This is a genomic window from Rhodococcus sp. SJ-3, assembly GCF_051918125.1.
GTDB lineage: Bacteria > Actinomycetota > Actinomycetes > Mycobacteriales > Mycobacteriaceae > Rhodococcus.
This window is the reverse complement of the sequence record NZ_CM123306.1, coordinates 2,804,510-2,862,180: the sequence shown is the minus strand read 5'-3', so window position 1 is coordinate 2,862,180 and position 57,671 is coordinate 2,804,510. Positions and strand designations below refer to the sequence as shown.

Here is a 57,671-nt window from a genome sequence, read left to right as displayed (position 1 = left end):
TCGGTGCTGCTTCACCGACCGGGTCGCCCCCTACCCCACGACGGTGACCGGGTGTTCCCGATCGCCGAGCGGTCTGCCGCGTACGTCGCCGAGATGTACGACGACTTGATGGAGACGTACGCCGAGCGCCGCGAGTTGGCGATGATCTCTGATCCGACGTACGCCGAGACGGTGGTGTGGCCGCCGAAGTGGTGGCACTCCCTCGTCGGCAAACACTAGAAGTCGCAGGACGAAGGCCCACTTCCCCGCTGGGGTGGCGGGCCTTTCGCATATGCAGGGGTGTAGCTCAGAGGCAGAGCGCCGGTCCCATACGCCGGTCGCCACAGGTTCCAGTCCTGCCATACCCACTGTCACCGCCGGTCCCTGGCCGGTAGGTGATTCACCCGTACCTGGCGTACGGGCTCCTTTCCGCCCGCACCTGCAGCCCGGCGCTGTCTGGTGTCTACCTCACAACCCACATGGCCGCCTGGCGCGGCAGAACGGAATTGCCATGTCCCACAGCAAAGGCCAGAACCTCCCTTCGCTCCACCTCTCGCCGCATCCCCGTGGTGAGGCCACGCAACGGAGGCTCCATTGACCGACTCATACTCCGCTGGAAGCGCTCGGCTCGCGATTACCCCATCCTGGGGAACGTTCTTTCAGCAGGTCGAGACGCGCCTCGACGCGTTCAACAAGCCGCTGAGAGTGCCGATCGAGCCGGAGAACCTGCATCAGTTCCGGTCGCGACTGGAAACGCAGCTGCGCACGATGGGCAAGCTGCCCCCGATCAAGATCGAGGCGAAGCTCGACGAGGATCTGCTGCGCTCGCAGCTGACCACCCAACTCGCCAACCTCGATCGCACCATCAACCTCACCACCCGCCTGGACACCACCGCCGCGGTCAGCGAGCTCGGGGCGTTGCGGCAGTTCGCCGCACAACCGATCCGCCTGGACGTCGATCTCGACACCGGCGGCGCCGCTGGCGAGCTGGCAGCACTGACCGCGCTGCTCAACTCGTCCGACAAGTCGATCACTGCCCGCGTGGACCTCGACACCACCGCCGCCACCGCGGAGCTCGACGCGTTCACCCGCGACCGCACCATCGACCTGGACGTGCGGGCGGACACCACCGACGCAGTCATGCAGCTCGGGGCCCTGCGGCAGTTCGCCGACCGCACCATCGACATACGGGTCAATGTCGACATTGGCAATGCGGCCGGTGACCTGACCTCCCTCAATGGGCTGCTCAGCGCCGCCGACCGCACCATCGATGTCAAGCTCAAGCTCGATACCACCGCCGCGATGGCCGAGCTGCAGATGTTCCGTATGTGGGCCGAGCATCCGATCCGGGTGAGATTCGACCTCGACACCGGCAACGCGATGGCTTCGCTGCTGGCGATGCAGGCGATGCTCGCGATGCTCGCCGCGCAGATGCGCGCGATGCCCAACTTCCCGAACATGAACCCGCTCTCGCTGATGATCGGAATGTTCGGGCAGCTCGGGTCGGTGATCGGACTCGCGAAGACCGCTCTGGTGGCCTTGGCTGCGGTGTCGCTGGTGCCCCTGATCGGGCAGCTGGTGCAGGCAACCGGGGTGATTTCCTTGCTGCCCGCGATGGGTGCCGCTGCCGCAGCCACCTTCGCCACGATCAAAATCGGCATGGGCGGCGTCACCGACGCCGTCACTGCCGGATCTGAGGCGTTCAAGAACTCTGCGGAGGAGCAGGAGGCGACCGCCGAGGCCGTCGAGCGGGCACAGCAGTCCGTGGCCGACGCCTACGAGAACGCGGCGATCACGGCCGAGAACGGTGCGGAGTCCATCGAACGCGCCGAGGAGGGCGTGCAGCGCGCCCAGGAGAACTCGGTGCGCGCCCAGAAGGACCTCAACCGGGCCCGTGAGGACGCGGTCGAGCGGATCGAGGATCTGAACCTCGCGCTCAAGGGCTCAGCGATCGATGAGAGATCGGCGATGCTCGCACTCGACCGCGCCCGCCGGCGCCTACAGCGCAACGATTTCACGGGTCCCGACGCTGATCTGGAGCGGCGCGGGGCGCAGATCGACTACGACCAGGCCGTGCAGCGGCTCGCCGAGATCCGTGAACGCAACGGTGACCTGCGCAAGGAAACCGAGGAAGCGAACCGGCTCGGAGTCGAGGGGTCCGAGCAGGTCGTCGCGGCGAAGGAACGGGTCGTCGAGGCCGATCAGGCAGCGATCGACGCCGCGAAGAACCTCGAGCGCACCCACCGTGATGCGAATCGGGCCAACGAGCAGGCGGCACGGCAGGTCACCGAGGCCTACAAGGCGCTCGACGAGGCGCAGAACGACACTGCGGCCTCGCTCAAGGCGTATGAGAAGGCGCTCGATGAGCTCTCTCCGAACGCTCGCGACTTCGTCGAGACGATGGTCGACCTCAACGACGAGTGGAAGACGCTGCGCTGGGCGGTGCAGGACTCGCTGTTCGAGAACATGGGTCCGCAGCTCCAAGCGCTGTCCCAGACCTACCTGCCGCAGCTGACGACGAGTTTCACCGGCCTGGCCGACGTGCTCAACACCAAGTTGCAGTCGGCGATGGAATGGCTGATGGAGCCCGGTCAGCAGGCCGGTATCGCCTCGATCCTCGACAACACGACCGCGGCGCTCGGTCCGCTCCTGAGCGGGCTCGGCAACCTCGGTCAGGTCTTGTTCGATCTCGCGGTGGTCGGCTCGGATTTCCTGCCGGGTATCACGGAGACCTTCGACGGCACCACCGGCAGCTGGGCCGACACGATCCGCGAAATGTCGCAGGTCGGCGAGGACGGCACGTCCCAGCTGCACGATTTCATGCAGAACGCCCTCGACGTGCTCGATCAGTTCTGGGAAATCATCAAGAACGTCGGCAGCATGATGGGCAGCATCTTCGCTGGCTCCGACGAGACCGGGGACTCCTGGCTCGAATCGATCAGAGTCACCACCGAAGAGTGGGCGGCGTTCCTGGAAACCCCCGAAGGTCAGGACGAGATCAAGTCGTTCTTCCGGGACGTCAAAGCGATCGTCGACGGCATCGTTGACGCCATCGAAATCGGCGCAGCACTGGTCGGGACGCTCAAACCGGCCGGCGGGTCGGAGCGCGGCAAGATCGACACCGACGGCGACGGTGTGCTCGACACCCAAGGTCCGCTGGTTCCCCAGCAGCTCAACCCCGGCGAGGCTCGGGAGGCTGGGCAGCTTCGTCAGATTTGGGATGTCGCAGATAACTCCGACAGCTGGCTTGGGAAGACCGCACGCGGATTCAACTCGTTGCTCGGCTACAACAACGAGACCGACTCGTACGACGGCGGCATGTGGAACCCGAACAACGAGGGCACCGTCGCCCACTGGTTCGGGAACATCGGCAATCGCACCGGAAACTGGTTCAACAACCAGACCGCCGAGATCGGCGACATGTTCAGCGGTCCGATGACCATCGGCGGTAAGCCGGTCTCGGAAATCTGGTCGTCGGCACAGGAAGGCTGGGAGTCGTTCTCGGCGTCGGTCGGCGACAAGGCGTCCGGGGTCGTGACCTGGTTCGGGGACATCGGATCGCGGATCGGCGAGATCGGCTCGGGCGCGCTGTCCTCACTCGGTGAGACCGCGTCCAACGCGTGGAACGGGCTGGTCGACGACGTCCGGGGCGGCTGGAACGACCACATCATGCCCGCCTGGGATGCGCTCAAGACCGACGGGCTCGGCGGGCTGGCCGATCACTTCCTCGACAAGATCACCAACGGCGCCGTCACCTCCTGGGGTGATCTGCCCACGGCGATCAAGGACGGCGTCGGCGAGATCATCGACGAGCACTTCCCCGGCCTGTCCGAGGGCATCGGCAAGGTGAAGGACTTCTTCACCGACCTGCGTACCACCGTGTCGGACACCTGGAACGGGCTACTGCAGGACCTCGCGTCCGGCGTAAACCACATGATCGACCTGATCAACTGGGGTGTCGGCGGACTGTGGTCGAAGGTCGACGGATTCCTCGGCGGCAAGCTCCCCGACTGGACCGACGTCCCGCACGTCTCGTGGGGCAGCGGGGGCGGCGCCTCCGGCGGCTCGATCCCCGGCATGGAAACCGGCGGCTTCGTACCGCTCGAACCCGGCACGACCTGGGGTAAGGACGGCGTACTGCGTGTCCTCGCCCCCGGCGAGTTCGTGCTGTCCGAACCGGCAACCCGCGCCGCCGGTGTCGACAACCTGACCTCCTTCAACAACTCCGCTCGCGGTGGTCGACCGACCTCCGCCGAGGGCCTGTTCGCGATGGAGTCCGGCGGGCGGGTCACCCGTGACGACCCGGCGTGGGACGCACTCAAGCGCGGTCACGACTTCGCGCAGTCCCAGCACGGCAAGCCGTACCAGTGGGCCGGTCCGACCGGCGTCGACAGTTCGTTCGACTGCACCGGGCTCATGGCGTCGATCGCTGCGGCGATCCTCGGCCAGAACCCGTGGCAGCGGTACTTCTACACAGGCAGTTTCCGTGGAGGGCAGCCCGGTCCGATGGGCTTCCAGCCCGGACTCGGCGCGGGCTTCTCGATCGGCGTGTTCGACAATCCGGGCGGAGCTGGTGGCGGTCACGCCGCCGGTAGCCTCACCGGCGTCGAGGGCCTGCCCGACATCAACGTCGAGTCGTCCGGCGGTGTCGGCGTGCGTTACGGCGCCGGTGCCCGAGGCGCCTCGAACTCGATGTTCCCGTGGCAGTTCCACCTGCCGATCGTCGACGGCGCGTTCGTCGACCCGGGGCCCGGCGACGGATCCAGCAGCGGACCGACCCCGGCCGAGCAGGGTTCGGTCGTCGGGCGGTTCATCGACAAGCTGATCAGCCCGCTGCGGGACAAAATCGTCGACGGGGTGGGTGAACCCCCGCCCGAGTGGCGAAACGTCCCACCGGCAGCGTTCGACGCGATGATCGAGCCGGTCAAGGCCTTCGCCATCGAGAAGGCCTCGGTCATCGATGTCATCGCCGACGGCGTGCGCGACCTCAAGGACGCCATCGCCGAACCGGTCTCGAACGCCTGGGACTTCGTGTTCAACCGTGACACCGGCGGCAACCTGCCTCCGGGGCTGAACCTGGTGCTCAACAAGACCGGCGAAGACGAGTACGTCCTCGAGCCGTTCGGGTTCCACGTCATCCAGGACCTGATCGGCACGCTGACCGGGCAGAACCCGTTGGGGTTGTCCGGTCCGGTCGGCACGTTCGACGGGTCTGTCCGCGTCGGTGACGAGGGCACTCGCCAGTTCCAGCATCAGTCGGACGGGTCGACGTCCGAGGCCGACACGCTCTTCAACATGGCTCCCGAAGCTCGGGAGACATTCGAGCAGAACGGCCAGGGCGCGCCCGGTGGGGACGGCTTCAACCTCGAGAACGCACTGCTCGAGGCCACCGGCATCTCGCTGGACAAGCGGCCCCAGGAAGAACGCATGGCCGAGTGGTCAGAGACCTACTCGGGCAAGTGGGCGCATTACGGCCGCGAGGTAGCGGCCGCGGTCATCGACGACATGGCATCCCAGGTCGGGCTGCAGGGCATCTCCATCGGAACGATGGTCACCCAGGACGTTCCCGAGGCAATGACCCGCATGGCGCGGCTGGCCGATCTGGCTGCACGCGGCTACTCGCGAACGAACGGGAGGTGACACCAACCATCCCTTGAAAGTGCCCCGCCCTCACCCGGGCGGGGCGCTTTCGTCGTCTTGTCACACGCTCAGCCGACGATTTCGATCATGTTGACGATCACGCCGGGCACCGTCGTACGCCCACCGATCTGGGTGTCGTAAGAGACGCTGCCCCCGACCTCGACGTACATCTTCACGACGTCGTCCTCCACCACATCGGCGACAAGCGCCGCATCCCGAGCCTCGACCGCCGTGTTCTGGTTGTAGACATAAGCACTTTCGAGCTGGATCGGTCCGGTATCGACCCGGAACTGTCGCGTGCCGGTCGCAGCGTCGAACTGCGTAACGACCCCATACAGCACGATCTTTCGGCCCTCCGCCGAATCCGGGTCCTTCACCAGCAGAGCGAAGTCCCGTTCCGACAGAGACTCATACGCTGCTGGGTTCTCTCGATCCGGATCCGGAGCCTCGGTGGTCGTCCGAGTGGACGACGAGCTGCTGTCGCCGGTGCTACTGCAGGAACCTACGACGATGAAGAACACAACGACACCAGCGAGGAACCACGGCCATTTCCGTCGCTTCTTGGTTGGCTGAGTCGCTACGTCAGAGGGCGGGGGTGCCATGAAGGCTGCGGGGTTGTGCTGGCGTGGGCGCGAATGCTCGGTCCATTGCTGACCATCCCAGTAGCGTTCCGTGTTCGGGTCTGCGGGATCAGGATGCCAGCCGGCTGGAGGGTTCAACTCGGTGTCCGTTCTGCGAAGGTTGCTCACCGAGCTGTCGTCCGGTCCGGACGTACCGTTACAGCGTTACCGCTGGTTACGGGAATGCTTCTGTCGTTGCATCACGCAACGGATCCGATCCAGGCAACGTCATTCCGCACGACGCGCATGTCACGACCGAGATGGCCGCCACATTCTACGAATGTCGACTGCGAGACCGTGCTGACGGTTGTGAAGCGCAACCGGGACGAACTGGATGACGACGGATACCGCGTCGTCAACCGGAGCGTTCGAGGAGCCTCAAGAACCGGCGGGATAGCACTCAACCACGCTCGGGCTGGTGCGAAATCTGTCTGCAAGACAGACTCATTCCGATCCTGAAGACCGACGTGACCACCCCTGCTCAGACCTACCCTTGGAAGGTCGCACTGTCCCGTGGTCCACCATCAGCGATGATGCTCCGCACGAGCCGGGGGTCAGGCTGGAGTTTGACTTTGGGAACGTCTGGCTTCGAGGACCCCGACATTGACTCCTTGTTGGCCTTAGACTGCGCGGAACGCTCAGGCTTCGTTGACATCAGTTGCGACCTCACTGCGCGCATTCTGGAGCTTGCGGATGGCGTTCCGGAGACGACGGGTGGAACGTGCCGAGCCTTCGTAATTGCCCACGATCTTGGGGTCAGAGTGAAGCACGACTCGCCGGGGTGGCTTACTCTTGGTCGCCGACCTGACCTGCTTGTTCGACATCCCGCACCTCCTCTACGCCGAGATCTACCGGCACTGCCGAGGGCTGCTCAGCAGGTTCGATGTTCACGATAGCGCCTATTACCAGTATCGCGCCTGCGACCGGCAGCATAAGGGTAGCGATCCTAAGACGTTGAGCCTTCCGGTTGATCCTCGCCTCCTCCACATCGAAGATGTCGGCCAGGGTCGAGAGCACACGGAACCTGGCTGTTCTTACGGGCGCTGCCGCGTATTCCTCCAGCATGGTCCTCGGATTTAGTCCCCCGGCCGTGTTCGGGAGGATCACCGTAGCCGACAGGAGTGCAGCGACTGTTGCTAGTCCTCCGCCCCACATTCCCCATCCTCCTAAGCTTGGAAGGTCACGAAGCACCAGGCCGACGAGAATGCCTGCAAAACCCAGCAGAACCCCGCCCCGCTGGTCGAAACTTTTGCTTCGTTCAAGTTGGTTGTTAGCCGCCGCCTTGACAAAGTCCTGTAGGAGTTCGAGCGCTGGCATATCCGGTTCGTCCCCAGCCGACGGATCGACCGCTTCACTCTCTGTATCGCCAGAGCCCGGCGCGCTCTGGCCAGCGGGCTCCAGTGGAAGGACACGGCATATCCACTTCGCTAGCACCGCAGCCATCGCCAAGTAGGCGAGAATCAGAATTGCCCACCGACCGCCGGACCCTGGCGTCCCCCCATTCGCCTCAAACTCACTCACAGTTCCTACTCGCTTCCGTGACCGAGCGCGTTACACGGGTCAGCGATAAAAGTTCGCCTCCTAGCGAAGCTCAATACCAAGTATCCGTCGCACAAACGATCGTCTTGCGAGACAGTGCCGCCTTCGACGAATCCCGGAGACGGTTCTCGAGCAACACGCGGCCGAGGTGTCGCACAAACTCGTCTCACAACCCGTACCGTCTCGCGGCAAGGACACGCGGGATTGCGAGACAGGGGCACCAAACATGGCGATCATCGGATATGCGCGGGTGAGCACCGCAGAGCAGGACCCTCAGCTCCAACACGACGCGCTCGAAGCAGCGGGCTCGATCCGCGTCTTCACCGACCACGGAGCCAGCGGCTCCAACACCGAGCGGCCACAGCTGGCGGCCTGCCTCGACCATCTCCGCCCGGGCGACGTCCTCGCGGTCTGGAAACTCGACCGGCTCGGCCGAAACACCCAGCACGTGCTGACCATCGTCGACGACCTCCACGAACGCGACATCGCCTTCCGGTCGCTCACCGAGGGCCTCTCGACTGAGGGCGCCATGGGTCGGGCCATGCTCACGATCATGGCCGCGTTCGCCCAGCTTGAGCGCGACGTCATCCGCGAACGCACGATGGCTGGACTTGCCGCGGCAGCAGCGAACGGCCGACTCGGTGGCCGCCGACCGAAGTTCGACACCACCCACGCCGCCAAAGCACGGGAGTACCGCGACAAGGGCATGAGCGCCCCGGAAATCGCGAAACTACTCGACATGTCCCGCGCCACCGTCTACCGGTTGCTCTCCGAGAGCGCAGCAACGAGCCGGTGAGACGACCCGCCGCGGCACGGCGTGACCGAACAGGTGCGGGCGGGCATGATCACGCTCGTGAAAGCACCACATGAGGACAAGACCGAATCCGATCCGAAGCAGGACACCTTCTCGGCAGCTGCCGCGGCCCGTCTCGCTGGAGTAGGCCGGGCATCAATCCAACGCGCCCTCAACGCGAACAGATTTCCCCAAGCCGTCAAGGGCCAAGAAGGCTGGCAGATCACCCTCCAAGACCTCATCGCTGCGGGATTTCCACCGCGGCCGGATCAGGCGGTAGAAGCCCAGCCGGGACACCTGCCGAACGACGTGAAGACCCTCCAGACCCAGCTACTCGCCGCATGGGACAAGCTTGAGGCCGAGTCAGCGGCGCGCCAAAACGCCGAACAGCTGGCCAAGGAGCGTGCCCAGCACGTCGCAGACCTACGAGGCGTTCTCGACGTCCTACGCTCCCAGATCGCGGGGACAGGGGCCGAACCGATGAGGAATCGGCCATGACCATGTCCAAGAAGCTCAAGGTGTGCGTGGAACTGTCCGAAGAAGACGTCGACCGCATCACTGCCATCGCGTGTCGCAACGGCACCCACCGCACCGCCGCGCTGATCCGAGCGATCCGCATCGCGGACTACATCGACGACGCCGTGCACGAGGGCAACACCATCACGCTCGTCGACCCCGACAGCAACCAGATCGAGATCACGTTTTCCTAGCCTGAACTCCCGTTTTAGGTTGTAGGCGCGCATTTTGGCGCAGCCTCCCGCAACGCCAGCTCAGCCACTTCACAGGTGTCTAGTCACTACCGCGACACCCAATCAGCTTCCCAAGCTGACTACAGCCGCAGCCACCCCGTCGGACTCCATGCCGGACACGGCCGGCACCCAGAAGCGCCCATCTGCCACCTGCTCTACTTCGCCTCGGTAACGTCACCCGGCAAGCAGTAACGACCCGCCGAGCACGGTCACACCGCCCGGCACCGACAGAGAGCAGTGCAGTGTCGACTTCCGTCCACGACGTCTTCGAGGCATTCCGCCAGGCCCCGAGCAACTACGAGCGGGGCGCGAAGTTCGAGAAGCTGATGGCCCAGTACCTGCCCCTCGATCCCGTCTACGGGCGATTGTTCGACCAGGTCTGGATGTGGAAGGACTGGCCCGGACGCGACGGCAAGGTCGACACCGGCATCGACCTGGTCGCCCAGGAAGCCGACACCGGCGACCTCTGGGCCATTCAATGCAAGTTCTACGAGCCCGAACACACCCTCGCCCGAGGTGACATCGACTCTTTCCTGGCGCGTTCCGGCCAGAAGCCGTTCCGGCATCGACTGATCGTGTCCACCACCGACCGGTGGGGCAAGCACGCCGAGGCAGCCTGCGAAAACCAGCAGATCCCGGTCCAACGCATCGGCCTCGCGGACATCGCCGAGTCCCCGATCGACTGGGCTTTCGTCGGACCCGACATCACCCTCGACGTCGACCTCAAGCCCGCTCCCAAGCATGAGCCCCGCCCGCACCAGCAGGAAGCTATCGACAAGGTCTTCGCCGGTTTCGCCGAGCATGACCGCGGCAAGCTGATCATGGCCTGCGGCACCGGCAAGACGTTCACCGCGCTCAAGGCCGCCGAACGCACCGCAGCGGAGAACGGTGGGGCTGCGAAGGTGCTGTTCCTCGTGCCGTCGATCTCGCTGCTCTCCCAGACCTTGCGGGAGTGGACCGCGCAGTGCCAGCTCGACTTGCGATCGTTCGCCGTCTGCTCGGACACCAAGGTCTCCCGGGCCGTTGAGGACATCAACCCGCACGACGTGCCGTTACCGGCCACCACAGATCCTGCGACGCTCATCGAGCAGACGCAGCACCGCAAACGTGCCAAGGGCCTGACCGTGGTGTTCTCCACCTACCAGTCCATCGGCGTGATCGCCGAGGCGCAGGACCAGGGACTCGACGAGTTCGACCTGATCATCTGCGACGAGGCTCACCGCACCACCGGCGTCACCCTCGCCGACGCCGACGAGTCGAACTTCGTCAAGGTCCACGCCCAGGACTACATCCGCGGCTACAAGCGGCTGTACATGACCGCCACACCGCGCCTGTTCGCCGAAGAAACGAAGACGAAGGCCACTGAAAAGGCTGCGGTCCTCGCGTCGATGGACGACGAGGATCTCTACGGACCCGAGTTCCACCGCCTCGGTTTCGGTGACGCCGTCGAACGCGGCCTGCTCACCGACTACAAGGTCCTGGTCCTGACCGTCGACGAGAAGTACATCGCCGGGCCCCTACAGCGGCAGCTTGCCGACGACAACCAGGAGCTGAATCTCGACGACGCCACCAAGATCGTCGGCTGCTGGAACGGGCTCGCCAAACGCACCGGCGAAGCTGCCGACGGAGCCAGCTTCGGTACCAGCGCTCGGCCGATGCAGCGTGCGGTGGCGTTCCTGCGGGACATAAAATCGTCGAAGAAGCTCGCCGACAAGTTCGACACCGTCATCGGCGCCTACGACGAGGCAGACGACGACATCCTGCGCTGCGAGGTCGAGCACGTCGACGGCACGTACAACGCTCTCGAACGCAACCACCGGCTGCAGTGGCTCAAAGCCCCGCTCGCGGAGAACCAGTGCCGCATCCTGTCGAACGCCCGATGCCTGTCGGAGGGTGTGGATGTGCCGGGCCTGGACGCGGTGCTGTTCCTCAACCCCCGCAACTCCGTCGTCGACGTCGTGCAATCCGTCGGCCGAGTCATGCGCAAAGCCGAGGGCAAGGAGTACGGCTACATCATCCTCCCTGTCGGAGTGCCGGCCGGAATGGCACCCAGCGAGGCGCTGGCCGACAACAAGCGGTTCAAGGTCGTGTGGCAGGTCCTGCAGGCACTGCGAGCCCACGATGACCGGTTCAACGCCACCGTCAACAAGCTCGAGCTCAACAAGAAAAAGGCCGCCGAGTCGATCCTGGTCGGGCACGTCAGCGGACCAGCTGACGAGGCCTGGGCCGACACCGCAGCAGGCCTAGGCAGCGAGACAGGTGCAGAAGGTGGCACAGCCGGTGCCAGCGGGCCCGACGCTGTCTCAGCGGTAGCCGAACAGCTCGGCCTGTTCGAGATCGACGAATGGCGCGATGCGATCTACGCGAAAATCGTGGACAAGGTCGGCACCCGCACCTACTGGGAGGACTGGGCCAAAGACGTCGCCGACATCGCCCGCGCCCAGGAAACCCGCATCCGGGCCCTACTTCAAGGCGCCAACGCTGACGTCACCGCGGCGTTCGAGCGGTTCGTGGACGCGCTCAAAGCCAACCTCAACGACTCGATCCACCGCGATCAGGCCATCGAGATGCTCTGCCAGCATCTGATCACCAAGCCAGTGTTCGACGCGCTCTTCGAGGACTATGACTTCGCCAGCCACAACCCGGTTTCGAAGGTCATGCAAGCCATGGTCGACACCCTGCACGACGCCTCTCTTGAAGCCGAAACCGAGAAGCTGGAAGGCTTCTACGCCTCAGTCCGCATGCGCGCCGACGGCATCGACAACGCCGAGGGCAAACAGCGCATCATCGTCGAGCTCTACGAGAAGTTCTTCCGCCTCGGCTTCAAGAAGGCCGCCGACGCAATGGGCATCGTCTACACCCCAATTCCGATCGTGGATTTCATCATCCGCGCCGCAGACGACGCACTGAAGGCGGAGTTCGGTAAGTCTCTGACAGACGAGGGCGTGCACATCCTCGACCCATTCACCGGCACCGGCACGTTCATCACCCGGCTCCTGCAGTCCGGCATCATCCGGCCGGAGGACATGCTCCGCAAGTACACTTCGGAACTGCACGCCAACGAGATCCTGCTGCTCGCCTACTACATCGCCGCGATCAACATCGAAGCCACCTTCCATGGGTTGCACGGTGGCAGCTACCAGCCCTTCGAGGGCATCGTCCTAACCGACACGTTCCAAATCGCCGAGGACGGCGACACCATGGACGCCGATATGTTTCCGCAGAACAACGCCCGCATCCTCCGCCAACAGGCCTCCCCGATCCGGGTCATCATCGGCAACCCGCCCTACTCGGTTGGTCAGGACTCGGCGAACGACGACAACGCGAATGTCAAGTACCCAACCCTCGACAGCGCGATCGAAAGGACGTACGCCGCTCGGTCGACCGCGATCAGCCAGCGGACCCTCTATGACTCCTACGTTAGGGCCATCCGCTGGGCCACTGATCGCGTCGGCGACTCCGGGATCGTCGCGTACGTTTCGAATGGCGGCTGGATCGAAGGCAACACAGCCGACGGAATTCGACTCGCGCTCGCCGACGAGTTCTCCACCCTGTACGTTTACAACCTGCGAGGCAACCAACGCACCGCCGGCGAGCAATCGCGCAAGGAAGGTGGCAAGGTCTTCGGCTCCGGTAGCCGTAACACCGTCGCTATCCTTATCGCCATTAAAAACCCCGCCCACACCGGCACCTGTCGCATCCGTTACCGGGACATCGGCGACTACCTCACCCGTGACGAGAAGCTTGACCTCGTCGGGGTGGGCGGCATCGCCAACATCGACTGGCTGCAGATCACCCCGAACGCTGAGGGCGACTGGATAAACCAGCGCAGCGCCGCCTTCATAACCCATGTTGCGATCGGGGAGAAGGTCCCGAAGGGCGCGCAGAAGCCCATCACGGTTTTTTCAACGTATTCCTTGGGTCTCGCGACAGGTAGGGACGCCTGGGCGTACAACTACTCACGGAATCGCCTCGACGCCAACGTAAGGCGCATGATCGACGCATACAACGCCGAGGTCGACCGCTACCAATCTTCCACCTCATCTGGTTTGAACCCAGAGGTTGAGAAGTTCATCAATGCCGATCCAACCAAGATCAGCTGGAACCGGAATGCGAAGGCGGATCTGGTTCGAGGTAATCGCTATGTCCACAATCAGGGTGCCGCTCGCGTGGGCATGTACCGGCCCTTCTGCAAGCAGTCGGTTTACTTTGACGGACAGATGAACGCCATGCGCTACCAGATCCCGCGGATCTTCCCCACCCCTGAGCAGCGAAACTCTGGCTTCTACGTCACAGGTGCGGGGTCGGATAAGCCGTTTTCAGCCCTCATGACGGACTTGATCCCCGACCTGTCATTTTGGGGGTCCAGCAGCGGACAGTACTTCCCCCGCTGGACCTACGAAGGGGTCGCTGTTGAGGACGGCCAAATCGACTTCGGAGAAAGTGTGGGCGACGGTTCTGGTTACCGAAAGATCGACAACATCACCGACTTGATCCTCGCTGCCTATCGGAAGGCATTCGGCGACGACGTCACAAAGGATGACATCTTCCACTATGTCTACGGTGTCCTCCAATCGCCTCAGTATCGGTCGGAGTTCGCTGCTGACCTCAAGAAGATGCTGCCCCGTATCCCTAAGGTGGCCACGTCGAAGGGCTTCCAGGCGTTCGCACAGGCAGGTCGTGATCTCGCAGTCCTTCACGTCGGCTACGAGTCGGTCGAGCCGTACCCCTTAGCGGAGACCGTCAAGAGCACCGTCGGTGCCGACGATCGCGAGCTGTACCGCGTCGGCAAGATGAAGTTCAAGTCGAAGACCGACAAGAGCACACTGGTCTACAACGCCCACATCACACTTTCGGGCATCCCTGACGAGGCCCACCGCTACATGCTCGGCTCAAGATCAGCGATCGAGTGGCTGATCGACCGCTACCAGGTCAAGACCGACCCTAAGTCGGGCATCGTGAACGACCCGAACGACTGGTGCGACGAGCACGACGACCCGCGGTACATCGTGGACCTGGTCAAGCGAATCGTCACGGTCAGCGTTGAGACGATGAAGATCGTCGACAACTTGCCGACGCTCGACCTGAGCTGAGCGTCGGGACTTCCAAGTGTCCGCCGAGGATCGATCGCTGCCTGTCAGGTTTGCGGCATGATCAGGGCATGAGTATCTCGCTTGTCGACCGCGAGGTTGGCGCTCGCAGACGAAGCTACGTCCGCGCAGCACCCGGTTTCGACCTCGTTGTCGGGCTTTCCGTCATGACCATCGTCGTGGGCGTGGCGTACGTCCTCGTGCCGATCTGGGCAGCCCCGGACGTTTGGGAACGGGCCAGCGGACCGTTCCAGACGGTGTTCACGGCGATGCTTGCACTCACCGGACCTGCGATCGGCATGTACATGGCGAGTCTCCGAAGGTCGTCGACATAGCACCTCCAAGCAGGAATCGAGCATTGATCGATCACTACCGGGCCAAGACCGGCCCCGACATCGTGAACGATCGGGTAACGAGCACGCTGGCGATTATGGACCCCCCTGCTCCCGACCGCCCGGGTTCCGAACGCATCTGCGGTGTGGCACAGAGCGGTCATCGAGCCGTATAACCTCCGAGGAAAGTATATTTCGGACAGGGGTAGCGATGGAGCCGTGGCTGAACACTGCGCTGACGTGGATAGGAGCGGTCGGAGGCTTCCTGGGGGGTGCAGCCGGTCTTGCCGGTGCATGGGTCGCAGTCACTAGCGCCCGCGAAGCGAAGCTGGAAGCCCGGGCGTCGAGAGAGCAAGCCGAGCAGAGCACGGCGCTCATGGCAGAAGCGGTCGAGACCGCTGATTCGACGAAGCTGATCGCCGGTGACGCCCGGGATCTGGCTATCCAGTCGAACGATCTCGCCGACAAGTCAAACGTCATTGCGACGGAGGCGAAGAGCATTGCGGAAGAGGCCACCGAAATAGCCCGTCGCAGGGAGCAACGCGCGACGGAGGTGCACGACGTTGACTGGGTGTATGAGATGACCGACCCTGGCAAGCTTGAGTTTAGGAACGACGGTCGGCACACTGCCTTTGAGGTCCACCTAGTTGTGTACGTGAACGGCGAGAAGGCGACAGCTGACTTATCCGAGGTGTCGGGTGGCGAGGTGGTGGACCTGGATTTCCCCCAACTTGGAGACGCGATCGTGCACCTAATTCAGGACGAGGTCGCGAAGCGGGTACAGAAGCACCACCAACAGGCGCACGCGGCTGCGTACCTGCAAAGTCCGATCATCCCATACGGGATGGAAGGCATGTTCAGAGTTGACTGGCGTGTTCAATGGCTTTCCGAGCAGGGGACGCCGAGGGAGCAGTCGAATAGTGATCTCGACTACCTCGGAGACCTCGATCCATACGAGGACACGATCGAAACTTTGGTCGACCGTCAACTCGGCTGAGCCTACGTGGCTTGCGCCGAACCGTGATCCGCGGCGACCAGTGCATTCTGGCAGGCGTGTGGTCGCGATGTTGTGGCAGACCGAAGTGAACAGGATGTGACGGGGTCAGGCTGACACCCTCTGATCAGGCCGGGTATATGCCGAAGAAGCCTGCGCCGTTTCTCTCAGCGAAGTGACCATGCACCGATTCCTTCGACCACTTCCGCTTCGTGGACGCGCCGGGCTGACCGGTACCCAGAGCTGCTGGCTGTCACTCACTTCTGAGCATCAGCCCGCTGGCCCCGTGCCTCCGCGGAGGTCGTCTCCGCGCAGGCGTCGGGGAGTCTGGCATCTTGTCAGGAACCTCGGGGAACTCGCCGAGCACGTACCACTCAGAGGGCGGTCACCGAGTGGTCACAGACGACGTGTGTGACCACGTGACGAGCCATCATTTGATGGCACTCGAACCCCACCTCACCTGCATGAACCTTGCGCCGGTGTCACCCCATATCACCAGGCGGGACGGGCGGATTCTGACTAAAATCCGCAGCTCTCGGGACCATGCCCACGGTCGGGCAAAGGGTCTTGTCGGGTCCGGTCATCCAAGGGTCGGATCTCTGAAGTCGCCGTGCACGGACGTTCCAGCGGTAGCGGCTACCGGATTGCAAACATGCTCGCTACCCATCCCAACACAATGCCGAGCCCCAGGGCGACGGGCCCGATCCACGTCAAAGTCTTGCGGGGCTCCTTGCTGGCATCCAGGTAACCGACCACCTGGCCTAGCGCCTGCCAGACCAGATTCCCTCGCATGTCGACCTCGAGGACCGGCCTGATCATCGTCGCCCAGGACTCGTCCCCCCGTGCGACTTCCAAAGAGTGCGGTCCTGAGTGCGTCTCGACCTCGGAGTACACCTTCGAGATGACACCCAAGTTCTGCCTCAGCAAGCGTTCGTTGGCTCGACTGCGGAAAAGATCCCGTATGACAAGCGCCACGCCCACGAATTGGAAGACGAACGCCGCCGTGTACTGCGTGTACAGGCCAGCGTTGGATCGCAAGAAGTCCAGGATCATTCGGAGATTATGCAGGAAAGCGGCCCTGTGCCCTTGCTCCTTGTCGTCCAAGATGTCGACGTCCCAGACCTCGGATCCGTGGGGTTCTGTTGGGTTGGCCCGGCGATGCTCGGCGAGGAGCAGACTATTGAGCCGTGGTGCCTCAAACGCAATTGCGGTCAGACCGGATTACCGGCGCCGCAAGAGCGGTCGATCGACGGTTGAGACCTTCGGATGGGCAAAGGGAGGCAATCGCCGCTGATCGTCATGTGCGGCGCCCTGGAAGACCGCCTGGTCAGTACTTCGCGGGGCGGAGGGACATCTTCTTCATCTACATCGAGCCGCAATCCTCTACCAGGCTGTGCGTGCCAGACCACTGACGCCTGGATCGAAAGCACGACCGGCCGCATGCGGAGTCGCAGGGCTCGCCCCTCCGGGTCCGCAGCGGGTCCGCAGGACTACTCCGACTCGCCATTTCTTCCTCATCTCACCAACGGTCGAATGTGCTGGTCGGGCGCCTCCTACTCACGCAGCTCACATTCGCCATATCTCACTGTTTCCCGAGAAGGGGTCGTTCGGGACGAAGAGGTCGTGGGTTCGAATCCCGCCACCCCGACTCGTGAAACAGCCGATCGGGCGCATTCTCCAGCCGGAGAATGCGCCCGATCGCGTTGATCGGAGTCCCTTCACGCCCCCACGTACTCCGCCAGATGCTCACCGGTAAGCGTCGACCGCGAAGCAACGAGATCCGCCGGTGTCCCCTCGAACACGATGCTGCCGCCATCGTGGCCCGCACCGGGACCGAGATCGATGATCCAGTCGGCGTGCGCCATGACCGCCTGATGGTGCTCGATGACGATGACGGACTTACCGGAATCGACGAGACGGTCGAGCAGGCCGAGCAGATTCTCGACGTCGGCGAGGTGGAGGCCGGTGGTGGGTTCGTCGAGGATGTAGATGTCCCCCTTCTCCCCCATGTGGGTGGCCAGTTTCAGCCGCTGCCGTTCGCCACCGGAAAGCGTCGTCAGCGGCTGCCCGACCTTGATGTAACCGAGTCCGACGTCCACCAGGCGATCCAGGATCTTGTGGGCCGCCGGGATCTTCGAGTCCGCAGATCCGAAGAATTCCTCGGCTTCGGCGACAGACATCCGCAGGATCTCGCTGATGTCCTTGCCACCGAACTTGTACTCGAGCACCTCCGCCAGGAAACGCTTTCCGTCACACACCTCGCAGGGTGTCGCGACTCCGGCCATCATCGCGAGGTCGGAGTAGACGACGCCCGCGCCGTTGCAGTTGGGACACGCGCCTTCCGAGTTCGCGCTGAACAGCGCCGGCTTGACGCCGTTGGCCTTCGCGAAGGCCTTGCGGATCGAATCGAGCATGCCCGTGTACGTCGCGGGGTTGCTGCGCCTCGAGCCTTTGATCGCGCCCTGATCGATTGTGACCACGCCGTCGCGGCCGGCCACCGAGCCACCGATGAGCGAACTCTTCCCCGACCCCGCGACACCGGTCAGCACCACCAGTACTCCGAGGGGGATATCGACGTCGACGTTGCGGAGATTGTTGGTGTCGGCGCCGCGCACTTCGAGTGCGCCCACTCCCGTGCGCACCGACGACTTCAGCGAGGCACGGTCGTCGAGGTGCTTCCCGGTGAGGGTGTCGCTCTTGCGCAAACCGTCGAACGTGCCCTCGAACATCACCTCACCACCCTCGGTGCCTGCGCGCGGGCCGAGGTCCACGACATGGTCGGCGATCGCCATGACCTCGGGCTTGTGTTCGACGACGAGCACGGTGTTGCCCTTGTCGCGCAGTTGAAGCAGCAGATCGTTCATCCGTGCGATGTCGTGTGGATGGAGTCCGATCGTCGGCTCGTCGAAGACATAGGTGACATCGGTCAGGGACGACCCGAGGTGCCGGATCAGCTTGGTGCGTTGGGCCTCACCACCGGAAAGCGTGCCTGCCGGGCGTTCGAGCGACAGGTATCCCAGGCCGATGTCGACGAACGAATCGAGGTTCTGCCGCAGATTGTCGAGCAGGGGGCCCAACGATGGTTCGTCCAGATTTCGAACCCACTCGGCGAGATCGCTGATCTGCATCGAGCACACGTCTGCGATGCTCAGCCCCTTGATCTTCGACGATCGAGCGTCCTCCGTGAGCCGCGTGCCGTCGCACTCGGGGCAGACCGAGAATGTGATCGCACGATCCACGAATGCGCGGATGTGCGGCTGCATCGCCTCTCGGTCCTTGGACAGGAACGACTTCTGAATCTTCGGGATCAGCCCCTCGAAGGTCACGTTGACGCCTTCGACCTTGATCCTCGTCGGTTCCTTGTAGAGGAGATCGTTCAGCTGCTTCTTCGTGAATTTCGCGATCGGCTTGTCGGGATCGAAGAAGCCGCAACCGCGGTAGATCCGTCCGTACCAGCCTTCCATGCTGTAGCCGGGGATTGTCAGCGCACCTTCGTTGAGCGATCTGGTTTCGTCGTACAGCGCCGTCAGATCGAAGTCGGAGACCGATCCCCGACCTTCGCAACGCAGGCACATTCCGCCGGTGATGGTGAAGGAGCGACGTTCCTTCACTGTTCGGCCACCGCGTTCCATCGATACTGCACCGGCACCGCTCATCGAAGCGACATTGAACGAAAACGCCTGGGGCGAACCGATATGCGGCTTACCCGCCCTGCTGAAGAGGATGCGCAGCATTGCGTTGGCGTCGGTTGCGGTGCCGACGGTGGATCGCGGATTGGCGCCCATACGTTCCTGGTCGACGAGGATCGCCGTCGTCAACCCGTCGAGGACGTCCACATCGGGCCGGGCCATGTTCGGCATGAACCCCTGCACGAACGCACTGTAGGTCTCGTTGATCAGCCTCTGCGACTCCGCGGCGATCGTGCCGAACACCAGCGAACTCTTGCCGGATCCGGAGACACCCGTGAATACCGTCAGCCGTCTTTTCGGGATCTCGATGCTGACATCGCGGAGGTTGTTCACCCGCGCCCCGTGGACGAGGATCCGGTCGTGACTGTCAGCGGCGTTCAGTTCACGCGACTGGGTGTTCGTCCTGGCGGACGGCGTCATCGGTGTCTCCGTTTCTCTGTCCGGAACCTCGCTCCGGAGGCCGCAGTAGTGACCTGCTCGACTGTGCCACGCGGTTACTGCAGCGTCAGCCGGATCAATAGATATCGGCAGTCGGACTTGCTCTGACATATAGCGATGTGAAGTGTGAAGATATTGCAGTTCAGCTGGTTTCGTTGATCCGGATCAGATTTCCCGCGGGGTCACGGAAGGCGCAGTCGCGCACACCGTAATCCTGATCCATCGGTTCCTGGAGAACCTCGGCACCACTGCCTTCGAGTTTCGCGAAGAGTCCGTCTAGGTCGTCCGTGGCCAGGGTGAGGGCGCCGTAGTTCCCTTTCGCCATCAACTCGAGGATGGTGTTGCGTTCGTCGTCGCTGATAGTGGGGTCTGCGGCAGGCGGGTTCAGGACGATGGATGTCTCGGGCTGGTTGGGGGGCCCGATCGTGATCCACCTCATGTTCTCGTAGCCGACGTCCTTGCGGACCTCGAATCCGAGTGTGTCGCGGTAGAACGCCAGGGACGCTTCCGGATCGGTGTGCGGGAGGAATGTGTAGTGAATGGTGATGTCCATGGCGCCAACGCTAGCGACGTCCGGACACCTGCGCTTCTCGATTCCTGATCGGTCTCGTCACCTGCTTCGCGACACAGGCCGGTATCCCTTCCGTCCCGTACGCAGCCATGTCCTTGTAGACACTCGGCGGCATACCGACCAGTTCGGCGAAGCGGGTGCTGAAGGTCCCCAGCGAGGAACAACCGACTTCGAAGCACACATCGGTGACACTGAGATCACCGCGGCGCAGCAGCGTCATCGCCCGTTCGATCCGGCGGGTCATCAGGTACGAGTACGGCGATTCGCCATAGGCTTTCTTGAACTGGCGACTCAGATGCCCCGCCGACATGCCCACCCCGCGCGCGAGTGCGTCCACGTCGAGTGGCTGGGCATACTCGCGATCCATGCGGTCGCGGACACGGCGCAACAGGACGAGGTCTCGGAGTCGCTGCGCATCGCCGTTCGTCACGTGCGTGATCGTCCTCGGTCACCGTGGCGTTGTCCAGCAGTGACCGAACGAAAGGGCGGATCAGGTCGATCTCCGCGCGACAAGTTCGACCGGGAGTCTCGTGGACTCCACTGCGCGCCCTTGCACGAGTTCGAGCAGGCTGCGCACCGCGACGGCCCCGATCTCGTGGGCGGGCGAGCGGACCGTGGTCAGCGGGACGGGCAACTGCTCGGCGATGGGGATGTCGTTGTAACCGACCAGGGCGAGGTCGTCGGGGATCGTGAGGCCGAGATCGCGCGCGACCCCGAGGACACCGATCGCGATCGTGTCGCTGACCGCGAAGACCGCGCGCGGGCGATCCGGGCGATCCAGCAGCACGCGAGCGGCCTCGACTCCCCCCGTCACATCGAAACCCGACCGGACGATCCACTCGGGACGCAACGAGACCGACGCACGCTCGAGAGTGTCGACGAAACCGTCACGCCGGTCCCGAGCGGTGCTCGCGTGGTCGGGGCCTGCGATGATCGCGACATCCGAGTACGCGCGGTCGAGCAGATGTTGCGCGGCAAGGCACCCGCCCCGGTAGTCGTCGCCGACGACGAAAGGCAGTCCCGCGTCTGCATGTCTGGTGACGCACAGCAGCGGGAGGGGGCCGAGCGCGAGCGACTCGACGAACGGACCTCCGGGAATGTGCAGGCTGCTGAGCAGTAGACCGTCGACCTGCCGCCCCACGAGCAACGAGATGGAGCGGCGCTGCGCATCGAGGTCGTCGGGAGGACTCGACAACAGCACCGAGTATCCGGCGCCCTCGGCCGCTTCCTCGATGCCCTGGTACGTCGTGGCGACGACGCCGTCGGTCAGTCTGGGCATCACGACGCCGAGCGTGGTGGTCTTGCGGGTGCGCAGGCTCGCCGCCCACAGATTGGGCCGGTAACCCAGCTGCTGCGCTGCCTCGCGCACACGTTGCGCGGACTCCGACCATCCGTCGACGGGCTCGGGCTGGCGGAGCACCCGCGATGCTGTCGAGACGTGCACACCGGCGCGCTCGGCGATCTCTTTGAGAGTCGGTGCGCGGTCGGGTCGGGCCATTCGGCTCTCCTGCTCGTTCGTGTCTGCGCGGGTCCGGGTTGACGACCTGCATCATCCGCCTTAGCGTAGGTGATGCAAACGTTCTCGCAATCGTTCTTGCATACGATTGCACAAACGATGCTTCTCACCTCGAACCCGGAGAAACACATGTCGAACGCACAGTCCCTGACACAGCTCTTCGCCCTCGACTCACTTCTCGAGCCGGAGGAACTCCAGATCCGCGACACCGTCCGCACGTTCGCGAACGGGCGCATCCGCCCGCACATCGCCCAGTGGTTCGAGGACGCGAAACTCCCCGCCCGCGACCTCGCCAAGGAACTGGGCGGACTCGGTGTGCTCGGCATGCACCTCGACGGATACGGCTGCGCGGGAATGAGTGCAACCGCCTACGGGCTTGCGTGCCTCGAACTCGAGGCCGTCGACTCCGGCATCCGCAGCCTCGTCTCCGTGCAAGGCTCCCTCGCGATGTTCTCCATCCACCACTGGGGAAGCGAAGAGCAAAAGCAGGACTGGCTGCCGCGGATGGCCACAGGCGAGGCGATCGGCTGCTTCGGTCTCACCGAGCCCGACTTCGGCTCCAACCCTGCCGGTATGCGCACCAACGCCAAGCGCGACGGCGACGACTGGGTCCTCAGCGGTACCAAGATGTGGATCACCAACGGATCGATCGCCGACGTCGCCGTGGTGTGGGCCCAGACCGACCTCGACGAAGGCGCGAAAGGCATCCGGGGTTTCGTCGTGCCCACCGACAGCCCGGGATTCTCCGCTCCCGAGATCCACGCCAAGATGTCGCTGCGTGCCTCGGTTACCTCCGAACTCGTCCTCGACGGTGTGCGGCTGCCGTCCTCGGCGATGTTGCCACTCGCCAAGGGCTTGCGAGGCCCCCTGACCGCCCTCGGCGAAGCACGGTTCGGCATCGCGTTCGGTGCGCTCGGTGCTGCGCGCGACTGCCTCGAAACCGCCATCGACTACGCCCGGTCGCGGATCGTGTTCGACAAGCCACTCGCGTCGTTCCAGCTGACGCAGGCCAAGATCGCCGATATGGCGCTCGAGGTCGGTAAGGGCCATCTACTCGCCTACAACCTCGGCCGGATCAAGGACCGCGGCGAGGCCACCCCCGAACAGATCAGTACCGGCAAGCTCAACAGCGTCCGTGAGGCCATCGCTATTGCGCGTGAATGCCGCACTATCCTCGGCGCGAACGGCATCACTCTCGAATACCCGGTCATCCGGCATGCCAACAACCTCGAATCGGTGCTGACGTACGAGGGCACCTCCGAGATGCATCAGCTGTCCATCGGTAAAGCACTGACCGGAGAGGCCGCGTTCCGGTGACCGGCGGCCGGACTACGCTCCACGGCTCGAGCTGCCGCAGACCTCACAAAGCACTTTCTTCACATCCGATGGCAGAGTGGTTGGTGCACGAACACCGACACGAAGGGCCACCATGGCGTTCTGGGATCAACTCAAGGCGAAGACCACCGAGCTGAGCGCACAGCTCAAAACCAAGACGGATCAGTTCAAGAACAAAGAATTCGCGAACGCCAGCATGGCGATGTGCGCGCTGATCGCCGCTGCCGACGGCAGCATCGACCCCTCCGAACGGCAGAAGACCGCGGCGCTCATCATGAGCAACGACATCCTCGCGGTGTTTCCGAAGGACGAACTCCGCGACAAGTTCGACTGGTACTGCAGCAAGCTGGAGTCCGATTTCGATTTCGGCAAGGTCGAAGCCACCGCCACGATCGCCAAGTTGAAGTCGAAGCCGGATCAGGCCCGCGCAGTCATCCAGATCGGCATCATCATCGGTGGCGCCGACGGCCACTTCGACGACCATGAGAAGGCCGCGGTGCGCGGCGCTGCACATGCGGTCGGGATCAACCCCGCGGAATTCGATCTCTGACATCCGACGAACGAAAAGTGGAGCCGCACACACTCGGTGTGCGGCTCCACTTCTCGTCGCTCTCGCCGTCGGAGCCCGGGCTAACCGATCGGACGGATCCAGGGGCCGGTGATCGCCAGGGTCAGGCCGGGCGTCTGAATGTTGACGAACAGCGTCCGCCCGTCAGCGCTGAACGCAGGGCCGCAGAACTCGCTGTCATTCATCTCGTTACGCGCCAGCGAGAACGGTGCACCACTCGGCGTGACGCCGATCAGATGGCTGACTCCATCGCCGTCCTCGGCGAGGACGAGTCCGCCGTGCGGAGAAACGGTGATGTTGTCGGGACCGTCGTAGTTGCCGGTGTCGACAGAAGGATCCGGATTGACGCCGAAGAGAACCTTCAGCTCGGCAGTCTCGGAAGCGGGGTCGTAGAACCACACCTGCCCGTCGTGCTCGGCGATGCTGCCGTCGTCGAAACGGGCGTAACTCGCAACGAAGTACGCGCCGCCGTCGCCCCACCATGCACCTTCGAGCTTGCGGCTCCGAGTGACTTCTCCATCTCCGAACTGCTCACGGATGGGTGCGTCGTTCGCATTCCGGTCGGGGACGTCGACCCACTGCACGGCGTAACGCGTTCCCGGCTCGGTGGCCTGCGACAGATCGGTGACGAAGGCGCCGTCCTGGAAACAACTCATCGCCTGGAGCATTCCTGCCGTGTCGCCGCCGACGGACTGCGCCAGCTCGCGCAGTGCTCCGTGCCTGCCCACAAAGCCCTGCGGGGGCACCCATCGGTAGAACAGACCATTGGGCTCGTCGGCGTCTTCGGTGAGGTAGATCGCGCTTGTTCCGGGATCGACAGCGACGGCTTCGTGCTCGAATCGGCCGAGGAACGTCAGCGGCACCGGGCTGGTGCCGACGTTCGCCTCCGCGCTCGCGGGGTCGACCTCGAAGACATAGCCGTGATCTCGGGTCAGACCGTTGTCGCCGGCGCGATCGTCGGTCTCCTCACACGTCAACCACGTGCCCCACGGGGTGATACCGCCGGCGCAGTTGTCGACGGTGCCCGCGAGACTGACGTACTGACCTTCGCGCCGACCATCGGGTCCGACGAGGATCGTGGTGGTGCCGCCACGAGCACCCGGGTCATAGGTCAGACCCTCGACCACGGGGACCGCGAAGGGGTCTTCACTCGCGTCGTCGCCGATTTCGTGGTTCGACACCACCGTAGCGCCGTTGCCTCGCGCGAACACACCCAGCGCATCCGGGTTACTCGGAACCGGGTTGCCGTCGTCGAGCAGTGTTTCCCCAGACGTCGCGAGCACGGTATACGAGAAGCCGATCGGGAGCGCGAGCAGCCCATTGGGATCCGGAATGAGTGGACCGTAGCCGACAGCACCTGGCGCCGCTGCCGCGATACCCGGCCGCACAAGTGCGTCGAGACTTCCGGCGAACGCAATGCCGACACCTGCAAGCGCAGTACGGCCGAGAAAACCCCGGCGATTCAGTGCGGAGCCATGATTCAGTGCGGAACCAGTGACTACGGAGCTCATTTTCCCATACCTCCACAAGATCGAATACAGACTCACGGGACGGTAGTGATCGCGCTGTCCATGCCGATGGAGGTATTGCGTCATTCAGATGAACTACACCGGAATTCACCGTGCCGAGTACCCGACATCGGATTCCGGCACGGTGGTGCCCGCGCCGGGTGAATCCGCTTCCGCGTCAGAGCAAGGTGTCGAGGAAACCATTGCTGAAGACGCGATGTGGATCGTGCCGGTCGAATGCCGCTCTCGCCGCGTCCCAGCCCTCGTCGATTCCCAGCCCGGTGCGATACATGGCAGGAACGGTGTCGCCGAGGAACTGCTGGTTTCGATATCCGCCCTCGGCATCGAACGCCCAGCCCTTGGACCACTCCGAGCGGAACGTCGCGTAGTCACCGGAGTAGTTGGCGACCATCCACGTCTCCATCTCCTGGAAGAACTCGGGCAGACCCGCTGTGCCCGGAAGCGACACGACGTTCATCCAGATCGCAGTGTCCCAGTCGGGCCGATCAGGCCGCGGCCGAACAGGTGACAGATTCGGCGCGCCGGCAGAAGCGACGAGCACCTCGTCCTGGTTGTCGACCGTGCACATCCGCACCTCGAACGGGCCGTTGACGGGGTACAACCCCTGCGACGCGAAGTCGCTCATCCGGGCGTGCAACCACGTCGTGAACTCGTTGATGACCTGCGCGATGTTCTCGCGCTTCGTCACCACCACACCGCCGCCCGCGATGACGCGCAGTGTGGTCGCCCGCAGATAGAACAGCAGATCCTTCGACCAGCCCCAGAGGTCTTCGGTGCCGGTGGCCTTCAGACCTGCCGCGACGGCACCGAACTGCGACGCACCGAATGCCGGGGTGATGGCCTGATTGCCGCTGACCACCTGACCGAGCGGGGTGGTCACCAATTCTGGGATGCTGTCGGTGAAGAAGTAGTTGTAGGGTCCGTGCACTTCGCGTGAGGTGGGCGGCTTCTCGGGAGTGACCGACCAGACCTTGAGCCACGGGGTTTCGGTGAACGGAAACCAGATGGCCTCGACGCGTCCGGACTCCTCTGCGTACCGCTCGAACGTCCGGCCTTGCGCACCCGGCGGCGCGAAGAGTTCCTGCCACGGCACGTCGGTGAAACTCTGACAACGCAACCGATAATTGACACCTGCCATCAGCGTCACAGAGGTGACGAAGGTACGGCCGAGGTGGGTGAGCAGGGGTGTGATGTCCGGATCGGAACGGCGGAACTCTCGCAGTTCGTACTCCCCCACCGTGGCGTTCCAGACCACTGCGGTGAGCGAGACGATGAGGTTCGACAGGGAACCGAAGGATTGCCCCGGGACGGCCTGTTCCCCTGCGGCGGGGTAGGTCGCGCCGTGGGCACCGATCGACAGGGCCCCCGCGATGGTGATGTCGCCGATCGCCGGTGAATTGGCCCAGCCGAGACCTTCGGCCTGGAGTGCCGAGAGGATCGATTCGAGGCTCGCGCCGCCACCCGCAGTCACGGTGGCCGGAGAACCTCCTCCGTCGACGCTCACAGAGTTCAGATGCGTGATGGTGTCGATGAGCACGATCTTGTCGGCACTCTCACCGGGCACGAGAGTGAGCGGGCTCCAACTGTGCATCGATCCTCTGGGACGGACACAGTAGCCGTGGCCGTGAGCCCAGTTCGCAATGCGCACGACATCGCCCGGTTCGCGCGCGGCGGCTGTCCACACGGCGTCGAACCGGATGGTCTTCGCCCAGTTCTCGAAGCGCTGCTGAACGAGCGGGATATCAGCGGGAAACTCAGGAGGTGCGGGGATGGTCGCGCGCGGGTCGCCGAGCGGGATGGCTCCGGCGGGGGCCCAGCCCAACCCTGCAAGCGCCGCAGCACCCGCAGCAGCGCCGAGGAAGCCACGCCGACCGAAGACAACGCTCGAGGTTCGTTCGCTCACGTGGATGAGCTCCGTTCTGTGGAGAAATCGGGACGGAGCAAAAATAGAACAAGTTTCTTTTCGATGCCAGTGGCTTCGAAACTCAGAACGCCAGACCGGATGCCTCGAGCGCCCCGAAGACGTAGTCCGGAACACCCTCGACGGACCAGAGAGCGAACCCGGCCGCAGCGACGGTCAGCGCAGGTCCGAGGAACACCACCTCGAACGGTCCGCCGGCCCTGATGGAGATCGCACGCGGAAGTTTGAACTCCCACCACCGCTTCCCTTGCCACGGCACGAACGGAGCAAGGAACGGGATCCCCTCCTTCGTGATCGCGTCACCCAGACAGTGCGTGACGCACCCGAGAGCGACAGCAACTCCCAATCCGGTCGACCCGACATCCCCGGGGAACGCTGTCCACATCAATATCGAGAGAATCGCAGCGACAAGCGTGACGACGAACCATCCGTACTTCTTGGCCCAAGAGCCGAACAACCCGCGCAACGCGAGACCCAGGGTGATGAACAGGACGCCGATGATCGCGTTCCGTCCGAACTGAGCAACCAGTAGCGACACTCCTGTTCCGGCCAGGGCCGCGAACAACGCCGTGTGCGTCATGGTGCGGTGACCACCCGTACGCTTCCGGTCCTTACTCCCCCGCGTGACGTTGTAGTACGCCGCAGAGACCGCGCCGACGCCCCGCGCGAAGGCCTGACTCACCGGACCGAAGGATCGCGCGACGGTCGATTGAGCCGTATCGAGATCGGGCAGCAGCGCCGATCCGGCACAGACTCCCGCGAAGGCGAGAATCTCCGGCGTCGAGGTAGGGCCACCCCATTCCCGCGGCAACACGTCGGCGACCAGGAGACCGACGAGCGCTCCGGATACCGCATGGGTAGGTCCCATCACCATGTCGGACAACACCTTTCGTTCGAACTCCGCCACCCGTCCGATCGGAGGGGATCGAACACCCAACCTAGCAACCACTACCGACACACCTGTCACACGGATCACTGGCGAATCCCACCGGAACGACCGAAGGCCGCCCACCGAGACGGTGGGCGGCCTTCGAGTTCATCGTTCAGGTCAGGCGAGCTGCGCCTGCCACATCCAGTGAAGCTGCTCGAGGCGAGCAGCCTGACCGATCAGCAGATCCTGTGTGACCGGGTCTGCATCGCCGGTGACCTCGATACCTTCACGCAAGCGCGCAATGACCGCTGCGAGATTACCTACGATCGAAGCGACGACCTCGGTATCCTTGCTCCAGCCGTCGCCGAAGCCCTTGGTGCCGCTCTCACGGGCAACCGTTGCGACCCGGCCGTCCGGGCTGACACCGATGGCGGTCAGCCGCTCGGCCACCTGATCGGTGAACTCGCGAGCAGTGGCGACGAGTTCGTCGAGGTCGAGATGGATGCTGCGGAACTGGGACCCGACGACGTTCCAGTGTGCCTGCTTGCCGATCAGACTCAGATCGATCACATCTACGAGCACGTTCTGCAAGGCGTCTGCGGCAACCTTCCGGTTCTCGTCCGACAGCGTGCTGCTGATGGGGCTGTTCATCTTTCGCACTCCTCTCATTTTTCGTATATCGCTGGGTTCAACAGTTGTCATGCCCGAATGCTTCCTGACCGAATCATTCTGTGGCCGAATCCACATCCGGGCGAAGCCCGGTGTCACATGCTCATGTCGGCCGAGGCGCCGACGTGACCCCGGACCCGTCGCGAGGCATGATGGTTGTACGGTTCATCATCAACCGACCTAGGGGGTTCACACCATGGACGCACAGTCTCTGATCGTCTGGGCACTGGCCGTTGCGATCTACTTGTGGGGCCTGGCCTGACGCCTCGGGGCACAAACCCCGAGACCTCACTCGCCTCCGGCCCGCACGCCCACCTCGACCCTCTTGCCCAGATCTGGGTCGACGTTGCGCCAGTATTCGAAGATGCGCTCGTACAAGGCTTCTGAGGTGCCGGCCAGGACATGGCCGACGATGTTGCCGACCAGGAGTTCCCGCGTGGCGTCGTCCATGACCTCTCGGACCAACGTGCCTGCCTGACCGAAGTCGTCGTCCTCCGCGTGCTGCACATACGCAGCTCGCACCGCCTCCGGACCGAAGGTCCACAGCCCGTCATCACCCGCGCGCTCGGGGTCGGCATGCGGTCCGCCGAAGCTGTTCGGGGCGTAGACCGGCGTCGCCGGGTCATTGAACGAGTACGCCATGTTGCCGTCCTGCGAGTACGACTCCACCTTGTTCTTCGGAGTGTTGACCGGCAGCTGCCCGTGGTTGGCGCCGACCCGGTAGCGGTGCGCGTCCGCGTAGGAGAACACACGGCCGAGAAGCATCTTGTCGGGCGAGAAGCCGATGCCCGGAACGATATTCGAGGGTGCAAAGGTCGCCTGCTCGATCTCGGCGAAGAAGTTGCGTGGGTTGCGGTTCAGCGTCCAGGTACCGACCTTGATCAACGGGTAGTCCTTCTGCGACCAGACCTTCGTGAGATCGAACGGGTTGAAACGATAATCCTCGGCCTCCGCAACGGGCATCACCTGCACGTGAAGCGTCCAGCTGGGGAACTCACCTCGTTCGATCGCCCGGTACAAATCGGACCGGTGGTAATCGGGGTCGGTGCCTGCGAGCACATCGGCCTCCGGAGCGGTGAGTGTGTCGATTCCCTGGTCGGTCTTGAAGTGGTACTTCACCCAGAATCGCTCACCGGCGGCATTGATCCACTGGTAGGTGTGCGAGCCGAAGCCGTCCATGTGCCGCCAGGTACGCGGAATGCCGCGGTCCCCCATCAGCCAGGTCACCTGATGCGCGGTCTCGGGACGCAGCGTCCAGAAATCCCACTGCATGGTGTGGTCGCGCAGACCGGAGCCGGGTAGGCGCTTCTGCGAATGGATGAAGTCGGGGAACTTGATCGGATCCTTGATGAAGAAGACCGGTGTGTTGTTGCCGACGAGGTCGTAGTTGCCGTCCTCGGTGTAGAACCGCACCGCGAAACCACGCGGGTCGCGCCACGTGTCCGGACTTCCCTGCTCACCGGCGACCGTCGAAAAGCGCACCAGCGACTCAGTTTTCACGCCGGGCTGGAACAGCTTCGCCTTCGTGTAGGCGCTCACATCCTCGGTCACGACGAGTTCACCGAATGCGCCACCACCCTTCGCGTGGACCACTCGCTCGGGGACACGTTCACGGTTGAAGTGTGCGAGCTTCTCGATGAGGTAATGGTCGTGCAGCAGGATCGGACCTTGCGCACCCGCGGTCAGCGAGGTGTCGTCACTGGCGACAGGGTTACCGGCGTTGTTGGTGGTGAAACGGGTGTTCGTCATGTGAGACCTCCAGATGAGCGGTTCCCCGTGGGAGCGGGTACGACGCGTCGACACGGTCCGTGAGAGCGGCACCGTGCGTGAAGTGGATCAGTGAATGAGAGTTCAGCGGCAGGACCGGCACAAACCCCAGAAGGTCACCTCGGCTTCGTCGATGACGAAGCCTCCGGCATCCGACGGAGTAAGGCAGGGCGCAGCGCCGACGGCGCAGTCGACGTCGACGACAGTGCCGCAATTGCGGCAGACCAGGTGGTGGTGGTTGTCCCCGGTGCGGGTCTCGAACCGTGCCGGGGATCCGGCCGGCTCGATCCGCCGGAGGAGTCCGGCGCCCACGCAGGCTCTGAGTACGTCGTAGACGGCCTGGGTCGAGACCTTGCCGAGCTCGTCCCGCACAGCGGCGGCAACCTGATCGGCATCCGAATGTGGGTTCCGGGCAACCATATCGAGTACTGCAACTCGCGGAGCCGTCACCCGCAAACCCACGGAACGAAGCTGTTCCTTGGGGTCGAAGTGTGAGTCATCCGTTCGCTGCATGCCACCAAGTATGCCTCTTTTCTGGAATTAGTCAAGAAAAGGATCGGTGTGGCCGTGCTCACCGGCTAGGGTGGACACGGTCGACTCCGTCGAGGGAAGGAACATCCTATGCCCGACTACGGTCAGAAACTCCGGTTCGGAAGCTTTCTCACGCCCACCGCGGCCGACCCCACGATCGTCGTCGACCTCGCCGTAAGATCCGAACGTGCCGGACTGGACCTGGTCACCATCCAGGACCACCCGTACCAACCCCGCTTCCTCGACGCATGGACTCTGCTGACCTGGATTGCAGCAAGAACCGACACCGTGACGATCTCTCCGAATGTCGCGAATCTTCCGCTACGAGGACCAGCGATCCTCGCGCGCAGCGCCGCATCGCTCGACCGGCTCAGCGGCGGGCGTATCGAACTCGGAATGGGAGCCGGGAGCTTCTGGGACGCCATCGCTGCCAACGGGGGGCCACGACGCGGCGCAGGAGAATCGGTCGACGCACTCGTCGACGCCATCGCGGTGATCCGAGCCCTCTGGTCGGACGAACGCGGTGCGGCACGTGTCAGCGGCGAGCACTACAGCGTCGACGGCGCCAAGCGCGGACCGGCCCCGCTACACGACATCGGAATCTGGCTAGGCGCGTATGGGAAGCGGATGCTGGCGGTGGCGGGACGCTACGCCGACGGATGGCTACCGAGTTCCTTCAATGCCGGACCGGACGCACTCGGCGCGATGACCGAGCGAGTGGACGCGGCTGCACACGAGGCGGGTCGCGACCCTGCTGCGATCCGCCGCCTGTACAACGTCAGCGGCACCTTCGGCGACGCCGCAGATGGTTCGTTTCTCAACGGTCCGCCACGAGTGTGGGCCGAACAACTCGCCGACGTGGCGCTGCTTCACGGCACCAGCACCTTCATTCTCGGGAGCGACACCGCCGACGACCTCGAACGCTTCGCAGGCGAGGTCGCGCCACTGGTGCGCGACCTCGTCGACGCTGAACGGAAGGCGACCTGACTCGGTTTCGACGGTAGGGGCCGCCTGCGTGCGCAGACGGCCCCTATCCATACAACTGACCTAGATGGGGCGTTCTCCCTTGAGGGCAGCAATCGCCTTCGCGACGCCCTCGCCGTAGGCAGGGTCGCACTGCGTGCAGTTGTCGATGTGACGCTGCACCACGATCTCCTCGGCGCCGTCGATCGCGCGAGCAGTGTTTTCGAACAACGCCTGCTTCTGCTCGTCACTCATGTTGTTGAACAACACGCGGGGCTGCGAGAAGTAGTTGTCGTCGTCCTCGCGGAAATTCCACGCGTCGGCGACGTCGCCCACCGACTGAGGCGGATTGCGGTATTCCGCCTGCTCCTGCCACTGACCGTAACTGTTCGGCTCGTAGTGCAGCTTGCCGCCGTGATTGCCGTCGACCCGCATCGCGCCGTCGCGGTGGAAACTGTTCACCCCATTCCTCGGTGCGTTGACCGGGATCTGGAAGTGATTGACTCCCAGCCGGTATCGCTGTGCATCGCCATAGGAGAACAGACGACCCTGCAGCATCTTGTCGGGCGAGAAACTGATGCCGGGAACCACATGTGCAGGGTTGAAGGCGGCCTGCTCGACTTCCGCGAAGTAGTTGTCGGGGTTGCGGTTGAGCTCCCACTCACCGACCTCGATGAGAGGGTAGTCGCCCTTCGGCCAGACCTTCGTCAGATCGAACGGGTGGTAGGGCACCTTCGCCGCGTCTGCCTCGGGCATGATCTGCACGCACAGCTTCCACTTCGGGAAGTCACCGGCCTCGATCGCATCGAACAGATCACGCTGAGCGCTCTCGCGGTCGGTGCCGACGATGGCCGCAGCCTCCGCGTCTGTCAGATTCTTGATGCCCTGCTGGACACGGTGATGGAACTTCACCCAGAACCGCTCCCCCTGGGCATTGATGAAACTGAAGGTGTGTGAACCGAAACCGTGCATGTGCCGGTACGAAGCGGGTATGCCACGGTCACTCATGACGATGGTGACCTGGTGTAGCGACTCGGGGAGGCTGGTCCAGAAATCCCAGTTGTTGTTGGGACTACGCAGGTTGGTTCGCGGGTCGCGCTTGACGGCGTGGTTGAGGTCGGGGAACTTCAGCGGGTCGCGGAAGAAGAAGACCGGCGTGTTGTTGCCCACGAGGTCCCAGTTTCCGTCTTCGGTGTAGAACTTGACCGCAAAGCCGCGAATGTCGCGCTCGGCGTCGGCAGCGCCGCGCTCGCCTGCCACCGTGGAGAACCGGGCGAACAGTTCGGTCTTCTTGCCGACCTCGGAGAAGATCTTGGCAGTGGTGTACTGCGTGATGTCGTTGGTGACCGTGAACGTCCCGTATGCACCCGAGCCTTTCGCGTGCATACGGCGCTCGGGGATGACCTCGCGGTCGAAGTGCGCGAGTTTTTCGAGAAACCAGACGTCCTGGAGCAGTTGCGGACCACGCGGTCCGGCGGTGATGACGTTCTGATTGTCGGGAACGGGAGCACCTGCGCCGGTCGTCAGCTTGTCCTGGGTCATTGTCGTCCCTCCGTAGGCATGCGTGGATATACGCGCGTTCAGTCGAAGTTCGTATCCAGTTGTCGCGCTACCACTCCGGGCTGCGAAGCGGCGGCAGTCCCTGGCGTTTCACAACGCGAGTTCCGTTGTGTCACCAATCACACTTCACCACCTTTTCTTGAATAGGTCAAGAAAACGAGGCATAAAGTCCCGAGGCGCCGGCAGGCAGAACCGGAACATCACGATTCAACGTACCCGCCGCGGCACCGGCCGTCAGGAAATACCATCCGAATCACCGGCCTCATGCACCACAGGAGAACCATGGCTATGCGAACGCGCCCACTCTCGCTCCTCGCCACGGCCTGCGCACTCCTCGTGGCCACCTCTCCCACCGCACACGCAGGCGGGATGTCCGGTGTCGTCAGCGCCGACGAGGTCTCGGTCGGTGCAGGAAACGCGCATACCTATGTGGCGTTCGACGACGACCGCACACCGACCGCAGTCGGTGTCCGCCTCGACGCAGCCGCCCTCGACGGACTCCCGATCGGGATGCTGCCGCACACGCAGGAGTACGTCCTGCCGCTACCCGAACAAGCCACGACCACGATCTTCGACCACGTGACCCTGGACTGGAATTCGCACGGTCACAACCCCGAGCACGGCTTCGACATCCCCCACATCGACGTGCACTTCTATCTGATCGACGCGGCCGCCAGGCGTGCGATCGATCCACTGACGCCGGGCTACATCGAGGCGTCGACCCGACTCCCCGACCCTCGGTATCTGCCCGACGGATATACCGCAGGCGACGATCCACTCCTGGGCACCGTTCCCGGGATGGGGCTGCACTGGCTCGACGCCCGCGAATCCGGCCACCACTTCACCGAGACCGTGCTACATGGAACGTGGGACGGAAAGGTCGTGTTCATCGAGCCGATGATGACGCGGCAGTGGCTCACGTCGAAACCTGATCTCCACGAGGATCTGCTCCAACCCGCCGCTTACCAACAGTCCGGCGCCTACCCCACGACCTATTCCGTGGCCTGGGACGAGCCCGCACAGGAGTACGTCATCGAACTCGGAGGGCTCACGCCGCGGGAACCGTCCTAGGTCGAACCACCCCGGGACTCAGCCCTGCACGACCTGAAGGCCCTGTGCCCCCGCGTACGCGAGCGCCTGCCCGAAATCGATCTTCGCGCCCCGCAGGCTCGCGGAAACCCAGAGCATCGCGTCGACGCGCGCTCCTGTCAGGTCTGCTCCGTCGAGTCGTAACCCACCCGCACGCACGCCGCTGAGGTCAGCGCCGACGAGCAGCGCTTCCCGCAGATCCGCCTCGACCAGGTTCGCCTCCCGCAATCGGCAACCGCTCAGGTCCGCCTTCCGGAGATCGACACCGCCGAGTGAGGTCAGACTGAAGTCGACCTCGTCGAAGATCAGCGGGCGCATCCGGCAGTCGCGGAAGACCGAACCGAGAAAGGTCGAGTTCCGGAAGGTGCTGTCGCGCAACTGCGTGTACTCGAAGGTGCAATTCCGGAACGCCGCGCCGGAATGCGTCGACCCGGTGAGATCCGCACCTGTGAAGTCGCAGTCGGTGAAGGTGACCGCTTCCGTCCGGAGCCCTGTGAGGTCCGCATCGTGAAAAGTGCAGCCGGTGTACTCCTGACGACGCCACTCCTGCCGCGGCAGGCGAGCATCCGAAAAGTCCTCCCCTACGATCTCGTCGATACCGGCTTCGAAGGTGGAGTCACTCATGCCCTCCAGTGTTCACCATGGCCGGTCGTGCGGATCGAGGCCTCCGGCTATCGCTCGATACGCGCAGGCCCTGTCGCCATCGAACCCGAAGTGATGACGATTCCGTGATGGGTGCCCGGCCGGAGCCAACGACCCAGCGTCGGCCCCTCGGCATCCACCGTGACCCGCGCATACCGGAAACGACCACGCAAACGAGCAGACGCTCGACACAGTGCGCCGTCCCCGTCCGGCTGGGCGAAAGTCAGTCCCCCGACGATCGGAAGCTGAGGGCCGCGCGGTGACGCGGAAGTCCGCACTTTCCAGCTCTCCGAGACAGCGGTGAAGTCGCCGAGGACGTCCCCCGAGAATTCGGCAAGCACCTTCGGCAGCTTCCAATGCTCCCGGCCACCGTGCACCGACCGCGCCGAGTCGACAGCGATGAACGGTACCGCCATCGCGGGGATCAGACCTCGACGAAGCACTGGACTGGCCAGAATCTCCCGATAGGGACCGACCGGGGACTCCAGGTAGTCGACCATCATCGCCAGTGTCATCGGCACGATCGGCCCTCCGGGACCGTACTCACGGGCCGCGGGAGTACTGCGGTGCCACCACAGGGTGGCGCGCACGCTCGCCGGCCACGGTGGCGGTGGCGACGCCGGCCAGTCTGTCCGTCCATCGTCGCTTTCAGGAACGCTCCACAGCACCGGCCGTCTCCTCACGTCGTATCGGGAAAAGGGGTAGGCGCAGCGCGCCAGGTGCCTCTGCGGGCACAGCCGGTCGAAGCGGACGCACAGGTTTCACCGGCGCATAGGGTGCCCCGACCTCCGGCCGGGTATCGTCCTCGCCCTTGTTCGGCCACAACGCCATTGCTCGCTCCGCCTGCGCGGTGATGGTGAGCGAGGGATTGACGCCGAGGTTCGCGGTGACCACAGAGCCGTCGACCACATGAAGGCCTTCGTGGCCGTACGCGCGCAGATAGGGATCGACGACACCCGTCTCAGGCGAGTCACCGATCACGCAACCGCCGAGGAAGTGCGCGGTCATGGGGATGTTCACGAGATCGAGCAGCGATCCGCCCGGATCGCCACCGATCTCGTCGCCCACCCGCCGGACCGCCTCGTGCCCGACGGGGATCCACTCCGGTGGCGGATTCCCGGGACCCTGCTTGCTGGTGACACCGTGTCCGAGCGGGCTTCGCCTGCCGGCAAGTTCGAGGGAATTGTCGTCGGTCTGCATCACGAGCGCGATGACGGTGCGTTCGGACCATCGTCGTACCGACAGGCTGCGCAGGAAAGCTCGCGGATTGCGGGCCGCCACACCCACGAACTTCGCCAGCCGGGGTACCCGTCCACCGCCGTCGACGAGGAGCGCCTGCAGAAGTCCGATCGCGTTGCTGCCCTTTCCATATCGCACCGGCTCGATGTGGGTGTGGTCGTCCGGGTGGAACGATGAGGTGATCGCAACACCTTCGGTGTAGTCGACATCGCGATTCTGCGCCGTTGCTGCGAGTACCGCCTCGGAATTGGTCCGAACGACACGACCGAGCCTCGGCGACAACCGGGAGAGATCGCCGCTCTCACGCATCGCGAGAAGCAAACGCGCAGTGCCGTAGGTTCCTGCCGCGACCACGACCTGATCAGCGGTGAAAGCCTTGCGACGCTTACGGATACCGTCCGTGCTGCGCGTCTCGATCTCGTAGCCGCCACCCGGGCGAGGCGTGACCCGTGTTGCGGTGGTGAGGGGATGGATCCGCGCGCCCGCACGCTCTGCGAGATGGAGATAGTTCTTGACCAGGGTGTTCTTGGCACCTACGCGGCAGCCGGTCATGCAGCTGCCGCACTCGGTGCATCCTGTGCGCTCGGGGCCCGCGCCACCGAAGTACGGATCGGGGACGGTCTTGCCCGGCTCGTCGAAGAAGACACCGACCGGGGTCGGACCGAAGGTATCGCCCACGCCCATATCGTCGGCGACCTTCCGCATCACCTCGTCGGCAGGGGTGACGCTCGGGTTCTCACGCACCCCCAGCATCCGCGAGGCCTGCTCGTAGTAGGGCGAGAGTTCGGCCTCCCAATCGGTGATGTGCCCCCACTGCGGATCCTGGAAGAACCGAGACGGCGGACGGTAGAGGGTGTTCGCGTAGTTGAGCGAGCCTCCTCCGACCCCGGCCCCGGCCATGACCAGTACGTCGGGTAGGAGGTGAATGCGCTGCACGCCATAACATCCGATCGCAGGAGCCCACAGATACTTACGGAGCCGCCAGCTGGTCTTCGGAAGCTCATCGTCGGTGAAACGACGGCCTGCCTCGAGGACTCCGACCCGGTAACCTTTCTCGGTCGAACGCAGCGCGGAGACGCTGCCACCGAATCCTGATCCGATGACGAGGACGTCATAGTGGGTCATGCTCGTACTCCCGAGTTCGTGGCCCGCAGGGCATAGTTCTCTGCATCGAACTCCCTGGTCCGATTACGGTAGTGCCAGGTGAAGGTCGGCCACATCACCGAGTTCCGGCCGGTCTTGTCGAGGTACCAACTACTACAGCCGCCGGTGTTCCAGACCGTGCCTGCCAGCATCGGGTCGAGCTCTTCGGCGTAGCGGCGCTGCGCGTCGGCCCTGACCTCCACCGCATCGAGACTGCGGGTGCGCATGACGCGCAGCGCATCGGCGATGTACGCGGCCTGGGACTCGAGCATGTACACGATGGAGCTGTGCCCCAGATTGGTATTCGGGCCGTACATGAGGAACAGGTTCGGAAAGCCGTTGATACTGATTCCCAGATGCGCCGACGGGCTCCCGCTCCACACGTCCGCGAGGCTCCGTCCGCCTTCTCCTCGGACATGCTGCGCTACAGGTGGTTCGGAGGGAGTGAATCCGGTTCCGAAGATGATCGTATCGACGGGATATTCGTTGCCTGCGGCGTCGAGGACTCCGCTTTCGGTCACCGCGGTCAGCGCCGAGGAGACGACTTCGACATTACGACGGGTGATTGCCGGAAACCAGTCGTTGGACAGCAGAATTCGTTTGCAGGTGATGGCGAAATCCGGCGTGAGACGTTTTCGCAGTTCGGGATCTGGCACCTGCTTGCGCAGGACAGAACGGGCACGCTTCTCGAACAGCGGCAACGCGTACTTCCGCGCGAGGGGCTTCGTCATCCCGATGACGTACAACTCCTTCTGGCCGTACACGGCACCGCGCACGGCCTTCTGGATCAGGGGAAAGCGGCGATACAGCGATCGAACCGGAGAAGCGATTGCGTGATCACGCTTGGGCATCACCCAGGATGCGGTGCGCTGGAAGAGCGTAAGGCGGTCGACCTTGTCGACGATCTCCGGAACGAACTGGATGGCCGATGCTCCGGTACCGATCACCGCGACCCGTGCGCCGGTCAGGTCATGGTCGTGGTCCCACTCTGCGGAGTGGAACATCTTCCCGCGGAAGAGTTCCAGACCCGGGACCTTCGGCAGGGTGGGAGTCGAGAGGGCGCCTGTCGCGACGATGAGCACATCGGCGGTGAGGTCGCCACGCGAGGTCGACACCGCCCATCGCGCTTGTTCCCCGTCCCACTGCGCATCGCGCAGTTCACACCCGAACAGCGTGCGCCGCGTGACGCCCAGTTCGCCCGATACCCGGCGGAGGTACGCGTAGATCTCGGCCCGGGTACCGTGCGCCCGCTTCCACTCGGGATCCGGCGCAAACGAGAAGGAGTACAGTGCACTCGGAACATCGCATGCAGCACCGGGATACGTGTTCGCCCGCCAGGTCCCGCCGACATCGTCGCCGCGTTCGACGACGAGGATATCGGCGGCGGGATCGTCACGCAAGAGCGTGGCGGCCATCCCGATGCCACCGAACCCCGCGCCGACTATGAGCGTGCGGACGTGCCGAGGGAGCGTTTCCCGGCCGGTCGGATCGCCAGATCTCATTTCATCACCAGAGCCTTCCACGCCGGAAGCAGCCGCTCCCGGAACTCACGATCGGATTCGGGGGTGCGCATCAGGGCCGATACCGCCAGCCCCCGGGCGAGCTCGATACTGAGATCGATCGACTCGGGGCTCATCCGGTCACCCATGATTTCCATCAATCCCACGTGCAGCGCATCCGATACCTTGCGTTCCAGTGGGACCATCGCGGTGTGCAACGCCGGATCGGTGCGCGCCGCAACCCATAGTTCGAGCGCGGCATCGAACAACGGTCCGGAGAACGCATCCATCAGCGTTTCCATCCCGACTTCGGGATCCGGTTCCGCTTCGAGGATTTCGACGAGACGCTTGTCGACGAGGTGCTCCACAGCCGCGACCACCAGAGATTCCTTGGTCGGAAAGTGGTGGAGCTGCGCTCCACGCGACACCCCGGCCCGCGTGGCGATGCCGTGAGTGCTGGTACCCGAATACCCCAGTTCGACGAGGGATTCGACCGCCGCGTCGAGCAACTTCCCGCGCGTCGCTGCGGTGCGTTGCGCTTGAGTTCGCGCGCCGGCCGCTACAGTGTCGTGGATCACGCTACTCAGCGTAACGGCAAATCAACAAACAGTCCAGACTGTTTTTATCTTCTACCTACGGTGCCGCAGGGTGCCGAGACCCATTCGATACCCAACCCGGGACCAAGCAGTGGCACACAGAGCAGAATCGCTTACGCGCACAGCAATACCGACTAGTAAGGGAGTCCCGATGACGTCCACTGAAACCGCCGGTACACACGTCTCGACCCTCGCCGAACTCGCCGGATACGTCGGCAGACCCCTCGGCCTCAGTTCCTGGATCACCGTCGGGCAGGATCGGATCGACACCTTCGCCGACGCCACCGATGACCATCAGTGGATCCATATCGACCCCGACCGCGCGGAGAAGGAAAGCCCGTTCGGCGGGCCGATCGCACACGGGTATCTGACGCTCTCGCTGATCATCCCGATGTGGTACGAGGTGCTGAAGGTGGACAGCGTGACGCTGGCACTCAACTACGGCCTCGACAAGGTTCGTTTCACCAACCCGGTACCGGCAGGCGGGCGAGTACGACTCGACGCAACCCTGAAATCACTCGAGGAGCTACCCGAAGGCGGCGTCCAGATCGTCATCGAGGGCGTGATCGAACTCGAGGACAGTGAACGCCCCGCAGTGGTCGTCGAGGCGATCTATCGCATGTTCGAGTGACAGCACCCTCGGAACGAGGGAACGGCACCCTCGATCGTGACGATCGAGGGTGCCGTTCGTTCGAAATACACGCAGTAGTCTACCGAGCCAGAAGCTCCGCAATCTGAATGGTGTTGAGCGCAGCACCCTTCCGCAGGTTGTCGCCCGACACGAACAGTGCAAGACCACGTCCCTCGGGGGCTCCCGGATCCTGGCGGATACGACCGACCAGCGACACGTCGTCGCCGGCAGCGGCGAGCGGCGTCGGCACATCGACCAGCTTGACACCCGGAGCAGACGCGAGGACCTCCTGCGCGCGAGCGGGCGAAACGGGACGCTCGAACTCCGCGTTGATCGAAAGCGAGTGACCGGTGACGACCGGGACGCGCACACACGTACCCGAAACGAGCAGGTCGGGAAGACCGAGGATCTTGCGCGACTCGTTGCGCAGCTTTTGATCCTCGTCGGTCTCACCGGATCCGTCGTCGACGATCGCCCCGGCCATCGGGAGAACGTTGAACGCGATCGGCGCGACGTACTTGTCGGGCGCCGGGAAATCTACGGCGCTACCGTCGTGCACGAGCTTCTCCGCGTCACCGATGACGGCGCGCGCCTGGCCGAGGAGTTCCTCGACGCCTGCGATACCACTACCCGACACCGCCTGGTAGCTCGAGATGACCAGTCGCTGTAGACCCGCCTCGTCGTGCAGGGCCTTGAGGACCGGCATCGCAGCCATCGTCGTGCAGTTCGGGTTGGCGATGATGCCCTTCGGCGGGTTCTTCGCGTCCTCCGGGTTGACCTCGCTCACCACGAGCGGAACCTCGGGATCCTTGCGCCACGCCGACGAGTTGTCGACGACGGTCGCGCCGGCTGCGGCGAACCGCGGAGCCTGCTCACGCGACAGGGTCGCGCCTGCAGAGAACAGGGCGATGTCGATGCCCTTCAAGTCGTCGTCGGAAGTCGCGGCCGCGTCCTCGACGACGATCTCCTCGCCGCGGAACGGGAGCTTCTTGCCTGCAGAACGCGCCGATGCGAAGAAGCGCACCTTGTCGGCCGGAAAGTTGCGCTCCTCGAGGAGGGTGCGCATGACGATGCCGACCTGCCCGGTCGCACCGACTACAGCGATGGTTGTCATGGCTTACCGTCCCGTCCCTGCGTGCACGACGGCTTCTTCCTCGCCGCCGAGTTCGAACGCGGCGTGGAGTACACGTACCGCGTCGTCGAGTTCGTTGTCATCGACCAGCACCGAAATGCGGATCTCGGAGGTCGAGATGAGGTCGATGTTGATGCCGGCATCCGCCAATGCCTCGCAGAACTTGGCGGTCACGCCGGGGTGGCTCTTCATACCCGCACCGACGAGCGACACCTTGCCGATGTGGTCGTCGAACAGCACCTGCGTGAAGCCGATCTCGTCCTGACGCTTGCTGAGCAGCTCGACGGCGCGCGGGCCGTCGGAGGTCGGCAGCGTGAAGGTGATGTCGGTCTTGCCGGTCTCCACCTTCGAGATGTTCTGCAGCACCATGTCGATGTTGATCTCGGCGTCGGCGACAGCGCGGAACACCTTCGCGGCGTAGCCGGGCGTGTCGGGCAGTCCGACAACGGTGATCTTCGACTCGCTGCGGTCATGTGCAACGCCGGTGATCAGGGCTTCTTCCACGGGGATGTCCTCCATCGATCCGGTCACGAGGGTGCCGGGCTTGGTGGTGTACGACGAACGAACGTGCACGGGCACGTTGTAGCGGCGGGCGTACTCGACGCAGCGCAGCATCAAGACCTTGGCCCCACATGCTGCGAGTTCGAGCATTTCTTCGAAGGAGACCTTGTCGAGCCGCTGCGCATCCTTGACGATGCGCGGGTCGGCGCTGAACACGCCGTCGACGTCCGTGTAGATCTCGCAGACGTCCGCGTTCAGTGCGGCAGCAAGAGCGACAGCAGTGGTATCCGATCCGCCACGACCGAGCGTCGTGATGTCTTTGTTGTCCTGACTGACGCCCTGGAATCCGGCGACGAGCACGATGCTGCCCTCGTCGAGCGCAGTACGCACGCGACCGGGCGTCACGTCGATGATCTTCGCCTTACCGTGGCTGCTGGTGGTGATGACACCTGCCTGCGAGCCGGTGAAGGACCTGGCTTCGGCGCCGAACGAGTGAATTGCCATCGCGACGAGGGCGTTGGAGATGCGTTCACCGGAGGTGAGGAGCATGTCCATCTCACGTGCGGGCGGGGCCGGGCAGACCTGTTGGGCGAGGTCGAGGAGTTCATCGGTCGTGTCGCCCATTGCCGACACGACCACAACGACGTCGTTGCCCGCCTTCTTGGTCTCGACGATCCTTTCAGCGACGCGCCGGATCCGTTCGGCCGTCGAGACCGACGATCCTCCGTACTTCTGGACGACGAGTGCCACGCTGGCGAACCTCCGGGGTCTTGGGTACAAGTCCAGGAAGCAAGCTTACCGATGCCGACGGCCTGCGCGGCTCTCGCCCTATCCGGATACGGTCGTGTGCAAAAGCATGACGTTGTAATCGCTCCAGCGTGAGACCGTGAAATAGAGGTCGTCACCGGTCGACCACGGATGGATGAACGGCGCATAGAGACCCCCGGCCCGATCGTGCGTCACGAGCGGGCGAGGCTCACCCCACGGACCCTCGGGCGATGCGCTGGTCCGCAGTTCGATCGCGCCGTCGGCGTCGTCGCCGTAGAGCATGACGAATCGGTCGCCGGTGAAATGAACCGACAGCTCACCCACCGCACCCGGGACGATCGGCTCAGCACGATCGACATCACCCGGTATCCATCCGTCGGCGGTCCAGTACTCGTACGCGGCGAGGTCGAGGATCCGGTGCTCGGGCACGCGCGAGAGGAACGCAGCGCCGAACCTGCCCTGCGGCGTCCCGTAGTCGTAGAGATAGCCGCCGTGCCGTACATACGCGTGCTGTTGGAAGTTGGCGTTGCCCACCGACAACTGCTGGACACCCGGAATGTCGAGAGGCACATTCAGCCGCGCGGTGGCCGGGTCGACCTGCCAGGTCTCCCCGTTGTCGACGGAGGTGCCGATCATGGACGCGTTGGTCCACCATTCGCCGTGATCGCCCCAAGCCCGCACCGACATGAAGTTGATGTACTGCACGCCGTCCACGGCGATCCCAGCGGTGGGAATCACGGTCTTCTCGATCCCTTCGATCCCGAGCGACCCCACCAGCTCGCGGGAGAAATCAGGAGCGTGCGCATCCACCGGCGAACCGGCGTGAATGTCGCCGGGAACCGGGTCGGGAACGTCGATGCCGTCGGCCAGGCTCGCATCCGAGCTACGCATCAGAATGTTGTGCCGCCACTGTTCACCGGGGACAGTGCAGTCTCCGAAGGTGTCGCCGAAGGCCATGAGAATCCTGCGGTCCGGTCCGGCTGCGCCGTTGTCCCACATGATCGCCAGGTCTGTACCCGAAACGGAGAATCGCCTATCGGTCCGGTTGTCGCTACGCGGTCCGGTGACCCATGCGACGGCCCGCGTGGGCCCTGGCCCCAGGTCCGGTAGCAGGTTCTTCGGCGCTCCGGGCAGGAGATCCGCACTACCACCGCTACCGAGGCCTCCGCTACCGAAACCGCCACTACCGAGCCCGCTACCACTTGGGCTCTCGTGGCCACACGGTTCGGCGCCTGCCTGCACGGCCAATGGCACCGTTCCACCCAGTGCGATGACAAGGGCGCAGCCCCCGATGGCCGCCCTCCTCGAAGACCGCATGAACCACACCCCTCACCACTCGCCTGGTACCAATGTGACTGGTGATACTCGAGTTACTTCTGAGCACAATAGGGCGTCGAGGTACGAACATGCGGGAAGCGCTGATTTCAATCGGGTCACGAACGCACCCGGGTCACTCCCCACCTCCGGCGATGTCGATCTCGACGAGGCGTCGACGCAGCACTCGGGCGATCGACTCGTTGCCCGTCACCGCGAGCGCGGCACGATAAGCCTCCGCTGCCTCGGCGAATCGACCCGCACGACGCAACAGGTCGGCGCGAGCCGGCTCGTACAACCGGCGCAGTTCGGCATTCTTCGGCACCGCAGCGAGCGCGTCGAGCCCCACATCCCATCCATCACGGAACCCGAGCGCAACCGCCCGGTTGATCTCGACCACCGGCGAGTCGGTGATGGCGACCAGGCGATCGTAGGCTGCCACGATCACCGGCCAGTCCGTGCGCTCCCACGACGGCGCGGTGGCGTGCACTGCCGCAATGACTGCCTGAAGCAGGTACTGCCCCGTCGAACCGGCAGCTCGATCGAGCGCAGCCAATCCCTGAGCGATGGAGTTCGCGTCCCACTGGGTTCGATCCTGATCTTCGAGCGGTAACAGTTCGCCACTACCGTCGCGACGGGCGCCGCGCCGGCTGTCCTGGAGCAGCATGAGAGCAAGCAGCGCCCACGCTTCCTCCTCGTCCGGCATGAGCGTGCACGTGAGGTGGCCGAGCCGGATCGCCTCGGCGCACAGGTCCGAACGAATCGGGGAATCCCCCGCCGTCGCTGAATAGCCCTCCGTGAACACGAGGTAGATACACGCCAGCACTTGCGGGACACGTTCCGGCAGAAGATGTTCGGCAGGGAGCCGAAGCGGGATCGCCGCATCCCGGATCTTGGTCTTCGCGCGAGTGAGTTGCCTTGTCACAGCCGATTCGGACTTCAGGAATGCGCGCGCGATCTCGGTCGCTGTGAGGCCGCACACCAGCCGCAGGGTCAGTGCGACCTGCGCATCGCGCGCAAGGGCTGGATGGCAGCAGGTGAAAAGCAAGCCGAGCTCATCGTCGCGCACCGCGCGGTGCTCATCGTCGCGCACCGCACCGTCCCCCGAGCGCGGCAGCGGCGCGAGCGCGACCGCGGCGGATTCCTTCCCATTGCGTGCGGCCTCCCGACGCAACCGATCCACTGCGCGGTTACGGGCCACCGCGGTGATCCACGCTCCGGGGTTCGAGGGGATACCACGTTCCGGCCACGTCCGCAGGGCCTCGACGAAGGCGTCCTGAACAGCGTCCTCGGCGAGGTCGAGATTGCCGAACGCACTCACGACGGACGCGACTGCACGACAATGTTCCGCCCGGAACACCTCCGCCGAGTCCATGCCCATTGCTTACTCGTCGATTGCTTACTCGTCGACTGCTTACTCGTCGACTGCTTACTCGTCGACTGCTTACTCGTCGACTGCTTACTCGTCGACCATGCGCCGCACCTCGACGCTCCCCTTCGGCCCCACCGGGATCCGGCAGGCCAGATCGGCCGCCGCGGCTCGGTCGGGCGCCGACAGGATGTACAGGGCGATCACTGTCTCCTGCGCGTCCTCAGGCCCGTCGGAGAGAATCATCTCGTCGCCGCGGGTCCGCACGGTGGTAGCGGAGGAGGGCGGACGGAACACCGCGACGCCGCGGATGGCGTCGGGTACCGCGCGGAGGGATGCGCTCGCCGAGTGATCGACGGTGCCTTGTTCCGCGTTCTGCGCCTGGTCGCGCACTACCGCGAGCCAGCAGCCGGCCAACTCTTCCGACACGGTCCAGCTTTCCAGCGGCCACAGTTCGGTATAGCCGTCGTCCATACCGGGGATACGGCGCGTCAGGTCCAGCGCTGTATCGAGGTCATCGGCCGCGAAGACGTAGAAACCACCGACCACCACCTCGGCCAGCTCAGCGAAGGGGCCATCCGTGATCAGCGGTGCGCCATCCGATCGGCGGATGGTCACCGCATCCACCGACGGGTACAGAGCAGCCCCGCCCACTATCGCCGCGCCCGCGTATTTCCCGAACTCGTCATGGAGAGCGACCTCCGCGTCGAACTCGTCGGTTCCGGGTACGACCTCCGGCCCGATCTCCGGACCCACCAACAGCGCGAGAAAGTCCATGATTGCCATCCTCTCGTGTCCGTGAGGAGCAGGAAAGCCCCTCACCGTGACGACGAACGAGCAGGTGCCGATCGGACACCGCACCGCCTGCGGACAGCCCCGCGGGCGAAGAGTGGTCTTGCGCGTTACACTGCTTGGCATGCAGCGTGCGCTTCTTCTCGGCCGCCGCGGCGGGATTTGACCAGACCGGCCTCCCGTCGCGGGGTTTCGTCGCGCCGGTCGATATCCTGATCTGGACTCACAAGTCCCCTTTTTTCTTGGAGTACGTCATGTCACCCGCCGACGCTTTCACCTCCGGTTCGCGCAACATCACGCCGCCGACCAAGCCTGCTCCCGCCGACCAGGCATCGTGGAACAAGCAGAAGAACTCATCGATGCCCACCTACCGGTACCGGCCCTTCGCCGAAGAGGTGGAGCCCGTCTCGCTGCCCGACCGGACGTGGCCCGACAAGATCATCGACCGCGCACCGGGTTGGTGCGCCGTCGATCTGCGTGACGGCAACCAGGCGCTGATCGACCCGATGAGCCCGGCCCGCAAGCGCCGCATGTTCGATCTGCTGGTCCGCATGGGCTACAAGGAGATCGAGGTCGGCTTCCCGTCGGCGAGCCAGACCGATTTCGATTTCGTCCGGGAGATCATCGAGGACAACGCAATCCCCGATGACGTCACCATCCAGGTGCTGACGCAGTCGCGGCCCGAGCTGATCACCCGCACCTTCGAGGCCTGCGCAGGCGCGCAGAACGTGATCGTGCATTTCTACAACTCGACGTCCATCCTGCAGCGCCGCGTCGTGTTCAAGGCCGACCAGGCCACCGTCAAGAAGATCGCGACCGACGCGGCGGAGCTGGTGATCGAGACGGCAAAGAACTATCCGGATACGAACTGGCGGTGGGAGTACTCCCCCGAGTCCTACACCGGCACCGAACTGTCGTATGCCAAGGAGGTGTGCGACGCGGTCGTCGAGACCCTCGGCGGTACCCCCGAGAACCCGGTCATCATCAACCTGCCCGCCACCGTCGAGATGGCAACGCCGAACGTCTACGCCGACTCGATCGAGTGGATGCACCGGAACCTGGCCGAGCGCGACTCGATCATCCTGTCGCTGCACCCGCACAACGACCGGGGCACCGGCGTTGCCGCGGCCGAGCTGGGTTACCAGGCCGGCGCCGACCGCATCGAGGGTTGCCTGTTCGGAAACGGCGAGCGCACCGGAAACGTGTGCCTGGTGACGCTGGGCCTGAACATGTTCAGCCGCGGCGTCGACCCGCAGATCGACTTCTCCGACATCGACGAGATCCGGCGCACCGTCGAGTACTGCAACCAGCTGCCCGTGCCCGAGCGTCACCCCTACGGCGGCGACCTGGTGTACACCGCGTTCTCCGGCAGCCACCAGGACGCCATCAACAAGGGCATGGACGTCATGAAGGCCGACGCAGACGCCGCGGGCGCCGATGTCGACGACATCATCTGGGCGGTTCCGTACCTGCCGATCGACCCGAAGGACGTCGGTCGAAGCTACGAGGCCGTGATCCGCGTGAACTCGCAGTCCGGCAAGGGCGGCGTCGCGTACATCATGAAGCACGACCACGGATTGAACATGCCGCGCCGGCTCCAGGTCGAGTTCTCGCAGGCCGTGCAGAAGGTCACCGATGGCGAAGGAGGCGAGGTCAGCCCGAAGGAGATGTGGGACATCTTCAACGAGGAGTACCTGGCACCCGTCACGCCGCTCGAGCGCATCAAGCAGAAGGTCACCGCAGCCGAGACCGACGACGGCGAGGACACCGTCGTCGCCCTGCTGAAGGTCGACGGCGTCGAGAAGGAGATCACCGGTTCCGGTAACGGACCGCTGGCAGCATTCGTCGACGGCCTGGAATCCCTCGGCTATCAGGTGGCGGTGCGTGGCTACGCCGAGCATGCGATGTCGGCCGGTGACGACGCCAACGCCGCGGCATTCGTCGAAGCCGACGTGACACGTCCCGACGGCACCACCGCTCTGGTGTGGGGTGCGGGTATCGCACCGTCGATCACCGTAGCGTCGCTGCGCGCAGTCGTCTCGGCAGTCAATCGTGCCCACCGCTGACGCGATGAAGGTGAACCGCGCTCACCGCTGACGAAGCGATCAGCTCCCCCGAACGCGGCGGGGCCCCGTCGGGGCCCCGCCGCGTTCGTCGTCCGGCCCTGGAGAACTCAGAGTTCGCATTCCCCTGCAACAGGACAATCCCGGCTGTAATCTGCGGATGGCATCTCGACTCGATCGCGTTCTGCTTTCCGGAAAAGCGCGGTACTCCGTCGAAATCCGAATTGGGTTCGTGCACATGATTGTCCATACGTAGACGGAGAATTGCATGGAATTCTGGGACATCATCTGGTACATAATCGTATGCTTCGCCTTCATCGCTTACCTGATCATGCTGTGGATGATCATCAGCGACCTGTTCCGGAATCGGGAACAGTCCGGCTGGGTCAAGGCGATCTGGATCGTCTTCCTGTTCATCGTCCCGTGGCTCACCGCCCTGGTGTACCTGATCGTGCACGGCGACGGAATGGCGAAGCGGTCGGCCCGCGAAGCGGCCGAGTTCAAGTCGGCACAGGACAACTACATTCGGGACGTCGCAGGAAAAAAGTCTCCTGCGGAACACATCGCGGATGCGAAGGCACTCCTCGATTCAGGCACGATCACCGAGGACGAGTTCCAAGCCCTCAAGGCGAAAGCTCTGGCCTGATCCCCTCTGATCCGCCCCGATCGGCGTGATCGAACCGCGTCGCGCGAACATGAATCCGCAACCGTGTCTCATCACGCCGATCGGGCAGGGTACGAGTCCGTAACACGGCTGTGGAAAACTCGGCGCGTGGCTACAACGACGGGGATCTCGGCTCGCGGACGCATCGCGTTGCGCGCGGCCGAAGCGGCTGCGTGGGCATCACGCAAAGCCGGACGAGGTAACGGCTCGATGATCGGCGGGCTCATCGCCCTCAAAATCGATCCGGGGCTGATGACGCAGCTCGGTCGCGGGCGCCGCACCGTGCTGGTCACCGGCACCAACGGAAAGTCCACGACCACGCGGATGACCGCGGCCGCGCTCGAAACCATCGACGCCGTCGTGACCCAACCCGATGGTGCGAACATGGACGCCGGTATCGTGTCGGCTCTCGCCGCGAACCGCACCGCGCGACTCGCCGCTATCGAGGTCGATGAACTCCATACCCCGCATGTCGCCGATTCGCTGGAGCCCGAAGCGATCGTGCTGCTCAACCTCACCCGAGATCAGCTCGACCGCGTCGGCGAGATCAACATGATCGAACGCAGGCTTCGCGCGGGGTTGCAGGGGCACACCGACGCAACGATCATCGCCAACTGCGACGACGTGCTGGTGACCTCCGCCGCTTTCGACAACCCGAACGTCGTGTGGGTCGCCGCCGGAGCCGGGTGGGCCGGCGACTCGGTGAGCTGCCCCCGCACCGGCGAACCCATCGTGCGCGAAGGCAACCACTGGTACAGCACCGGATCGGACTTCGCCCGTCCGACGCCCGACTGGTGGGTCGACGAACACAATATCTACGGGCCCGACGGGCTCGTCCTGCCCTTGAAGCTGACGCTGCCTGGGCGTGCGAACCGCGGCAATGCGGCGCAGGCCGTGGCCGCCGCCGTCGCACTCGGTGCGGATCCCGCGAAAGCTGCGGCAGCCACATCCGTGGTCGAAGAAGTCGCGGGACGCTACAAGACCGTGCAGGTCGGGCCACATTCGGTCCACATGCTCCTGGCAAAGAACCCCGCCGGCTGGCAGGAGGCACTGTCGATGATCGATCCGACGGTCGACGGCCTGGTGATCGCGGTCAACGGTCAGGTGCCGGACGGCGAGGACCTGTCGTGGCTGTGGGACGTACGTTTCGAACACTTCGAGAATGTGCAGGTGGTCGCCGCAGGTGAGCGCGGCACCGACCTGGCCGTGCGGCTGACGTACGCCGGAGTCGAGCACACACTCGTCGCGGATCCGCTGCGCGCCATCGCCTCGTGCCCTCCCGGACGCGTCGAGGTTCTCGCCAACTACACGGCGTTCCGGGATCTGAACACCGCGATCGCCAAGGGGGCTACGAATGTCTGAGTCGACAGTGCGGATCGGCCTCGTCCTGCCCGATGTCATGGGCACCTACGGCGACGGAGGCAACGCACTGGTGTTGCGCCAGCGCCTCCGCATGCGCGGCCACAACGCAGAGATCATCGAAATCGGCCTGGACGATCCCGTCCCTGATTCACTCGACCTCTACACACTCGGCGGCGCCGAAGACGCGGCACAGCGCCTCGCGACACGCCACCTTCAGCGCTACCCAGGTCTGCAGAAAGCGGCGGAACGCGGCGCACCCGTCCTGGCGATCTGCGCGGCGATCCAGGTGCTCGGGCACTGGTACGAGACTTCGGCCGGTGAGCGCGTCGACGGTGTGGGCCTGCTCGACGCGACGACGTCACCGCAGAAGACCCGGGCGATCGGGGAGATCGTCATCACCCCGAGCATCCCGGGCCTCACCCTGCCGGTCTCCGGTTTCGAAAACCACCGGGGCGGAACGACGCTCGGATCCGATGCGAGCCCCCTCGGCAAGGTGACCCGAGGCGTGGGCAACGGCGTCGGCGACGGAAGCGAAGGCGCGGTGCAGGGTTCGGTCTACGGAACATATCTGCACGGCCCTGTGCTGGCACGCAATCCCGAATTCGCAGACCACCTGCTCGCTCGCGCACTGAACGTCGAATCTCTGCCCCCACTCGACCTACCGGAGGTCGAGCAGCTCCGCCGGGAACGATTGCGCGCGTAGAAGTCTCAGTTCTGTGCGACGTGGCCGAGAATCAGACCCGCCAGTTCCTCCGGCACCTCATCGGGGATCCAGTGACTGACCCCGGCGAGTGTTTCGAGGCGGTAGGGCGCCGCGACGTAGCGGGGGTTGGCGTCGACCGCGGCGCGCCCGATCGCAACGTCGGCGTCGCTCCACACCATCAGTGTGGGCACCTCGACACGGCCGAGACTCGAGCGTGGATCGGTCAGCGGTAGCGAGCGGTACCAATTCAGCCCGCCCCGGACCGCAAGGCGATCACCCATGCGCTCCACGTCGCGCGCGGCGGCAGCCGGCGTCTGCCCCGTCCTTCGCAGGACGGCATTGCTCACCGCGGGGACGGTCAACAACCTTTCCGGAATCCACGGCAACTGGAAAGCCAACATGTACCAGGACTTGAACAGTTGCGTGCTGGTGATCATCGACCGCAGGAAAGCGGCGGGGTGCGGTACCGACACCGCGGTCAGCGTGCGCACCACATCCGGATGCCGCGCGGCCGACGCCCATGCGACGGCCGCACCCCAGTCGTGGCCCACCAGGTGGACGGGACCTCCCCCCACCTTCGCGATGAGGGCCTCCACATCGGCGATGAGATGGAAGAGGCGATAGTCGCGCCGACGCAGCGGTCGCGCAGACGGGGAATAGCCGCGCTGATCGGGCGCGATCGTGCGATATCCGGCCTCGTTCAGCTTCGCCGCAACGCCGTCCCACGACCGAGAATCCTGCGGGAAGCCGTGCAGCAGGACGACCGGTTCGCCGTCGATCGGGCCTTGATCGCGCACGTCGAATGTCAGGCCGTCGCGCATGACAGCATCGATTCGTTCCCCCACCGAACTCCTCCCCGATCGCCCCCTGAACAGGGGTTCGGCCCGTCGATACGCTTTCGCGTTCTCCGGGCCGGATCTCTGCTTCACGAGCCTCTGTCGTCCTCGGACGTCTGCTCGATTCGCACTTTCGATGTTATCTACATCACACCGCCTGCGTCAAGAGGCCGCGCCGATTCTGCGCCGGCCAGGATCCGCGACGGAACATGGTTCGCCCAACCGGATTCGGGCCAGTTGAACCAACCCGACGATGCGAAGGTCCCGCCGTCCGGGTGCAACGTCGTCCCGGTGATGAACGCCGACAATTTCGATGCAAGGAAAACCACACTGTTCGACACATCGGTGACGTGTCCTGCCCGGCCCATCGGGATCGCGACACGGAGCCCGTCGGGAGTGGACAGGGACGAATCACCCCCGCCGAGGGAGGCCAGCTTGGCGAGATTGGGAGTCGGAACGTAGTCGGGCGCCACATTGTTGACCCGGATGCCGTCAGGTGCAACCTCGATCGAGAGTGTTCGCGCGAACTGCTCGACAGCCGCCTTCGCCGCCGAGTAGACAGCGAAACCCGGCGCCGCCCGGTGCGCTTCGATTGTCGTGAGATTGATGATGCTGCCACCGCGACCACCGGCCTGCATCCGGGGCACCGCGAGTGAACACGCGTGGAGCACGTGCGAGAGGTTGGTACGCAAGATCGCGTCCCACCCCTTGGCACTGGTGTCGACGAACTGCGCCCGGAAAGTTCCTCCGACGATGTTGACGAGGGAGTCGACCCGGCCCCACCGCTCGTCGACCCGATCGAACAGCGCGGTCAGCGCGTCGGGGTCGCGGACGTCGCCCTGCGTGACGATGCAGTCGACGCCCCGCTTGTCAAGTGAGTCGCGTAGTTCTTTCACCGCAGCGTCGTCGAGGTCGATGACAGCGGGACGCACCCCGTTCGCGGAGAGATCCTCCACGATAGCGGCACCGAGACCTCCGGCACCGCCGGTGATCACGGCGACAGTCCCGTCCAATTCAGCACGTTCTTCGAACCAGCCCATGCCGCTCACCCTCGCCCGATGTAGGTGGATCCGAAGGACTCGAGGAACTCGACGGTGGCCGAAAGACTCTCGATGGGGCACGACACCAGCACCCAGTCGACTCCGGCCTTCTCCAGTTGGTCGAGCACGTCGCGATGCCTGTCGACGTCGACGGTGGGCGAGGAGATCTCACTGCTGTACGAATAGACGACATCGATGTGGTCGGTGCGACCTGCCGTGACCGCTTCCGCACGGAGCTCGGCGATATCGCCGCCGAGTTGCTCGACCGGGCCGAGTTCTGCGGTGCGTGCCGTCGTACTCAGGGTCGCGCCACCGGACATCGGCATCCACCCCTGGGCGCGCTGCGCAACCCGGCGCCTGGTCAGTTTGGAGTTGCCTCCGATCCAGATCGGAATCGGATCCTGAACAGGGCGGGGTCGGGCGATGATGTCCTGTGCGCTGAAATGCCGCCCCTGGTACGAGAACGGTTCGCCGCTCCAGTGCAGCGGGAGCACATCGAGCGCCTCGTCGAACAGTGCGTTGCGCTCGTCGAAGTCGACGCCGAGCGCGTGGAATTCACGCTTCTGATAACCCGTTCCGATGCCGAGGGTGAACCGACCACCGGACAGCTTGTCCAAGGTGGCCGCTGCCTTCGCGAGCAGGAACGGATTGCGGTAGGGAACTACTGCGAGATAGGTGAGCAGCCTCAGCCGCTCGGTCGCGGCGGCCACGTAGCCGAGCGCGACGAATGAATCGAGAGTCTGATGCCCGCCGCGGTCGAGCCACTTCGCGCCCGGTGCCGGATGTTCACTGAACGAGAGTGCATCGAATCCTGCCCGTTCCGCCGCGACGGCGACATCGCGCAGCGGGCCCGGGTCGAGAACATCGCCGTCGGAACCACTGATCTCGGGGTAATGGAAGATGAAGCGCATCGCCTGCCTCGTCGCACCTGAGAATCCGACCAGGATTCTGAATCGAGAAAACTATCCTTCCGATTCAAGATAGTCAGATTCGCACGTGATGCAACAGGGTCTGGGCACAGCCCGGCCTCCGGTGCGTGGTCGCTACTTCGCGTCGGCACCGTCGAGCATCCACCTGCCGTCGATGCGCTCGAGTGTGATGAGGAACCTCGTCGCATCGGTCCGCCCCTCCGGGACGACGACGTTCTTCACGTCCTGATCGAGGAACACCAGCACCGTGGCCGTGTCGCCGTCGAGGGTTTCGAGTCCGGCGTGGGAGACCGTCGCGACCGACGCGCCCTGCCCGTTCTCGACGAGTCCGCGCAGGTCACCCGCGACACCCGAGTACTTCGCCGCGAATTCCTCGGTGGAGGCCGCAGTCACGGCCGCAAGTGAATCGTCGAACGACTGGTAGTCGTAGGTGCCCAGAGTGGTCGCATACTCCCGGGCAGCGGCGACCGCATCGGTGCGCAGAGACTCGGTCTGCTCGGCCTGCCACCACCGGAAGCCGCAGAAACCCGCGGCGAGAGCCAACAGGACGATCACCGCGATGGCAACCGCCCCTCCCTTCCCGGAGCGGCGAACGGGCTCCTGTTCCGATTCGTCGCTCTCGGTGGCGACGGCGACGTCGGCGGGGTTCTCGTCGATCAATTCCCGAGTCCTTCCAGGAGTTTCTGCCAGTAGTTCAGGACCTCGACGCCCGTCGGGATCAGGAGGGGGTCGTCGGCCATATCCGGCCCGGACACGGCGCCCGGAGTGGTCTGCCCCTGCAATCCCAGATCGTTCGGTCTTGGCGCAACACGTGCTCCGCGTTGGGAGAGATCTTCTCCTGGCGGGCAGTACAGGGAGCGGTTGGGCTCACGCGGACTCTCATCACCGACCATCATCCGCTGGGTGTCGTAGACGCAGACCGGTCCCTGCGTTCCGACCAGCGAGAAGTCGGCGCGGTCGCCTTTGACGATGCCCGAGAGGTCGGCGAGCGTCGCGGGCATGGCATCGAGGAGCGCAGAGGCCGCGGGTGCACGCGGGCCTGCCACCTCTCCGATCGTGACGAGATTGGTCATGAGCACGCCGAAGTTGTCCTTCGTACCGGCGAACAGTTCTTCGGTACGTGCAAGCGCTTCGGGTGACCGGCCGAGCAGGTACACCAGCGATTCTCTGCTCCCGACGAGCTGGTCCGACACGTCGCGGAAGGCACGCATCGAACCGGGGAAGCTCTCCGAGTTGCGCGCGAGGGAGTCGATCAGTCCGAGGCCTTCGTCGAGCAGTGTCGCAATGGTCGGGGCGCGTTCGGCAACCATTGCAGACAGGGAGTCGGCGTTCTCGAGCAGTGCTTGCAGTTCCGGTCCCGTGTCGCGGAGCGCGGTGCCCCATGTATCACCCAATGACACGATCGAATCGGCGTCGATGCTCTCGACGAGCTCGGTCATGTGCAGCAGCAGTTCATCGAGACGCATGCCCTGCATCTCCTCCGGCACCCGGAGTGTGTCGCCGCTGGTCAGATACGGTCCGTCAGCGGTCTCGGGCTCGATGTCCAGCGCGAGGATGCCGATGGCCGTCGCAGTGGACACCCGACCCACACTACCGACAGGGATCTGTGTTCCAGGATCGAGCGCGAGTTCCGCTGTGGACCCGACACCGCCGGGATTGATCGTGACCGACTCGACCGTTCCCACCGCGACGCCGCGATAGGTGACCGAGGTGCCAGGCCCGATACTGCGTGCATCGGCCAGTGTCGCTGTCAGTTCGACGGCGCCGCCGAGGCTCTGCGGGCCGAGCACATAACGGACGCCGAACAAGGTTGCGAAAATGCCGACCAGCACGAACGCCACCAGCTGAACGAGAACGGGGCGGGTCATCGGAGTCCACCTTGCAGCAGGTCGGCCAGGTCCGACGCGATGTCGACGGGCTGTGATGCGTCGGTCTCCTCGCCGGGCGGCATACCGCCGGTGACGAGCAGATCGATCGCGGCAGGAATGTCGAAAGCACCGTCGAAGAGCAGATAGTCGCCCCGCACCGCCGAGTTGAAGCCGGCGATGAAACCGTTGACGTTGACGAGCATCGACCCCACCGTGGCGTTGAAGTCGCGGATTCCCGCAGTGATCTCTGCGAGGTCGTCGACCGCAGTGCCGATCGTGGCGTCTTCGGCCATCACCGTATCGATCGACGACACCGCTGTTGCCGTGCTCGACACCAATGTCCGGAGGTCCTGCTGCTGCGCGGCAAGGAGCCCGATCAGAGCCGTGCTGTCGGCGATCCCGTTGTCTATCAGCTCCTGCTGCTGCGCGAGCCGCGCGGTCACCGAATCGACGGCTGCGAGCGTCCGGTCGAGATACTCGGTGTTCTCGTCGGCCAGCGCCATCGTGGAGTCGAGCTTCGTGAGCATCGTACGGATCGACTCCCCGCGGCCTCCGAAGGCAGCATCGAGCTCGGTGGTGATGGTGCTGAGCTGGTCCAGCCCGCTGCCGTTGACGACATTGCCGAGCATCGCGAAAGTGCTCTCGATGTCGGGTCCGAGCTCGGTCCGGGTGATGGTGTCTCCTTCGGCGAGCAGTTCCTTCGATGCCTCTTCCGGCAGGTCGATCTGGATGTACGGACTGCCCAAAGCCGAGGGCAGACGAACGGACGCACCGACGTTTGCCGGGAGATCCACGGACTCGTCCATGCTCAGCTCGACGAACGCCTGCTTGCCGTCGGTGGACATCGAGTACACGCGGCCCACGATGGCCTGTCCGGCCCGGACCTCCGCACCGAGATCGACACGGTCGGCGCTCTCGAAGACCGCGGTCACGATGAAGGTGGATCCTGGCCCGGTCCGGCCCATCGGCAGACTCTGGAAGCTCAAGCCACAACCCGACGTCAACAGGCCGACTACCACAGCGAGGGCGACGAATACGATCCTGCTCCGCCGTGTCATCGCGGACCTCCTTCTCCCAGAGCGCGATCCAGAGACTCGGGAACAAGGTCTTCATACGGATCGGACAGGTCGAACGGCACGGTGAGCGGATTGGTGAAACCTGCGCCGGTACACAGCGGCAGGCGTTCGCGAGCGCACAACTCCTGCGCGCGAGGGAATTGACTGATCTGAGTCGAGATGTTCAGACGGATCCGGCCACGTCCGTTCTCTCCGATCGCCTGGTCGATGTTCTGCATCGCAAGGGGCAGGACGTCGAACAGCTCCGCCAGCCCCACCTCGTTTGCCGCAAAGGTGTCGGTGAGGACACGAGCATTCGCCATGACCTGTTCGACGTCACCTCCGCGCTCGGCGAGGAGGGTGTCGAGCTGATCGAGGATCGTGCTCAGTTGGGAGATCGGTGCCGACACATCGAGGTTCTGCCGCTGCAGTTCCTCACCGAGTTCGGCGACACCGTCGACCAGCTCGGTGAGTGATCCCTCACGAGAATTCACCGCGCGCACAGCCGCCCCGAGATCATCGATCAGTCCGCCGATGTCCTCGGACTTTGCTCCGACCACCGAAGTCGCCTGCCCCAGCGCAACGATCGCCCGGTTCATCTGCTCACCGAGGCCCTCCGTCGCGTCGGCGGACACTTCCAGCGTTCGACCGAGATCGCCGCCTTCGGGCCCCATCGCGGCCGCGAGCGTGTCGACGCTCTCGAGCATCTCGTCCCAATTGATGGGTGAATGACTACGTTCGACAGGAATCACGCCGTCGTCGCCCAACTGCG

The 57,671-nt window shown here is 64.3% G+C and carries 48 protein-coding genes and 1 pseudogene (2 of these 49 running past the window's edge); 17 read left to right on the top strand and 32 right to left on the bottom strand.

Going from position 1 to position 57,671, the window contains the following annotated elements; all coding sequences use genetic code 11:
* Both ACTDXD_RS13170 and ACTDXD_RS13165 read left to right on the top strand, forming a co-directional pair.
* A protein-coding gene (locus tag ACTDXD_RS13170) for a hypothetical protein (RefSeq protein WP_440127429.1) crosses the window boundary here: on the top strand, window positions 1–219 show its 3' portion. The gene continues 57 nt to the left of window position 1, outside the view; the window shows 219 of its 276 coding nt (coding positions 58–276); the start codon falls outside the window, past its left edge; its stop codon occupies window positions 217–219.
* 354 nt (window positions 220–573) lie between these two features.
* Window positions 574–5,619, top strand: a complete 5,046-nt coding sequence (locus ACTDXD_RS13165) for a hypothetical protein (RefSeq protein ID WP_440127428.1) — start codon at window positions 574–576, stop codon at window positions 5,617–5,619.
* 68 nt (window positions 5,620–5,687) lie between these two features.
* Here ACTDXD_RS13165 and ACTDXD_RS13160 read toward each other — a convergent pair whose 3' ends face one another.
* The 3 genes and pseudogenes from ACTDXD_RS13160 to ACTDXD_RS13150 all read right to left on the bottom strand — a co-directional run bounded on the left by ACTDXD_RS13160 (window position 5,688) and on the right by ACTDXD_RS13150 (window position 7,760).
* Complete coding sequence (locus tag ACTDXD_RS13160; RefSeq protein ID WP_440127834.1) at window positions 5,688–5,996, bottom strand: hypothetical protein; 309 nt, start codon at window positions 5,994–5,996, stop codon at window positions 5,688–5,690.
* 276 nt (window positions 5,997–6,272) lie between these two features.
* Window positions 6,273–6,368 (bottom strand): annotated as a pseudogene (locus tag ACTDXD_RS13155) (DUF2510 domain-containing protein); the annotation flags it as partial.
* 657 nt (window positions 6,369–7,025) lie between these two features.
* Window positions 7,026–7,760 (bottom strand): hypothetical protein, encoded by a 735-nt coding sequence (locus ACTDXD_RS13150; RefSeq protein WP_440127427.1) that lies wholly within the window; start codon window positions 7,758–7,760, stop codon window positions 7,026–7,028.
* A gap of 244 nt (window positions 7,761–8,004) precedes the next feature.
* Between ACTDXD_RS13150 and ACTDXD_RS13145 the strand changes: the two genes are divergently transcribed.
* The 6 genes from ACTDXD_RS13145 (at window position 8,005) to ACTDXD_RS13120 (ending at window position 15,739) form a co-directional block, all read left to right on the top strand.
* Window positions 8,005–8,574: a recombinase family protein gene (locus tag ACTDXD_RS13145; RefSeq protein WP_440127426.1), complete on the top strand. Its 570-nt coding sequence runs from the start codon at window positions 8,005–8,007 to the stop codon at window positions 8,572–8,574.
* Window positions 8,575–8,631: 57 nt separating this feature from the next.
* Entirely contained in the window at window positions 8,632–9,069 is a 438-nt protein-coding gene (locus tag ACTDXD_RS13140) for a hypothetical protein (protein ID WP_440127425.1), read from the top strand.
* Window positions 9,066–9,281 carry a hypothetical protein gene (locus ACTDXD_RS13135; RefSeq protein ID WP_440127424.1) on the top strand — a complete coding sequence of 72 codons (216 nt, stop codon included), beginning with the start codon at window positions 9,066–9,068 and terminating at the stop codon, window positions 9,279–9,281. Before ACTDXD_RS13140 ends, ACTDXD_RS13135 begins: the two co-directional genes overlap by 4 nt.
* A 281-nt stretch (window positions 9,282–9,562) precedes the next feature.
* The gene (locus ACTDXD_RS13130; RefSeq protein ID WP_440127423.1) at window positions 9,563–14,413 is read left to right on the top strand and encodes a DEAD/DEAH box helicase; all 4,851 of its coding nucleotides are present in this window, start codon (window positions 9,563–9,565) and stop codon (window positions 14,411–14,413) included.
* A 68-nt stretch (window positions 14,414–14,481) separates the two neighbouring features.
* Window positions 14,482–14,745: a hypothetical protein gene (locus ACTDXD_RS13125; RefSeq protein ID WP_440127422.1), complete on the top strand. Its 264-nt coding sequence runs from the start codon at window positions 14,482–14,484 to the stop codon at window positions 14,743–14,745.
* Between the two features lie 208 nt (window positions 14,746–14,953).
* Complete coding sequence (locus ACTDXD_RS13120; protein ID WP_440127421.1) at window positions 14,954–15,739, top strand: hypothetical protein; 786 nt, start codon at window positions 14,954–14,956, stop codon at window positions 15,737–15,739.
* Window positions 15,740–16,372: 633 nt separating this feature from the next.
* Here ACTDXD_RS13120 and ACTDXD_RS13115 read toward each other — a convergent pair.
* The 5 genes from ACTDXD_RS13115 to ACTDXD_RS13095 all read right to left on the bottom strand — a co-directional run bounded on the left by ACTDXD_RS13115 (window position 16,373) and on the right by ACTDXD_RS13095 (window position 21,932).
* Window positions 16,373–16,789 (bottom strand): hypothetical protein, encoded by a 417-nt coding sequence (locus ACTDXD_RS13115; protein ID WP_440127420.1) that lies wholly within the window; start codon window positions 16,787–16,789, stop codon window positions 16,373–16,375.
* Between the two features lie 665 nt (window positions 16,790–17,454).
* Entirely contained in the window at window positions 17,455–19,845 is a 2,391-nt protein-coding gene (locus tag ACTDXD_RS13110; protein ID WP_440127419.1) for an ATP-binding cassette domain-containing protein, read from the bottom strand.
* 160 nt (window positions 19,846–20,005) lie between these two features.
* A complete protein-coding gene (locus tag ACTDXD_RS13105) occupies window positions 20,006–20,416 on the bottom strand; it encodes a VOC family protein (protein WP_440127418.1) in 411 nt (136 codons plus the stop codon).
* A 10-nt stretch (window positions 20,417–20,426) separates the two neighbouring features.
* Window positions 20,427–20,864 (bottom strand): helix-turn-helix transcriptional regulator, encoded by a 438-nt coding sequence (locus ACTDXD_RS13100; protein WP_440127417.1) that lies wholly within the window; start codon window positions 20,862–20,864, stop codon window positions 20,427–20,429.
* A gap of 60 nt (window positions 20,865–20,924) precedes the next feature.
* On the bottom strand, window positions 20,925–21,932 hold the full coding sequence (locus ACTDXD_RS13095) for a LacI family DNA-binding transcriptional regulator (RefSeq protein WP_440127416.1): 1,008 nt from the start codon (window positions 21,930–21,932) through the stop codon (window positions 20,925–20,927).
* A gap of 147 nt (window positions 21,933–22,079) precedes the next feature.
* Between ACTDXD_RS13095 and ACTDXD_RS13090 the strand changes: the two genes are divergently transcribed.
* Together ACTDXD_RS13090 and ACTDXD_RS13085 are read left to right on the top strand one after the other, a co-directional pair.
* Entirely contained in the window at window positions 22,080–23,267 is a 1,188-nt protein-coding gene (locus tag ACTDXD_RS13090) for an acyl-CoA dehydrogenase family protein (RefSeq protein WP_440127415.1), read from the top strand.
* Between the two features lie 112 nt (window positions 23,268–23,379).
* Window positions 23,380–23,835, top strand: coding sequence for a tellurite resistance TerB family protein (locus ACTDXD_RS13085; protein WP_440127414.1), 456 nt, complete (start codon window positions 23,380–23,382; stop codon window positions 23,833–23,835).
* Window positions 23,836–23,915: 80 nt separating this feature from the next.
* On the opposite strand, the gene ACTDXD_RS13080 is transcribed toward ACTDXD_RS13085, so the two are convergent.
* From ACTDXD_RS13080 to ACTDXD_RS13055, 6 genes are all read right to left on the bottom strand, one after another.
* Window positions 23,916–25,364, bottom strand: coding sequence for an alkaline phosphatase PhoX (locus tag ACTDXD_RS13080; protein WP_440127413.1), 1,449 nt, complete (start codon window positions 25,362–25,364; stop codon window positions 23,916–23,918).
* A gap of 175 nt (window positions 25,365–25,539) precedes the next feature.
* The gene (locus ACTDXD_RS13075; RefSeq protein ID WP_440127412.1) at window positions 25,540–27,285 is read right to left on the bottom strand and encodes a cholesterol oxidase substrate-binding domain-containing protein; all 1,746 of its coding nucleotides are present in this window, start codon (window positions 27,283–27,285) and stop codon (window positions 25,540–25,542) included.
* Window positions 27,286–27,367: 82 nt separating this feature from the next.
* A complete protein-coding gene (locus tag ACTDXD_RS13070; protein ID WP_440127411.1) occupies window positions 27,368–28,177 on the bottom strand; it encodes a metal-dependent hydrolase in 810 nt (269 codons plus the stop codon).
* Window positions 28,178–28,351: 174 nt separating this feature from the next.
* The gene (locus tag ACTDXD_RS13065; RefSeq protein WP_440127410.1) at window positions 28,352–28,825 is read right to left on the bottom strand and encodes a Dps family protein; all 474 of its coding nucleotides are present in this window, start codon (window positions 28,823–28,825) and stop codon (window positions 28,352–28,354) included.
* A 306-nt stretch (window positions 28,826–29,131) separates the two neighbouring features.
* Window positions 29,132–30,592 (bottom strand): catalase, encoded by a 1,461-nt coding sequence (locus ACTDXD_RS13060; RefSeq protein ID WP_440127409.1) that lies wholly within the window; start codon window positions 30,590–30,592, stop codon window positions 29,132–29,134.
* 102 nt (window positions 30,593–30,694) lie between these two features.
* On the bottom strand, window positions 30,695–31,123 hold the full coding sequence (locus ACTDXD_RS13055; RefSeq protein ID WP_440127408.1) for a Fur family transcriptional regulator: 429 nt from the start codon (window positions 31,121–31,123) through the stop codon (window positions 30,695–30,697).
* A gap of 108 nt (window positions 31,124–31,231) precedes the next feature.
* Here ACTDXD_RS13055 and ACTDXD_RS13050 point away from each other — a divergent pair, with 108 nt between their 5' ends.
* On the top strand, window positions 31,232–32,128 hold the full coding sequence (locus ACTDXD_RS13050) for an LLM class flavin-dependent oxidoreductase (protein ID WP_440127407.1): 897 nt from the start codon (window positions 31,232–31,234) through the stop codon (window positions 32,126–32,128).
* Window positions 32,129–32,188: 60 nt separating this feature from the next.
* On the opposite strand, the gene ACTDXD_RS13045 is transcribed toward ACTDXD_RS13050, so the two are convergent.
* The gene (locus tag ACTDXD_RS13045) at window positions 32,189–33,646 is read right to left on the bottom strand and encodes a catalase (protein WP_440127406.1); all 1,458 of its coding nucleotides are present in this window, start codon (window positions 33,644–33,646) and stop codon (window positions 32,189–32,191) included.
* A 300-nt stretch (window positions 33,647–33,946) separates the two neighbouring features.
* Here ACTDXD_RS13045 and ACTDXD_RS13040 point away from each other — a divergent pair, with 300 nt between their 5' ends.
* Complete coding sequence (locus ACTDXD_RS13040; RefSeq protein ID WP_440127405.1) at window positions 33,947–34,735, top strand: DUF5602 domain-containing protein; 789 nt, start codon at window positions 33,947–33,949, stop codon at window positions 34,733–34,735.
* An 18-nt stretch (window positions 34,736–34,753) separates the two neighbouring features.
* Here ACTDXD_RS13040 and ACTDXD_RS13035 read toward each other — a convergent pair whose 3' ends face one another.
* The 5 genes from ACTDXD_RS13035 to ACTDXD_RS13015 are packed head-to-tail and all read right to left on the bottom strand — an operon-like array spanning window position 34,754 to window position 39,854.
* The gene (locus ACTDXD_RS13035) at window positions 34,754–35,377 is read right to left on the bottom strand and encodes a pentapeptide repeat-containing protein (RefSeq protein WP_440127404.1); all 624 of its coding nucleotides are present in this window, start codon (window positions 35,375–35,377) and stop codon (window positions 34,754–34,756) included.
* A 47-nt stretch (window positions 35,378–35,424) separates the two neighbouring features.
* On the bottom strand, window positions 35,425–36,060 hold the full coding sequence (locus ACTDXD_RS13030) for a hypothetical protein (RefSeq protein WP_440127638.1): 636 nt from the start codon (window positions 36,058–36,060) through the stop codon (window positions 35,425–35,427).
* On the bottom strand, window positions 36,044–37,759 hold the full coding sequence (locus ACTDXD_RS13025; protein WP_440127403.1) for an FAD-dependent oxidoreductase: 1,716 nt from the start codon (window positions 37,757–37,759) through the stop codon (window positions 36,044–36,046). Before ACTDXD_RS13025 ends, ACTDXD_RS13030 begins: the two co-directional genes overlap by 17 nt.
* A complete protein-coding gene (locus ACTDXD_RS13020) occupies window positions 37,756–39,279 on the bottom strand; it encodes a flavin-containing monooxygenase (RefSeq protein ID WP_440127402.1) in 1,524 nt (507 codons plus the stop codon). Before ACTDXD_RS13020 ends, ACTDXD_RS13025 begins: the two co-directional genes overlap by 4 nt.
* Window positions 39,276–39,854, bottom strand: coding sequence for a TetR/AcrR family transcriptional regulator (locus ACTDXD_RS13015; RefSeq protein ID WP_440127401.1), 579 nt, complete (start codon window positions 39,852–39,854; stop codon window positions 39,276–39,278). Before ACTDXD_RS13015 ends, ACTDXD_RS13020 begins: the two co-directional genes overlap by 4 nt.
* A 169-nt stretch (window positions 39,855–40,023) precedes the next feature.
* Here ACTDXD_RS13015 and ACTDXD_RS13010 point away from each other — a divergent pair, with 169 nt between their 5' ends.
* Window positions 40,024–40,503: a MaoC family dehydratase gene (locus tag ACTDXD_RS13010; RefSeq protein ID WP_440127400.1), complete on the top strand. Its 480-nt coding sequence runs from the start codon at window positions 40,024–40,026 to the stop codon at window positions 40,501–40,503.
* A gap of 79 nt (window positions 40,504–40,582) precedes the next feature.
* Here the strand turns inward: ACTDXD_RS13010 and ACTDXD_RS13005 are convergent, their stop codons facing one another.
* From ACTDXD_RS13005 to ACTDXD_RS12985, 5 genes are all read right to left on the bottom strand, one after another.
* On the bottom strand, window positions 40,583–41,617 hold the full coding sequence (locus tag ACTDXD_RS13005; protein ID WP_440127399.1) for an aspartate-semialdehyde dehydrogenase: 1,035 nt from the start codon (window positions 41,615–41,617) through the stop codon (window positions 40,583–40,585).
* Window positions 41,618–41,620: 3 nt separating this feature from the next.
* Complete coding sequence (locus tag ACTDXD_RS13000) at window positions 41,621–42,886, bottom strand: aspartate kinase (RefSeq protein WP_440127398.1); 1,266 nt, start codon at window positions 42,884–42,886, stop codon at window positions 41,621–41,623.
* 78 nt (window positions 42,887–42,964) lie between these two features.
* On the bottom strand, window positions 42,965–44,221 hold the full coding sequence (locus ACTDXD_RS12995) for a DUF4185 domain-containing protein (protein ID WP_440127397.1): 1,257 nt from the start codon (window positions 44,219–44,221) through the stop codon (window positions 42,965–42,967).
* Window positions 44,222–44,354: 133 nt separating this feature from the next.
* Window positions 44,355–45,593 (bottom strand): RNA polymerase sigma factor, encoded by a 1,239-nt coding sequence (locus tag ACTDXD_RS12990; protein ID WP_440127396.1) that lies wholly within the window; start codon window positions 45,591–45,593, stop codon window positions 44,355–44,357.
* Between the two features lie 84 nt (window positions 45,594–45,677).
* Complete coding sequence (locus tag ACTDXD_RS12985) at window positions 45,678–46,364, bottom strand: YciI family protein (RefSeq protein ID WP_440127395.1); 687 nt, start codon at window positions 46,362–46,364, stop codon at window positions 45,678–45,680.
* 269 nt (window positions 46,365–46,633) lie between these two features.
* Between ACTDXD_RS12985 and leuA the strand changes: the two genes are divergently transcribed.
* From leuA to ACTDXD_RS12965, 4 genes are all read left to right on the top strand, one after another.
* On the top strand, window positions 46,634–48,445 hold the full coding sequence (leuA, locus tag ACTDXD_RS12980) for a 2-isopropylmalate synthase (protein WP_440127394.1): 1,812 nt from the start codon (window positions 46,634–46,636) through the stop codon (window positions 48,443–48,445).
* Between the two features lie 265 nt (window positions 48,446–48,710).
* Window positions 48,711–49,088: an SHOCT domain-containing protein gene (locus ACTDXD_RS12975; protein WP_169690686.1), complete on the top strand. Its 378-nt coding sequence runs from the start codon at window positions 48,711–48,713 to the stop codon at window positions 49,086–49,088.
* Window positions 49,089–49,214: 126 nt separating this feature from the next.
* The gene (locus tag ACTDXD_RS12970; protein ID WP_440127393.1) at window positions 49,215–50,468 is read left to right on the top strand and encodes a MurT ligase domain-containing protein; all 1,254 of its coding nucleotides are present in this window, start codon (window positions 49,215–49,217) and stop codon (window positions 50,466–50,468) included.
* The gene (locus ACTDXD_RS12965; RefSeq protein WP_440127392.1) at window positions 50,461–51,171 is read left to right on the top strand and encodes a type 1 glutamine amidotransferase; all 711 of its coding nucleotides are present in this window, start codon (window positions 50,461–50,463) and stop codon (window positions 51,169–51,171) included. The genes ACTDXD_RS12970 and ACTDXD_RS12965 overlap by 8 nt, the downstream gene beginning before the upstream one ends.
* A 5-nt stretch (window positions 51,172–51,176) precedes the next feature.
* Here the strand turns inward: ACTDXD_RS12965 and ACTDXD_RS12960 are convergent, their stop codons facing one another.
* The 7 genes from ACTDXD_RS12960 to ACTDXD_RS12930 form a co-directional block, all read right to left on the bottom strand.
* On the bottom strand, window positions 51,177–51,992 hold the full coding sequence (locus ACTDXD_RS12960; protein WP_440127637.1) for an alpha/beta fold hydrolase: 816 nt from the start codon (window positions 51,990–51,992) through the stop codon (window positions 51,177–51,179).
* 158 nt (window positions 51,993–52,150) lie between these two features.
* A complete protein-coding gene (locus tag ACTDXD_RS12955) occupies window positions 52,151–53,047 on the bottom strand; it encodes an SDR family NAD(P)-dependent oxidoreductase (RefSeq protein ID WP_440127391.1) in 897 nt (298 codons plus the stop codon).
* Window positions 53,048–53,052: 5 nt separating this feature from the next.
* On the bottom strand, window positions 53,053–53,958 hold the full coding sequence (locus ACTDXD_RS12950) for an LLM class F420-dependent oxidoreductase (protein ID WP_440127390.1): 906 nt from the start codon (window positions 53,956–53,958) through the stop codon (window positions 53,053–53,055).
* Between the two features lie 132 nt (window positions 53,959–54,090).
* Complete coding sequence (locus ACTDXD_RS12945) at window positions 54,091–54,636, bottom strand: hypothetical protein (protein ID WP_440127389.1); 546 nt, start codon at window positions 54,634–54,636, stop codon at window positions 54,091–54,093.
* Entirely contained in the window at window positions 54,633–55,844 is a 1,212-nt protein-coding gene (locus ACTDXD_RS12940) for an MlaD family protein (RefSeq protein WP_440127388.1), read from the bottom strand. The genes ACTDXD_RS12945 and ACTDXD_RS12940 overlap by 4 nt, the downstream gene beginning before the upstream one ends.
* Entirely contained in the window at window positions 55,841–56,902 is a 1,062-nt protein-coding gene (locus tag ACTDXD_RS12935; protein WP_440127387.1) for an MCE family protein, read from the bottom strand. Before ACTDXD_RS12935 ends, ACTDXD_RS12940 begins: the two co-directional genes overlap by 4 nt.
* Window positions 56,899–57,671: the 3' portion of an MCE family protein gene (locus ACTDXD_RS12930; protein WP_440127386.1), read on the bottom strand. Its footprint extends 343 nt past the window's final position; 773 of the gene's 1,116 nt are visible here — the last part of the coding sequence; its start codon lies off the right edge, out of view; the stop codon is at window positions 56,899–56,901. The genes ACTDXD_RS12935 and ACTDXD_RS12930 overlap by 4 nt, the downstream gene beginning before the upstream one ends.

Coding starts and splice junctions, on each gene's coding strand:
- ACTDXD_RS13145 (WP_440127426.1), top strand. CDS start 8,005: ATGGCGATCATCGGATATGCGCGGGTGAGCACCGCAGAGCAGGACCCT.
- ACTDXD_RS13135 (WP_440127424.1), top strand. CDS start 9,066: ATGACCATGTCCAAGAAGCTCAAGGTGTGCGTGGAACTGTCCGAAGAA.
- ACTDXD_RS13125 (WP_440127422.1), top strand. CDS start 14,482: ATGAGTATCTCGCTTGTCGACCGCGAGGTTGGCGCTCGCAGACGAAGC.
- ACTDXD_RS13120 (WP_440127421.1), top strand. CDS start 14,954: ATGGAGCCGTGGCTGAACACTGCGCTGACGTGGATAGGAGCGGTCGGA.
- ACTDXD_RS13115 (WP_440127420.1), bottom strand. CDS start 16,789: ATGATCCTGGACTTCTTGCGATCCAACGCTGGCCTGTACACGCAGTAC.
- ACTDXD_RS13110 (WP_440127419.1), bottom strand. CDS start 19,845: ATGACGCCGTCCGCCAGGACGAACACCCAGTCGCGTGAACTGAACGCC.
- ACTDXD_RS13105 (WP_440127418.1), bottom strand. CDS start 20,416: ATGGACATCACCATTCACTACACATTCCTCCCGCACACCGATCCGGAA.
- ACTDXD_RS13095 (WP_440127416.1), bottom strand. CDS start 21,932: ATGGCCCGACCCGACCGCGCACCGACTCTCAAAGAGATCGCCGAGCGC.
- ACTDXD_RS13090 (WP_440127415.1), top strand. CDS start 22,080: ATGTCGAACGCACAGTCCCTGACACAGCTCTTCGCCCTCGACTCACTT.
- ACTDXD_RS13085 (WP_440127414.1), top strand. CDS start 23,380: ATGGCGTTCTGGGATCAACTCAAGGCGAAGACCACCGAGCTGAGCGCA.
- ACTDXD_RS13080 (WP_440127413.1), bottom strand. CDS start 25,364: ATGAGCTCCGTAGTCACTGGTTCCGCACTGAATCATGGCTCCGCACTG.
- ACTDXD_RS13070 (WP_440127411.1), bottom strand. CDS start 28,177: ATGGTGATGGGACCTACCCATGCGGTATCCGGAGCGCTCGTCGGTCTC.
- ACTDXD_RS13065 (WP_440127410.1), bottom strand. CDS start 28,825: ATGAACAGCCCCATCAGCAGCACGCTGTCGGACGAGAACCGGAAGGTT.
- ACTDXD_RS13060 (WP_440127409.1), bottom strand. CDS start 30,592: ATGACGAACACCCGTTTCACCACCAACAACGCCGGTAACCCTGTCGCC.
- ACTDXD_RS13055 (WP_440127408.1), bottom strand. CDS start 31,123: ATGCAGCGAACGGATGACTCACACTTCGACCCCAAGGAACAGCTTCGT.
- ACTDXD_RS13050 (WP_440127407.1), top strand. CDS start 31,232: ATGCCCGACTACGGTCAGAAACTCCGGTTCGGAAGCTTTCTCACGCCC.
- ACTDXD_RS13045 (WP_440127406.1), bottom strand. CDS start 33,646: ATGACCCAGGACAAGCTGACGACCGGCGCAGGTGCTCCCGTTCCCGAC.
- ACTDXD_RS13040 (WP_440127405.1), top strand. CDS start 33,947: ATGGCTATGCGAACGCGCCCACTCTCGCTCCTCGCCACGGCCTGCGCA.
- ACTDXD_RS13035 (WP_440127404.1), bottom strand. CDS start 35,377: ATGAGTGACTCCACCTTCGAAGCCGGTATCGACGAGATCGTAGGGGAG.
- ACTDXD_RS13025 (WP_440127403.1), bottom strand. CDS start 37,759: ATGACCCACTATGACGTCCTCGTCATCGGATCAGGATTCGGTGGCAGC.
- ACTDXD_RS13020 (WP_440127402.1), bottom strand. CDS start 39,279: ATGAGATCTGGCGATCCGACCGGCCGGGAAACGCTCCCTCGGCACGTC.
- ACTDXD_RS13010 (WP_440127400.1), top strand. CDS start 40,024: ATGACGTCCACTGAAACCGCCGGTACACACGTCTCGACCCTCGCCGAA.
- ACTDXD_RS13005 (WP_440127399.1), bottom strand. CDS start 41,617: ATGACAACCATCGCTGTAGTCGGTGCGACCGGGCAGGTCGGCATCGTC.
- ACTDXD_RS12995 (WP_440127397.1), bottom strand. CDS start 44,221: ATGCGGTCTTCGAGGAGGGCGGCCATCGGGGGCTGCGCCCTTGTCATC.
- ACTDXD_RS12990 (WP_440127396.1), bottom strand. CDS start 45,593: ATGGACTCGGCGGAGGTGTTCCGGGCGGAACATTGTCGTGCAGTCGCG.
- ACTDXD_RS12985 (WP_440127395.1), bottom strand. CDS start 46,364: ATGGACTTTCTCGCGCTGTTGGTGGGTCCGGAGATCGGGCCGGAGGTC.
- leuA (WP_440127394.1), top strand. CDS start 46,634: ATGTCACCCGCCGACGCTTTCACCTCCGGTTCGCGCAACATCACGCCG.
- ACTDXD_RS12975 (WP_169690686.1), top strand. CDS start 48,711: ATGGAATTCTGGGACATCATCTGGTACATAATCGTATGCTTCGCCTTC.
- ACTDXD_RS12965 (WP_440127392.1), top strand. CDS start 50,461: ATGTCTGAGTCGACAGTGCGGATCGGCCTCGTCCTGCCCGATGTCATG.
- ACTDXD_RS12960 (WP_440127637.1), bottom strand. CDS start 51,992: ATGCGCGACGGCCTGACATTCGACGTGCGCGATCAAGGCCCGATCGAC.
- ACTDXD_RS12955 (WP_440127391.1), bottom strand. CDS start 53,047: ATGGGCTGGTTCGAAGAACGTGCTGAATTGGACGGGACTGTCGCCGTG.
- ACTDXD_RS12950 (WP_440127390.1), bottom strand. CDS start 53,958: ATGCGCTTCATCTTCCATTACCCCGAGATCAGTGGTTCCGACGGCGAT.
- ACTDXD_RS12940 (WP_440127388.1), bottom strand. CDS start 55,844: ATGACCCGCCCCGTTCTCGTTCAGCTGGTGGCGTTCGTGCTGGTCGGC.
- ACTDXD_RS12935 (WP_440127387.1), bottom strand. CDS start 56,902: ATGACACGGCGGAGCAGGATCGTATTCGTCGCCCTCGCTGTGGTAGTC.